We start from the raw sequence: 57,671 nt of genomic DNA on the forward strand, positions 1-57,671 counted from the left end.
AACTGGGCTGGTCATTGGCAACGGGTTTATCGTTATTGGTGTGGTTTATTTATGCACCGCATTGTTTGGCAACTTTAGCAACGGTAAAACGCGAAACAGGATCATGGCGTACGGTCAGTATTATGACCTGCTATCTATTTGGTTTGGCTTATTTCATGTCATTCCTGACTTATCAAACGGCATCGTATTTGTTGGGTTAAGGCACATGCCTGACCTACAGGAGTAGATGAACATGGTTGAAATTTTAATTGTTGCTGCATTGGTACTGTGGAGTGCTGTAGTAGTCTTTAAAAAAGTCTTTCCCAAGACTTCTGGCGCAGTTTTTCTAAAACTCTCCAATTTCTGTACTGAAAAAGGCTGGCATGGCTTGGCCAAATGGCTAAAACCTGCAGCCGCGGCAGGCTGTGGCGGCAGTTGTGGTTGTGATTCTCAAGATCAACCCGCAGAAAAGAAAGTTGAAGTTCAAGCGGTGAAGTGGAAATAGGCTTGTTTATTCACTTTAGCAATATTCTTTTTAAAAACCGTCTGCAATATGACGGTTTTTTTACGCACTGACACAAAAAAACTGCAGGAACTGCAAACAGAAAAAGCATTCAAAACAGCAAAGTGCTACTATTTTGTCTGTTTCAAAATTAGCGCACAAAATGGGGCAAAAATGTTAATACAACGTGGTGGATTAAAAGTCGTTGCAGGACTTGGTATTTCTGGTGTTGCAGCCGTTAATTTTTTACATCATCAGGGTTACCGCGTTGCTGTGACAGATTCTCGCCCCACACCTCCAGGGCATGACCAAATTCCTGCCGAAGTAGAAACCCGTTTTGGTCAGTTTGATCAGGATTTATTGCTGTCTGCGGAAGAAATTGTGATTAGCCCAGGTTTAGATCCAAAACTCCCTGAAATTCAGGCTGCGATGGCGCAGGGCATTCCTGTGGTGAGTGAAATTCAGATTTTACGTCGTGCGACCGACAAACCTATTGTGGCAATTACAGGGTCTAATGCGAAAAGTACCGTTACCACACTGATTGGTTTAATGGCAGAGCAGGCAGGCAAAAAAGTCGCGGTAGGTGGCAATTTGGGACGCCCTGCGCTGGATCTGATCAAAGATGATCCTGAACTGTATATTTTAGAACTCTCCAGTTTTCAGCTAGAAACCACCTCGAATTTAAATGCAGAAGTGGCGGTAGTGCTGAACATGAGTGAAGACCATTTAGACCGTCATGGCGATATGCTCGGTTATCACACCGCCAAACATCGTATTTTTCAGGGTGTGAAAAAAGTGGTGTTTAACCGTGATGATGCTTTGAGTCGTCCGTTGGTGCCAGATCAGACTCCTATGCAAAGTTTTGGCTTAAATGCGCCTGACCTAAACCAATACGGCTTATTAAAAGATGATGATGGCAGCATGTGGTTGGCACGTGGGCGTGAGCGTTTATTAAAAAGCACCGAGATGTATATTCAAGGCACACACAATATTGCTAATGCATTAGCGTGTTTGGCATTGGGTGAAGCCATTGGTTTATCTATGCACAGCATGCTGGAAACGCTGAAAACCTTTAAAGGTTTGGAGCATCGTTGTGAATTCGTCAAAGAATTACATGGGGTGCGTTATTATAATGACTCCAAAGGAACCAACATCGGTGCAACTTTGGCAGCTTTAGATGGCTTGGGTGCAGCAATTCAGGCACAAGGCGGTAAGGTTGCGATTATTTTAGGTGGGCAAGGCAAAGGGCAGGACTTCACTGCGCTACGCCAATCATTGCAACAATATGCCAAACTGGCAGTGTTGATTGGTGAGGATGCTACGAAAATTGAAACAGCAGTTGCGGGAACAACCCAACTCTTAACTGCAGATACCTTGCAACAAGCAGTTGAAATCTGCCAACAACATACACAAGCGCATGATGTGGTGTTATTGTCACCTGCATGTGCAAGTTTTGATATGTTCTCGGGCTATCCAGAACGTGGTCACAAGTTCGTTGCTTATGTCAACGCACTGGTATAACAACAATAAGGTGTGAGATATGGCTGGCTTTGCTCAGACAACAATCAATAAACTCAATCAGGTCTATGAGCGCTGGTTACCCAAACTGCCAGCGGAAGTGAATGTACGCAATGTACTGATTTTTAGCGTACTGGCGCTGTTATGTATTGGTTCAATCATGGTGGCATCGGCTTCTATGCCTTATGCCGAGCGCATGCATGAAAATGCCTTTCACTATGTATTGCGTCATGGCATTTCTATTGTGGTGGCATTAATCGCTGCCGTGATTGCCTATAGAGTGCCGCTGAATACCTGGTTTAACAACACCTTCTTTCTGTGGATTGTGACCATTGCCTTGTTGGCTGCAGTGTTGCTGGTGGGTACTGAAGTCAATGGTTCTAAACGCTGGATTCGGGTCGCAGGTTTTACCCTGCAAGCTTCCGAAGTCGCTAAAGTGATGATGGCCATTTTTACCGCTGACTATGTGGTGCGCCGTGCCGAAGAAGTGCGTAATAACATTAAAGGTCTGATTCGTCTTGCAGTGATTATGGCAGTCACGGTAGGTTTGGTGATTGCAGAGCCTGACTTGGGGGCGACCGTGGTGATTGCCTTGACCATGTTAGGGGTCTTCTTTTTAGCTGGTGCGCCATTAATTCAGTTTGGTATTGCCTTTGGCGCGATTATTGCCGCCTTTGTGTTTTTGGTGGTATTTGAGCCTTATCGTTTTGAGCGTTTAATGTCGTTCTCAAACCCGTGGAATGACCCTTTGGGTGTCGGTTATCAGTTGTCTAACGCCTTAATGGCATTTGGACGCGGTGAATGGGCAGGCGTAGGCTTGGGGCATAGTATCCAGAAAATGTCCTATTTACCTGAAGCACATACGGACTTTATGTTGGCTGTCTTAGGTGAAGAGTTTGGCTTTTTAGGCATTTTTGTGGTGTTGAGCTTGTCTTTTGCTATGCTGATTGCCTGCATTAAAATTGGTCATCGCGCCCTGAAAAACCAGTACTTACGTGCAGGATATTTGGCTTATGGCATCAGCATTATCTTCTTATTACAGATTATGGTGAATGCAGGCATGAATATGGGTATGTTGCCTACCAAAGGTTTGACTCTACCTTTTATTAGTTATGGTGGTTCATCGTTAATTATGTGTGCAGTGATGGTGAGTTTGATTCTGAAAATTGAAGCCAGCACGCATGAGATTAACCCTAGCCGTGAAGAATCCAGCTTCTAGAATTTATCCTTCTATTTCGCTTCTGGCTGAGCATGGTGCAAGACCATGCTTGGCATGACTGTTCCGCAGTGTAAGCACTTGACTGTAGTATTTTTTTGTTTAGACATAGGAAACAAGGGAATAAAAAATAAGGAAAAATATTGTCGTTGCTGTCTGAGTTCATAGCTACTGCGAGTGCGGCAAACGGGGCAGCTAAATTGACTTTTCTCGACCACTTTGGTTTTCGGTCCAACACCAAAAATAAAAAACATGACACAACCTCAAATGATCCATTTCAATTTGAGCATAACTGAATTTTAAATTTTATAAATAATAGCCGTGTAAAGCTGTGCCTGCAGGAATACGTGAAAGATCCCATTGCTGAATGGCTTGCGTAAGCATGCGTGCAGGGGTGTCTAATTCGACAGTGGCTTGATTTAAGGCAGTTAAAGCGGCTTGTAGCAGCTTCGGTGCTTGGGCTAAATCTAAAGCTTGTGCCAAGTTCTGTTTAGACAGTTTTTGCCCTTGTGCATTCATGGCTAAAGGCAGGTGCGTGTAGCTGAGTTTAGGGTAGCCTAACAGTTGCCCCAAATAGATTTGCCGTGCGGTGTTGTCGAGTAAATCTGCGCCGCGAACCACATGGGTAATGCCTTGCAAATAATCATCCACCACCACTGCCAGTTGATAATTGATAATGCCATCACGCCGTTTTAGGACAAAATCGCCCAAGTCCTGCGCAAGGTTGGAACATTGTTTGTCTTGCAGGCGGTCTTGAAAGCAAATTTCTTGGTGTGTGACTTTGACTCGAATCGCTTGATTGGCAAAATTTAAACCTAAATTGCGGCAAGTCCCTGCATAAATATGATTGGAGCCAAGCATTTTGCGGGTGCATTGACAGGCATAGACCAAGTCGCGTTGCTGCAATTGTTGCAACACGGCTGCATAGAGATCGAGGCGATCTTTCTGGAAAATAATTTCGGCATCTGGCTCAAATTGAAAGGCATCAATACAACGCAAGATATGATTTTCACTGCCAGGGTAAATGCGTGGGATGTCAGTATCTTCAATACGTACCAGCCAAGTGCCGTGCTGGGCTTTGGCATCGCAATAACTGGCAACGGCAGTAATGAGAGAGCCAAAATGCAAAGGGCCGGTTGGCGATGGCGCAAACCGACCTGAGTAGCGCGTCAGCGAAATATGATCTCGCTGCTGCGCATGGGGAGCATGCTCCGCTAAAGAATTTTCAACAGTCACAATTAACCGTTATTTTGCTTCTCTTTGATCTCTGCCAAAGTTTTGCAGTCAATACATAACGTTGCCGTTGGGCGTGCTTCTAAACGACGCAGACCAATTTCGATACCACAAGTTTCACAGAAACCATAGTCATCGTTTTTAATCGCTTCAATGGATTGTTCAATTTTACGAATCAATTTACGTTCACGGTCACGGGTACGTAATTCAATCGCAAATTCTTCTTCTTGTGTCGCGCGGTCATTCACATCAGGCAAAGCGGTATTTTCGTCTTGCATGGTGTTGAGTGTACGATCTACTTCTGACATTAACTCTTCTTTCCACGCCATTAAAATTTGACGGAAATGTTCGAGTTGTCCTTCAGACATGTATTCTTCATTCTTTTTCGGCTGATAAGGTGCAATACCAAATAAGCTAGCTGTAGAACCACCCTCTAAAGCCTTTGGCTTTGCCTTACGCACGCGTTTTGTAGCTTTTTCTTCTACAAGATCTGTTTGTTCGTCCAAGACTTGATTTTGGTTGTCATTCGCCATGTAGGGCATTCCTCATCATATGCGTAAGATTCATACGCGAAAAATATGGTGATATGCAAGTGTTTTTATCCACTCCCTCAGAAAGAATTCTCTCTTCGGGGGACGTCATCATATAGACTTTTTTTGATTATGGATAGTCTTTGATGTTTGGATGTGTTATCGCATTTTTTCGTTGAAGGCATAAAGTAAAGCAAAAAAAATAAAATGGAAAGTTAATAACCTGAAATTTCAAAATTTATTTGTTGTGTGACATGCTCAACCCGATGCACTTGGGTGCTAAAACTGCCATCTGCATTCAAATGTAACACACGGTAACCCGGTGCCTCAGGCCCAAGCGCAAAGTGCTGGCTATGTGGTTTAAATTGCACGCAGGTCGATGGAGTTGAGTAAAACTGAATCCCTTGCCATTCATTTAATGAGTCCTGATGCACATGCCCACACAGCACCAATTTGACATTGTTGTGGCGTGCCAATACATCAATTAAGGCTTCGGTATTTTTAAGTTTGTGCTGATCTATCCAGTGCGATTGCATATCAAAAGGATGGTGATGACAGGCAATAATCACCTGCTGCTGCGCATGTTGCTGTAAAAGCTGATCTAACTGCTGTAATTGTGCTGCGTCCATCCAGCCATCAATCCGACCTTTAACCGCAGTATTCAGTAAAATGACACTCCAATTGCCCAACTCAATTGCATGAACTTGATTGGACTGTAAATGGAATGGAAAAACCGCGGCATCATCATGATTGCCCGGAATCTGGAAATGCGGCGTATTCAAAGTCTGCATAAACTGCAAATAACGCTGATAGGTTTCAGCAACAGGGATTTGTGCTAAATCGCCTGTATGGAAAATAGCATCGAGCTGCGGATATTGCTGTTGAATATCGTGCATTACCGCGTGAAAGCTGCGTTCAGGATTCATGTGCACAAACTCTAAATCTTCCTGATTCATGAGGTGCGTATCTGAAATTTGTACAATTGTCCAGCGTTGCTGGTGATTGTTTGAGAATAAAGTCATGCCTGACCCCTTAGACATCCTTCACGGTTTTAATTTGTTGTTGTAACCATTGCAATGCCATGATGACAGGTGCGTTTTTTAGCCGACCATTGGTCAGCAAGTTTGGAATTTCCTGATAATCAAGAATGTGTAATTGAATATTCTCTCCTTCATCTGGCATACCAAACACGCCACCTTCCTGTGGTAACGTGGTGCTCGCACTATATAAGTGGAACAATTCTGCGCATGCACCCGCAGATGGATAAAAACTGAATAAATGTTGTAATTCTTTTAATTCACAGCCCGATTCTTCCAAAGCTTCACGACGAATGCAACTTTCAGGTGATTCATTGCCATCTAGCACGCCTGCAATCACTTCGAGTTGCCAAGGCGAGTCGCAATCATCAATTGCACCAATACGGAATTGTTCAATCAGGGCAAATTTTTGTTGTGGTGCATCATAAATGAGTACCCCAGCCGCTTCAGGGCGTTGAATGAGTTCACGCTGAAGGACTGGGGTATATGTAGTTTGATTAAACAAGCGATGGCTCAGGCTGACTTTTTCAACCTGAATAAAACCACGATACAGGTATTCACGTTGGTGAATCTGTGCATCGTGTTGTCCATAAGTTGCTTGTTGAATAATCTTCATAAATTCTCATCAGGATGAGCAAAGCATAATTTCATCCTAACTGAGATTTTATTGAATACAAACGCTTTTTAAACAAATTAGAGCTTATGGTATAATTTTTGACCATGTTCCTGATAAGCGGTTTTCATGGCTTTGAGACCTGATTCGACCTCTGCATCTACTTGCTCCGTTTTGTTCGCAGCATTTTGATTTTGTGCATAATCTCTCACGTTTTGCGTGATTTTCATCGAACAGAACTTTGGTCCGCACATTGAACAGAAGTGTGCAGATTTATGCGCTTCTTTTGGCATGGTTTCATCATGCATGCTGCGTGCGGTATCTGGGTCAAGGCTCAGGTTAAACTGATCTTCCCAGCGGAATTCAAAACGTGCTTTAGATAAGGCATTGTCACGTGCTTGCGCGCCCGGATGTCCTTTGGCAAGGTCAGCCGCATGTGCTGCAATTTTATAGGTGATGATGCCGTCTTTGACGTCTTTTTTGTTCGGTAAGCCTAAGTGCTCTTTAGGTGTCACATAGCACAACATTGCAGTACCGTACCAACCAATCATCGCTGCACCAATTGCAGAAGTAATATGGTCATAACCTGGTGCAATATCCGTGGTTAATGGGCCGAGTGTATAGAATGGTGCTTCTTTACAGACTTCAAGTTGCAAGTCCATATTTTCTTTGACCATGTGCATTGGTACGTGCCCCGGGCCTTCAATCATCACTTGCACATCATGTTCCCAAGCGCGGTGAGTCAATTCACCCAAAGTTCGCAGTTCGCTGAATTGTGCTTCATCGTTGGCATCTTGAATACAACCCGGACGTAAACCATCACCTAAGCTGAACGATACATCGTAAGCTTTCATGATTTCGCAGATTTCATCAAAGTGTGTGTAAAGGAAGTTTTCTTCATGATGCGCCAAACACCATTGCGCCATGATTGAACCGCCACGCGATACAATACCTGTTAAGCGATTGGCCGTGAGTGGTACATAACGCAATAACACGCCTGCGTGAATGGTGAAGTAATCCACACCTTGTTCAGCCTGTTCAATCAGCGTGTCTTTAAAGATTTCCCAAGTGAGGTCTTCGGCAATGCCGTTTACTTTTTCTAGTGCCTGATAAATAGGTACAGTACCAATTGGCACAGGCGAGTTGCGGATAATCCATTCACGGGTTTCATGGATGTTTTTACCTGTCGATAAATCCATGATGGTATCTGCGCCCCAACGGGTCGCCCAAGTCATTTTCGCGACTTCTTCATCAATACTTGAACCCAGTGCCGAGTTACCAATATTGGCATTAATTTTGACCAAGAAGTTGCGACCAATAATCATTGGCTCACATTCTGGGTGGTTAATGTTGGCAGGAATAATTGCACGGCCTTCAGCCACTTCCTGACGTACAAATTCAGGCGTGATTTCAGTTAAGTTTTTAGCCCCAAAGTTTTGCCCTGGATGCTGACGCATATCGACACCTTCGCGTTGGCGTTGGTTTTCACGAATGGCGATATATTCCATTTCAGGGGTAATGATGCCTTGTTTGGCATAGTGCATTTGGGTGACGTTTTTACCCGCTTTGGCACGACGCGGCTTTTGAATATGGGCAAAACGAATCTCTGCAGTACGAATATCGCGTAAACGCTCTTGACCAAATGCCGAGCTAAGGGTTTCTAGTTTTTCGGTGTCTTGGCGCTCTTCAATCCAGCTGTCGCGGATGTTCGGCAAGCCTTTATTCAGATCAATTTCAACATTTGGATCGGTATATACACCTGAAGTGTCATACACCATGAGCGGCGGATTGTGCTCACCGCCTAAACCTGTTGGAGTGTCAGTCAGTTCAATTTCACGCATTGGCACCTGAATGTCTGGGCGTGAGCCTTGGATATAGACTTTTTTCGATGCAGGTAAAATGCGGGTTAAATCTTTGGCATCTTGCTCGTGTTGAGCAGAAATATCAGCAGGGGATAGATTCGTTAATTGGTTCATTGCAATGATCCTGAAGAATGAAATCAACGAATCAAGCACGACCAAAAACAAGGGCAAACTGATCTGTTTTGAACAAGGGAACAATTTGGGTGCTATGTTTTTAGATGGGCTTGATTCCTACGCAGGTTTTAACCTGATCAGGTTCAACGGTACTTGGGTTTACAGCTTGGTTTGCAGATTTTAGGCTACAAACTCAGCATGGACACAATCTCAGCGAGGCATTACTCGCGCTCCGTCAAGCTGTATAAATAGTAGCACGTTGTTGGTATAAAAGCAGGCTTCGCGCGGCTTTTATTCTTTGATGCCTAATGACAAGTATTTGAGCTTTAAGCGACTTTGGATAATTAGCGAGTAATACAAACGGCATCACTAAAACAATCGCGTTTTGCATGGATGGAGATGTTCTTTAAATTTAAATATTGATGCAACTGTGCATGTACTAAAGCATCATCGCCATATTCACGCTGTTCACGTGCAGTGGGCTGTGCTGCAATTTCAGTGAGTCGTTGTTCACTGCTCATGTGTAAAAAGGCAAGGAATTTACGCGCTTGCTGTGCTAAGGGAGATTTTTGCAACTTTGCCAGTTTTTTAATTTCAAATAATACGGCAGGTTGGATACTGTATTCATCGACATAATCCTGAGAAACAGGACTGTTGACTGTGCCTTTAAACAGCAGCAAGGCATACACTTCGGCTAGATAACGTGCATCCCGTATAAAGTGACTTTTAGGATAACGCTGCACGTAATCTTCCCAAAATAAGGCGCGTTCTGCCAAATCGGCAGCATCAAGGGTGAGTCCACCATCACGCAAGCTGTGCTGCATATTGTCATTGGCCATTCTTTCAATAAAAATCTGCTCGGCATCGGGCATGTAAGGCGCAAAAATAATGGCTAAGTATTGTGGGCTACGACGATAAACCAACTGTGCTTCACCTGCATCGTATAGCTCTAAATAGGCTTGTCCCTTATGTTTCAATAAATATTGATCACGCAAGGCAAAGTTTTCAAAATGACTTTGCTGAATGGTCGGATGCTGCGCCATATCAAAAGCATGTTGATCAAAAGCAGCTTGTTCTGCAGCGCTGCGTTCTACATGCAAAAAGCGTTGATACATTTGGGTCGAAAGATTGAGCAAATTTAATTGCTCATTCAAAGGCAGCAAGGGTAGGCAGACTTTTAAATCCTGATTAATTTGTTCTAGCGCAAACGTGGTGCGGGTATTGTCAATTTGCTGCATATTGTGCTGAATATTTTCACACATTTGGGTCAAATCCACAGGCTCGCTGGCACTGGCCTGTACCTTTGGTGGTTCAGCTACGGGAGGTGTATCTGAATTTTGGCAGGCGAGCAAATACAGACAACTGCCAAGCAGTAGGGCAAGTTTACTGGCGCGAAGAAATTTAACCATTACAGCAATTCAACATGAGTATTCATTCATCATCTAGTGCCTTCATTTAGGCACTATGGATTCCAAAAATTCAAAATGAGTCATTCATACCAAAATTCTAAATTTAAAATATCCGCTGTGAGGCACACGGTTTTAGAAGCTTGGGTCGAAGGACGAGGGGAGAGCTTGCATTGTAAAGTCAAAGCCACGGAGTAAATTGTAGTATTCTGCTAGAGTTTGGTTACATGCCTGTGAGTAAGTGCCACTTTATGCAGCGATTGTTAGCACGTGTATGGCTTTGCTTAAGTATTGCAATGAATTGAAATAATATGAAAAATTATCAAAATTAATGAAAGTCATACGAAAAAAATGCAAATTCGCTTTAGTATGGGCGGTGTAAAAATACATTGCAGTAGGATTGACGAAATTACAGAGTGGGTTGATCGAAAAATAATGAAAAAAATGATGTTAGTGACATGCTTATGTTGGATGAGTTCAAGCGCTTTTGCTTTGGATTTAATGCAAGCCTATCAGCGTGCTCAAAATAGCGATCCGACTTGGCGCGCACAGCAATTACAATATCAGGCCGATCAATTAAATTTAGGGCTTGCGCAAGGCAATTTACTGCCAACTGTGACTCTGTCGGGCAATATCACCCGTAAAAGTCAGGAAATGAGTCGAGTCAATATTGCCAGTTCCTCGCCAGAGCTTTTAAGCAGTTCATCCTCAACTTCACGTCAAGTCGCGTTAACAGCACGTCAGCCTTTATTTCGTTGGGATGCTTGGCAAGCCCTGAAACAAGTCAAAACCTCGTTAAGCCTGAGTGAAGTCACCTTACGTTTACAACGACAGCAACATATTTTGAATGTATCAGAAGCGTATTTTAATGTGCTGAGACAGCAGTCTTTAACAACAGCATATTTACAAGAAGAAAAAGCTTTGTTGGAACAGCTCAATATGATGAATGCCAAACTGCGTGAAGGTTTGGTGGCTAAAAGTGAAGTCAGTGAAGCCAATGCGCAATATCAAAATGCACGAGCGAACAGAATTGGAACACATGTGCAGTTGGTTTTGGCACAAGAGCAGTTGGCACAATTGATTGGGCCATATCAAGAAAGTTTGGCAGTTTTGCGAGATGACTTTCAATTTCAAAAACCTGTGCCTGAAAGTTTAGAGGCATGGTCGCAATTGGCACAAACTCAAAATTTGGCTATTCAACAGGCACGTTTGCAGCGACAATATGCCGAAGATGCACGTCGGGTTGAACAAGCAGCACGTTATCCGCAGGTAGAAGCTGTGGGCAGTTATGGTTATGCCAAACAAAGCCCTGAAAGTATCATGTCGCCCGATGGTCAGTTCGACCAGGTCGGGATTGAAATGAACTGGAATGTGTTTAGCGGTGGGCGGGTCAATAAAAATGTGCAAAAAGCAGTGGTTTTGGTACAAAAATCTGAAGCCGAGCTAGATGCAGCAATCCATAAAGCCAATACCGATGTGAAACAGGCATATTTACAAGTCGAAACTGATCAAGCCAAATTGCAGGCGCGACAGGCTGCAATGAATTCAGCAGATTTAGTGGCACGAGCATCCAAAGCGCAATATCAGGAAGGTTTAAAAACCATGGTGGATGTACTGTTGGCACAGCGTAACGCCTTTTCTGCCAAGCAGGATTATCTCAATGCACAGTATGACTATTTGAAGCATGTGTTACAGTTGAAAGCAGCCGTTGGGCAATTGACTGAACAAGATGTACAGGAAATGAATGCTTGGTTGATTCAGAAAGCCTTATAAAATCATTTTGTCATCTGTATAAGGTATGTTGTATAAAGACAGAAACGATCAGACTTGAGAGTTTGGTGAGAAAATGTCATAAAAACGTCATCATTGCTGTGCTTTAATATTCAATCATTGCGTCAGTCTATCCTTTTGTTGTGGAGTGTATTCCTTGAGTACGAATAATCCTGTGTTAAGTCACCATATTTCTTCTCAGTTCAATGAAGATTTGCAGGATGTAAATACCAAATTTATGGCCATGGGTGGTTTGGTAGAGCAGCAGGTTGCCAACTCGATTCACGCACTCTTGGATACCGATGCAGCCTTGGCGGTAGAAGTTCAGTTCCAAGACAACGTTGTCAATCGCATGGAAACCGAAATTGATGAAGCCTTAACTTTGATTTTGGCGCGTCGTCATCCAGCCGCAATTGATTTGCGTATGGTGATTGCCATGTCTAAAGCCAATACTGACTTAGAGCGTATTGGTGATGAAGCTGCAAAAATTGCCCGTATTGCCCAAAACTTATGTGAAGAAGGTGGTTCGCCACGCGGCTATATGGAAACACGTCATATTGGTAACCAAGTGCGTGTCATGATTCACGATGCACTGGATGCTTTTGCACGTTTAGATGTCGATCAAGCACTGCGTGTTTTACTTGCCGATGCCGATATTGACCGTGAATATCAATCTGCAACACGTACTCTTATGACGTATATGATTGAAGATCCGCGTCATATTTCACGTGTGATTAATGTGATGTGGGTGTTACGTTCATTAGAGCGTATTGGTGACCACGCACGAAATATTTCAGAACAAGTGATTTATATGGTCAAAGGTTTTGACGTACGTCATACCAGCGTCAAAGAAATTGAAGAAAAAGTACAGGAACGCTAAGTTCAGCTTTTTTGAATATTCAGCCTCATCTAATGATGGGGCTTTTTTTATGGCTTGAAACAGCCGAAATTTTGGATAAAAAAAATCTCAGACTTTGGGGGAAATCTGAGATTGAAATCGGGGATATTTATTATAGTGAGAGATAATTGCTTATCTCCTTGAAAATAAGTATAGGAAAATCACACTCAAGAATCATGTGGTTTATTGTAGTGGAATGTAGCGTTTTATATACAAATGTATTTTTAAATTACATTATTTTTAGTGTGATTTTTTTTAAAACTATTGTCTTTAAAATCAATAATTAATATATTTTTGAGTGTTTTGTTGTGACTGTGTATTATACGTTTCAATCGAGAAATAAAAATAGGAAGTCAGCTTAACTTTTTGAATCTATTTTCATTTATTTAAAACATTGTTGCTGCAATCTATAATCAAAAATGGAATAAAAAAAGAGCCTTCGTAAAGACTCTTTTAATGATAATGCGAACAAGGTTTGAATTTTCTAAAATGAAAAACAGTACTTGGATTAGTTTTGAGGTTTTAAGCCTTCTGCGACTTCCAAGCTGGCATCATTGTTGAGAAACTTCTCGCGTTGTTCTTCCAAAAACTTTTTCGCTTCAGGTTCAAACACATTTAAACGCTTTTCATTAATGAGCGTAGTTTGGTGTTTTAGCCATTCCTGCCAAGCCTGTTTAGATACCGTTTCAAGTAATTCTTGACCTTTGGCACCCGGAAAAGGAGCGAAATCCATCGCTTCCATATCGGTTTGATATTTACGACAAAATACTTGTTTAGACATCTCTCACTTCCTGATTATGCATAAAGTTGAGCAAGACGTGTTTGAGCACGTTCAATTGCCGCTGCAACTTGTGCAGGCGCTGTACCGCCAATATGATCACGTGCATTTACAGAGGCTTCAAGGGTCAATGCTTTTTCAAATACATCGGCTTGAATCAAATCTGAGAATTGCTGTAATTGTTCTAGGCTAAGCTCAGACAAATCTTTGCCTTCTTGTACGCCTAATGCTACGGCTTTACCTACAATTTCATGCGCATCGCGGAATGCCACGCCATTTTTTACCAAGTAATCTGCAAGGTCAGTTGCTGTAGAGAAACCACGTAATGCAGCTTCACGCATTTCTGCAATATTTGGCACCAAAGCAGGAATCATATCGGCAAATGCCATGAGCGAGCCGCGTACAGTATCAATTGCATCAAACAATGGTTCTTTGTCTTCTTGGTTGTCTTTGTTGTAGGCAAGCGGTTGACCTTTCATCAGGGTCAATAGACTCATTAAATCGCCATAAACACGACCTGTTTTACCACGCACCAATTCAGGCACGTCTGGGTTTTTCTTCTGCGGCATAATAGATGAGCCAGTGCAGAAACGGTCGGGAATATTCACAAATTTAAACTGTGCCGATGTCCACAAAATCAATTCTTCAGACATGCGCGACAAGTGCATCATAATTAAAGATGCAGCAGCGTTAAACTCAATCCCGAAATCACGGTCTGATACAGCATCTAACGAGTTTTCAGATACAGCTTCAAAGCCCAACAATTCTGCGGTAAAAGCACGGTCAATTGGGTAAGTGGTACCTGCCAAAGCAGCAGAACCCAAAGGCATACGATTAACACGTTTGCGGCAGTCAATTAAACGCTCAGAGTCACGTACCAACATTTCGAACCATGCCATAAGGTGATGACCAAAAGTCACAGGCTGTGCGGTTTGCAAATGGGTAAAACCAGGCATAATGGTATGCGTGTTTTTGGCTGCCAAGCTCAAAATGCCGTGTTGTAATTTTTTTAATAATTCTAAAATGGCATCAATTTCGTCACGGACATACAAACGAATATCGGTTGCCACTTGGTCGTTACGGCTACGACCAGTGTGTAATTTTTTACCTGTAATGCCAATACGCTGAGTAAGGCGCGATTCGATGTTCATGTGGACATCTTCAAGGTCAATACGCCATTCAAATTGACCTGCTTCAATTTCAGCCTGAATGGTATTTAAACCTTGGATAATATCGTCACGCTCTTCAGTCGTAAGTACGCCTACTTTGGCAAGCATCGTTGCATGCGCAATTGAGCCAGCAATATCTTGTTTATAAAAGCGTTGGTCAAATTGAACAGATGCTGTAAATTCAGCAACAAAAGCATCAGTCGCTTCAGAGAAACGACCGCCCCACATACCCGAAGTTTGGGCTTGTGACGGATTTGAGGAATTAGAAGATGTGGTCATATCGGCTCAATAAAGTAAAAAGCGGTGATTTGGACAAGAGTATAACAAATTCAGATTCACTTGCCGAAGAACAAGCCAATCAAACTTATGCTGATACGCAGGCAGAGCAACATGAGCTGTATTTTTTTACGAAAATAGGGCGTTGGCAATATCTAATTGAATTATTTATTGGCAGTAATGCTTTGGCAATGGTCTTGGCATTGGCTGAAGCACAAGGCTGGCATGGCTTAAGTTTTGCTCGGGTGCTGCAATATATTTTGTATATCAACTGGGTGGTATTGTGTTTTGCGGCTTTGGTTGAATTTTTTCAGGCACGTTTTTTACGCATGGGCTTGGCGCTATCGTTTATGGTGAGTTTTATCTTGCTGCAAACCATCGTATTGGTCACGACACTCAGCTTAAATACCTTATTGCATTTTGGGCAAAATTTTCATTTACAGCAGTTTAGTCTGGCTGAACTCATGCATGGGATTGGACTGCATTTGAGTTATGGTGTGATTTTGGGTGCGTTTTGTTTTCGTTATATCTATGTCCGAGAACAAGCTATTCAGCAGCGGCATAGCGAATTGCAAGCGCGGGTGCATGCTATGCAGGCCCGTATTCATCCACACTTTTTGTTTAACAGCTTAAATAATGTGATCAGTCTAATTGCAATTGATCCCGATAAAGCCGAGCAGATGCTGCTCAATTTGTCGCGTTTATTTCGTGCCAGTTTGCAAGAATTAAAACTGGTTAGCCTGAAAGATGAGATTGAACTTTGCCAGCGATATTTAGACATAGAACAAATTCGTTTAGGCGAGCGTCTGACCGTGGAATGGAAAATTGAACAACCGCAACTGCTCAGTCAGGTACAAATTCCGTTATTAACTTTACAACCCTTGCTAGAAAATAGTATTTTTCATGGAGTTGAAAAAGTTTTAGCAAAGAGTACGATAAGTATATTGATCGAAATATTGCAAAACCAAGTCAATATTGTCATTACAAATCCGTATGTCAGCGATAAAATAAATTTAAGACAAGGACACGGTATCGCGCTACAAAACGTGAAACAGCGTTTACAGGCTTATTATGGGCGCAGTGTCGCTTTTCAAAGTTATGCGGGGAATGGTATGTACACGACGGTGTTGCAATATCGCTATAAATAAAAAAACTTGTGATTGTTCTGATTTTTCTTAACTTGATAAAAATAAAGTATTCAACTGAAAAGGAGGGGAAATGGACATCCTAATTTGTGATGATGAGCCTCTGGCAAGAGAGCGATTATCACGTTTGGTCACTCAATTGGGGCATCATGTGGTGGCAACGGCAGCTCATGGGCAACAGGCGATTGAACTGGCAGATGAACATCAGCCGGATGTCATATTATTAGATATTCAAATGCCGGGAATGGATGGTTTAAGTTGCGCTCAACATTTGCGTGAGCTTGACCCTATGCCAGCCATTGTGTTTTGTACCGCTTATGATGAACACGCACTTGATGCGTTTAAATCCAATGCGGAAGGCTATTTGTTAAAACCTATTATGCAACAGGAATTGCAACAGGTTTTAGATCATTTAACAAAACTCACGCAAGCGCAGATGAGTCATTTAAAACAAAAAGAAAATATGGACGAATTAAAAATAAAACGTCACCAAATTGCTGCGAAAACTTATCGTGGTGTAGAGTTGGTGCCTATAGAAAATATCTATTATTTTTTAGCCGATCAGAAATATGTCACGGTGCGTCATAAAAATGGCAGTGTCTTGATTGATGAAACGCTGAAAGATTTAGAAACCGAATTTGGTGATCAGTTTATTCGGATTCACCGAAATGCCTTGGTCTCGATTCAGTTTTTGGAGGGGCTAGAAGTGGTCAATTCAGGACAGTATCAGGTACGTTGCCGCGAGCTAGATGAGCGTTTGGCTGTTAGTCGACGACATTTGCCTTTATTGCGAGAACGCATCCAAAAACTCTAATTGATCAGCCTCATCGCAGATGAATACGCACAGATTGATAAATCGGCAAAGAAATAGACTTGCATTTTTAGGGGATCAGGTTAAGTTTAGATGAACTTATTTATCTTGCTTAGCCACTATGATGAAAACCCTGAAAATTGCAACTCGACAAAGCCCGCTTGCGTTATGGCAGGCTGAACACATTCGTGCCCGTTTAGAGGCGATGCATGCCGATTTAACTGTTGAGTTGGTGACCTTTGTCACACAGGGCGATAAAATTTTAGATACCCCATTGGCAAAAATTGGGGGGAAGGGCTTATTTGTCAAAGAATTAGAAGCCGCTTTAATGGATGGGCGTGCCGATTTAGCCGTACATTCTATGAAAGATGTACCCATGGCATTGCCTGAAGGTCTGAGCTTGGCGGTCATTTGTGAGCGTGAAGACCCACTCGATGCCTTTGTGTCGAATCACTATGCCAGTTTTGCAGATTTACCACAGGGTGCTAAAGTTGGAACCTCAAGCTTGCGCCGTAAATGCCAAATTTTAAAAGCACGTCCAGATTTAGAGATTATTGATTTACGTGGCAATGTGGGTACGCGCTTGTCTAAGCTAGATGATGGTCAGTATGACGCGATTATTTTAGCCAGTGCAGGATTAAAGCGTTTGGGCTTGGCAGAGCGTATTCGTCATACCATTCAGCCTGATGTGAGCTTACCTGCCGTTGGGCAAGGGGCTTTGGGTCTGGAATGTCGTAGCCAAGATCAGGCGGTGTTGGATTTAATTTTGCCGTTAATGCATGCCGAAACCAATGTCTGTGTACGTGCCGAACGTGCTTTTAATGCCTACTTGGAAGGCGGTTGTCAGGTGCCAATTGCAGGCTACGCAACTTTGCAGAATGGTCAGTTGCAGATTGAAGGTCGTGTTGGTAGTGTCGATGGGCAAACCATTCTTAAAGCTGTGCAATTTGGCGCACCTGAACAGGCTGAAATGCTAGGTGAAGAATTGGCAAAAGCTTTATTGGCACAGGGTGCGGGCGAATTACTCAAAGCCCTGTATCAATAATTCATATTGCACCAGAAGCCCATGCTCTTCATTAATACCCGACCTCAAGATCGTGCAGAGGCCTTAACTCAGGCTTTGCAACAACAGCATATTGAGGTCATTGATTTGCCCTTGTTGCAGCTTTCTGCACAGCCGTGGTCGGAGCAACTGGCTAATTTATATGCCCAGTTGCCTCACACGCATATTATTGTGGTGGTTAGTCCGACTGCTGTCGATATTGGGATGCAATATTTAGCCCGAAGCCAAATATCATTGCAGGATTTGCAGCATATACGTTGGGTGGCTGTGGGTGAGAAAACAGCAGAAGTTTTACGTGGATATGGTCTTTACAGCGAAGTCCCGCAGGTTGAAACTTCCGAAGGGATGCTGAGTTTGCCGTGTTTGCAAAATTTGAAAGTCGGCACACACATTGCCTTTTGGCGTGGCGAGGGCGGACGGCAATTTATGATGCAAACACTGCTTGATCAGGGGATGCAGATCCATAATTTTGTATTGTATCGGCGGGAGTGTCCTGCCAGTTCTATTGAAAAAATGCAGGCAGTACGCGCACGTTTAATACAATCTTCAGAATTTATCATGATGATCAGCAGTGAAGCCAGTTGGTTAAACTGGCTAAGCTTAATTCAGCGGGATTTCGATCTACTGAACAAAGGTCATTATTGGGTATTGGGTGATCGTTTAGAGAAAATTTTGCTCGATTATCAAACGCAGCATCATACAAAATATAACGTATTCAAGTTGACCCATTTAAAAACAGAATTAATATTGCAGCAAATGATGCGCATGCAAGGAAAACTATGAAAAAACTGGTTGTGATAGTGGTGTTGATCGCTTTGGTCTGGATCGTCAAATTAAGTTTTGATGTGATGCAAATTTCAGCGCAACAACAGCAACTCAGTCAAAGTTTGCATCTTGCAGAAAAAACCAATGCCAATTTAAATGATCAGTTGGTGGCTTTGCAGCGCCGTAATTATACCCAAGATGCACCAGAACAGCCCGCAGTATCCAGCGCTGTGCAGCAAGAAGATGCGATTCAACCAGTAGATATGGTGGCGCAGCAATTGGATTTGGTGGAATTTTCCTTACAGCAACAGCAATTTCACTATGCGACTGAAAAACTGGCAAATTTAGATCGTGAGTTGAACGAATATGCTTTAGCCCCTGCTTTGAAACAAAGTTTGCACCAAGTCATTCAGCAAGATCAGAAACAAATTCAACAATTCATAACAACACGTGATGCGCAATATCAACAAGTAAGTCAGTTGTTGCAACAGTTAGATCAACAATTAAAACAGCAAGCTCAACAGCCTGAGCTGAACCCTGCCGATGTCGATGATCGTTTTTTTTGGCAAAAATGGCTGAGTATTGAATCTGCCAAGCAACCTGCGACACAGTTGATGCAGCGTCAGATTATTTTAAAAGAAGCGCAATTGCGTCTATTGCTGGCTCGACAAGTCTTTATGCAAGGTCAATATGTGCAATATCAACAAGAAGTGAATGACATTATTCAGTTATTACAACAATTGCCTGATCAGAAAGCACAACAATTGGTTCAGCAATTAGAAAAAATTAAAAACTTAAATATCGTTCCAACGCCGAGTTTAAAAACACGTGCTTTATTGGGGGCGGTATAAATGAAACAGATTTTACTCGCCTATGTGGTGGTCAGTATTGTACTGGTCGCTTTGCTGAGCGTACTGAGTTATGGGTATGGTTCAGGCTATGTTTATGTGTATTGGCGCGAATGGCAATTACAAACCAATATTTGGTTGTTGTTGTTCTTTTTCTTGTCGATCAGTGTTTCGCTACAAATTTTATGGTTGTTGTTAAAGCGCTATTTTAGCCGTGAACAGCGTAAGGTTGAAACAGTATTTAACTTTAAAAATCTGCATCCATATGAGCAATTGGCGGTCATTTGGTTGCTAGATGCTGCAGAAGATCAACACCAGTTTATTCGACAGGTGTTTGCCCAGTCAGGTTTGCTCAAAGGAGTGATGGAAGCACGTATGCACTCCATCCAACAGCAATATCCGCAAGCGTTGGCTGCCTTAAATCAAAGCAGTGCCATGGCGTTTGAGTTGGCAGAAATACAGCGTATTGAAATTTATTTAGCGCAGCAACAACCTGAACAAGCTTTGACGCATTTAGAGTTTTTGAATCAGCACGAATTATCGCCGTGGTTATTTAAAGTCAAAACGGCTTATCAAAAACGTTTAATTGCCTTGTGGGGCGAATTTGCCACGCAATATCCTTGGCATTATTTACGTTCGACCAAATACGGGCATTTAGATGCAGACACCAAGCAAAAGTGGCTGACTGAGTTATTAACCCAATTTGAGCAGGCTGATGCAGAAAATTTACAGGCTTTGCAGCAGCGTTATAGTGATTTAAGTGAGCAGATTTTCAGTCAGTCTTATGCCATTCAGGTGTTGTGGTTGAAGTTATTGTCGCGTCTGCCTGATTTGGCCGCACAACATGAACGTCTTGCGGTACAGATGTTGAGTGAACAGTTTAATCAGGAAGTGTTTTATTTATGGTTCCAACAGCAGTTGTTAAAACAACAACCTGATTATGCCAAAATTGAACAGCAAATAAATCTGTGGGAACAGAAATACCCTGCATTACCTGTATTTAGTTTTGCCAAATGGCATATTTTTACAGCAACAGCGCGTTATTCAGAAGCCGAGCAATTACTGGATTTATATCCTGAACACGTATTAATGAGTTATTTAAGAGTTAAATCTAATTTAAAAGATCAGCCTGAATTATTAAAACAGTTAAATTTAATCTTTGAAAATAATTCTAATTTTGTCGAAATTAAAATTTAAGGGTGAGTTGTGTTAACACTAGCAGATTATCCAATTGTTTTTGAGCAGCGTGTTGCATGGGGAGATATGGATGCTTTTGGGCATGTCAATAATGTGATCTATTACCGTTATATTGAAAGTGCGCGTTTATATTATTTAGACCATTTAAAAATTTTACAGCAAGATGTTTTGACTGTGATTGCCTCAAATCAGTGCAAATATATACGTCCTGTGGTTTATCCTGATATTTTAAAAATTGGCGTTCGGGTAGAAGAATTGCGTAATAGTGCCATGCGTATGCATTATTTAATCCACAGTGAAGCACAGCAAATGGTGGTGGCAGAGGCAGATGCGGTGATTGTATGTGTAGATCGCGTCAATATGCAAAAAACCTTAATCCCTGAAAATGTACGCGCGGGTATTCATAAAATAGAAAAAACCGTACCGCATATTCTTGATTAAATCTTAATAATCAGTTCATAATATGTCCGACTGTTATTTATATGTAGAGTAGTAGATTTTTTATTGACGCTTCGGTTTGATAAAAATAGAATGAATCTGCTTAATTTAATAACTGAATATAAAAAGCATAGTTTTTGGAGTAAGTATGATGCCTGATATTAGCAATTTGTCTGTAGAACAGTTAAAGCGTTTACAAGCTGAAGCGGAAGCATTAATTGCCACGAAAAAAGATCAAGCAATTGAAGATGCCTATAATCAAATTTTAGCGATTGCAGACAATTTGGGTTTAAGCATTGAGCAGATTTTGGAAGTTGGCGAAAGCAAGCGTAAGAAAAGCCCGCGTAAAACAGTAGCGCCACGTTATCGTAGCAAAACAAATCCTACAGATACTTGGACTGGTCGTGGTAAAAAACCACGCTGGTTAGTCGCTGAATTAGAAAAAGGCGCAAAACTTGAAGATTTTCTAATCTAAGCTTCATCAATTTGTCATTGATTTGACTTAGAGTTCAAAAACCAAGCAATACGGCTTGGTTTTTTTATCTGTATCAATTGGCGACGCCGAAAAAGTGTGCATAATGTGTGAGTGTTATAAAAAGTCATTCATAGAAAAATTAGTAAGGTTGGTCGTGGTGGCATGATAAAGAAACCCAAATACATCACGTGGTGGATTTTCGCCCTCATTGCATTTTTGTTTTTTGTGTTATTACAAATTCCAGCAGCGTGGTTAATTTCAAAATTTTATAAAAATAATCAGACCTTACATAATGTGAGTGGCAATATCTGGAAGGGGCAAGCCGATTGGCATAAGGGACAGTTACGTGGTTCTTTAAGTTGGAATACACGTCCTTTAGATTTAGTTTTATTGCGTGTCGCTGCAGATGTTGAAGTGCATAGTGGCAATACTAAACTCGAAGGTATTGTTGGCTATCGTTTTGGTAGCGTCTTGGTGCAATCTTTAGATGGACAGGTTGCGCCAGAAACCTTAAAAAGTATCGTGGACTGGCAGTGGCCAAGTAATGCAATTCAACTCAAAGATATCCATTTGAATTTTAAAAAACAACAAGGCTTCACCAAAGCCAAAGGACAACTGCAGTGGGCGGGTGGTGAATTGCTGTATCGTTTTGCTCAGCGCCAAGACCGTATGAATATCCCCGCGTTAAAAGGCAGCTTGTCCGATGAAAATGGCAAACTGTTATTTGATATTCGCGATCAACGTGAACAAAAAATGCTGAATATTGCGCTTGATCAAAGCTTGATGCTAGATGTGCAACTCACGCAACGCTTATTGATGAATATCGCCTCTTATGAAGGCAAAGCGGGCTTAGATACCTATGTGATCAGCACTCGCCAACCTCTATTAAAAGGAGGTTTCTAATGCGTACACTCTCTGAACGATTAGGGAATTTGCACTGGAAGCAGTTTGATCGTGCTGCGCCAGTATTTTTAGCTTTTTTGATTTTGTATCTGTGTTGGAAACTGGCGAGTTTATTTTGGTGGGTTGTTGCGCCGCCCCAAGTCATGCAAATTGATCGGGTGGAGTTGGGTTCACAGCAACCACAAATCCCGAATATTACCTCCTTTGCATTGTTTCAAGAACTTGGGCGCAGCAACACTGCCGATGATCAACTAAATATGACTTTGCAAGGTGTGGTGGTTGGGCAGCCGAGTCAGTTTTCTTCTGCGGTCATTAAAGTGAATGAGGTGGCAGAGCGTTACCGTGTGGGTGATGTGATTGATTTGAGTCAGTACCAATTGGCAGAAGTCTACTGGGATCGGGTGATTTTACGTCATAGCAGTGGCGCGACGCGTGAAGTATTGTTTAAAGGTATTGAAAATGGTTTAAATCAACCTATCGCACCTTTAATTCCAAGTGGTAATCAAGCTCCTGTAACTGCACCTACGCAGTCCGCACAACCGAATAATGCCATTGGACAGGCAGTGCAGCGTATACAGGAAGATCGCGAACAATATTTAAAAGAGATGGGTGTTGAGGCAAATACGGGCAATGGTTATGAAGTGACCACACGTACGCCAGCCGCTTTAAGAAATAAACTGGGTTTACAGCCAGGTGACCGTATTTTGTCTTTAAATGGACAAAACGTCGGGCAAGGGCAAAACGATGCGCAGTTATTAGAACAAGCGCGTCGTGAAGGTCAGGTGAAATTAGAAATAAAACGTGGTGATCAGGTGATGACCATACAACAAAATTTTTAAATGAATCGGCATGTTGAATAATGCAGAGGCATATTTAGGGTTAGGAAACACAGTAGATTATGGCTTTATTGAATCATGAGCGTCCATTTTGGGCATTACTGGCTGCTGCACCGCTTGTTGCAATGGTGAGTACTGCAAGTCATGCGCAAACCTGGAAAATTAATTTACGTGATGCGGACTTAACTGCATTTATTAATGAAGTGGCCGATATTACAGGCAAGAACTTTGCAGTCGATCCGCGTGTGCGTGGCAATGTCACGGTGATTTCCAACAAAGCCCTGAATAAAAATGAAGTCTATGACCTATTTCTAGGGGTGTTGAATGTGAATGGTGTGGTGGCTATTCCATCAGGAAATACCATTCGCCTTGTACCTGACAGTAATGTTAAAAGCTCAGGCATTCCTTATGACAGTCGTCAAAATGCGCGTGGTGATCAAATTGTAACGCGAGTGATATGGCTGGAAAATACCAATGCCAATGACCTGATTCCTGCTTTACGTCCGCTTATGCCACAATTTGCACACTTATCAGCGGTAGGGGGCACCAATGCCTTAATCGTGTCAGATCGTGCCAGTAATATTTACCAGTTAGAAAGCATTATCCGTAACCTAGATGGTACGGGGCAGAATGATATTGAGGCGATTAGCCTGCAATCCAGTCAGGCCGAAGAAGTGATTGGCTTGCTTGAGTCGATGAGTTCGACAGGGGCTGCGAAAGATGTTAAAGGTTCGCGTGTGCGTATTGTGGCGGACAACCGTACCAATCGTATTATCATCAAAGGCGATACCGCAACACGTAAACGCATTCGTCAAATGATTGAAATGATGGATGTGCCTGCGGCAGATCGTTTGGGTGGTTTGAAGGTTTTTCGCTTGAAATATGCCAGTGCACAGAATTTAGCAGAAATATTGCAAGGTCTGGTTTCAGGACAGGCGGTGAGCAGCAGCTCTAATGCAAATAGCAACAGTAACAACAACAGTGCTAGTAATTTAAGCAGCACAAATAACAACACAGGTAATTCATCGACTATTTCCACCCCAAGTATTAATTTGGGTGGCAGCTCGAATAGCAACAATCAAAACAACATCACCAGTTTTAATGGTAATGGTGTCAGTATTATTGCCGATGGCTCGCAAAATGCTTTGGTGGTCAAAGCCGATCCGCAGTTGATGCGTGAAATTGAATCGGCCATTCAGCAACTAGATACCCGTCGTCAACAAGTGTTGATTGAAGCTGCGATTATAGAAGTGGAAGGTACCGATGCCGACCAATTGGGTGTGCAGTGGGCATTGGGCGATTTAAGCAGCGGTATCGGTCTAATTAATTTTGACAATATTGGTGCAAGTTTAAAAAATGTTGCTGCAGGCTATTTAACTGGTGGTGCAGCAGGCGCAGGCAGTGCGATTGGTGCAGGTACGTCATTGGTGTTGGGTGATTATCGTGAAGGTCGTGATGGTTCACGCAAGCTATATGGTGCGATGATTCAGGCCTTGAAGGAAAAAACCAAATCCAATTTATTGTCTACGCCATCTATTGTGACCATGGACAATGAAGAAGCCTATATTGTGGTTGGTGAAAACGTTCCTTTTGTAACAGGTTCATTATCTACCAATGGTGGTGTGGCAAATCCGTATACCACTATTGAACGTAAAGATGTCGGGGTTACTTTAAAAGTCGTGCCACATATTGGTGAAGGCGGAACACTACGCTTGGAAGTTGAACAAGAAGTGTCAGATGTCAAAGCCAATAAAGGTCAGGCGCAGGATTTAGTCACCAGCAAACGCGCAATTAAAACTTCTATTTTGGCCGAGCACGGACAAACCATTGTCTTAGGTGGCTTAATTTCTGATAACTCGGTTTATAGTCGTCAGGCTGTGCCAGGTTTGGGTGCTATTCCAGGGTTGGGACGTTTATTCCGTTCCGATGGTCAATCTAATCAAAAACGTAATTTATTGATTTTTATTCACCCAACCATTGTGGGAGATAGTCAGGATATTCGCCGTATTTCGCAGCAGCGTTATAGCCAATTGTATAGCCTTCAGTTGGCAATGGATGCCGATGGTAGCTTTGCTAAACTGCCTGAGAATGTTAGCGATGTTTATCAGCAGCGTTTGCCTGTATCTCGAGTTGCGCCGCAAACAGGAACTTATCAAACCTTACCATCAGCAGTGTCTGCAAACCGCACAGCAACGGTGGTGAGCACCCCTGTTGCGATTGAGCCTGCGGTACAGCGCCAAAACGTAGTTTTGCCGCAGCAGGAAGTCAGCAAAACTAAAAATACAGTCACTACGACCACAATTCGCGCTACACCTTAAACGTATCCTGCGCAGATTGTGGTTGAGGGCATGTTATGATGTCGCCAAATCACACGAGAGAAGTTATTTATGACTTGGAAAATACAAGCAATTAGCGGTGAATTTACTGGCCAAGAAATTAGTATCGACCGTGATATGTTGGTGGGGCGTCATCAAAGTGCAGATTTGATGCTGCAATCGGCAGAAATTTCACGTAAACATGCGGCTTTTTTACTTAAAGAACAAGCGCTGTATGTGCAAGATTTAAATTCTTCCAACGGCACTTTTGTAAATGATTTACGCATTGCCGATGAAACCTTACTTAAAGAAGGTGATATCGTCCAATTTGCCAGCTTAAAGTTTTCAGTATTTGCGCCTGCGGTTGAATTGGAACATGCGGCAGATGTCGCCGAAACTGCTGAAAAAGTCACAGCACAAACAGAAAAAACACCTGCACAGCAAATGAACGAGCAGGGAATGCCTGAATTGAATCAACGTGACAGTTCTGTGCAATTAAACCGTGATGGTATGCCGCAAGGCGTGGCAGTACCAAAACCAGCACCTATTCCAGAAGGCGTGGATATTCATGCAGTTCCAGCAGAGCCAACACCTGTGTCTGTCGAGCAGCCTGTTTCTCGTGTGGAACAAGAGAAAGAACAGCAAAAAAATGCTTCTGTTGGCTTGATTTCACTGATTGTCTTGGTGGTTTTGGCAGTTTTGGCTTGGCTATTGTTTAAATAAGCAGCCTTTGCTTTACAATCAAGGCATGCGATCGCATGCCTTTGTTCATTTAGGGGGAAGAATGTCTATTGCTCAGCTTGATACACGTCAAGTCATTTTATTTGATTTAGATGGCACTTTGGTCGATTCTGCGACAGATTTATACCGCGCCATGAACATGAGTTTAAATGCACTGCAACTGCCTTTGGTAACACTGGAACAAGTGCGAACTTGGGTGGGGAAGGGAACTGCGGTATTTTGCAATAGTGTCTTATCGCACTTAATGGGCGAAGTTCATCCTGAACAGCAACAACAGCTACTGAACACCTTCTTAGAAGTTTATAATGCCGATCCGTGTATCGACACACAACCATTCCCGGGCATTATTGAATTTTTGGACTGGGCAAAAGCACAACAAAAAACCTTAGTTTGTGTGACCAATAAACCTGAACTACCTGCTCGTGCCATTGTTGAAGCATTAGAGATGCAACACTATTTTGCTGATGTGATTGGTGGAGATCGCTTTGAGGAGCGTAAACCACACCCGCGTCAATTGCTGCATTGTGTTGAACATTATCAAGTGGAGAAGTCTCAAGTCTTGATGATTGGTGATTCTTCTAATGATGTTGAAGCCGCGCGTCGAGCGGGGATTGATTGTATTGTGGTCAGCTACGGCTATAATCATGGTGAGCCGATTGCCAATTGTCAGCCGCAACAAATTGTGGATAATTTAACTGAATTGTTAAATATTTAAGATTCAAAAATCAAATAATTTTACGCTAATTGCTATAAAGGATATCAATATGAGTCAGGCTGTAATGCCCATATTTCGATGGCGACGCTAGTCAATCTACAACCGTCCTTCACTTCGTCTTATCGAAAACATTGCTACATCGAAATATAGAGAGCTTCACATGACCACTCTGACTCAATTTGAACAACTTAAAGCAGCAGGCTACAACCTCATTCCTGTATATCGCCAGCGTTTGGCCGATACCGAAACTCCATTGTCGGTATTTGCACGTTTGAAGCAGCATCAACAAGCCTATTTGTTTGAGTCTGTAGAAGGTGGTGAAAACTGGGCACGTTATTCAATTATTGGTTTGGGTGAATCTACAGTTTTCTCCTGTAATGCGGGTGAACTCACCATCCAACATGCTGACGGTTCAATCGAAAAACAAACTTGTGCACAGCCGTTTCAGTATATCCGCGATTTTCAAGCGCAATTTAAAGTGCCTACGCAAGCTGACTTGCCTGAATTGCCAAGCTTTACAGGTGGTTTGGTGGGTTATTTTGGTTACGATGCAGTGCGTTATATCGAACCGCGTTTAAAAAACGTGCCTGCAGCAGATCCAGTCGGTTTGCCTGATATTTGGATGATGTTGTCTAAAACAGTCATCGTGTTTGATAACTTAAAAGATACCTTGTTCTTAATTGTGCATGCCGATGCAGCGCAGGCAGATGCTTATGACAAGGCACAACAACAACTCGATGCACTAGAAGAAATTTTAGCAACCCCGATTAGTCTAAAAGCAGAAAAACATACGCCACCACATTTTGAATCGCTTACAGGCAAAGAAAAATTCTTGGCGACCATTGATACCGTCAAAGAATACATTCGTGCAGGCGATGTTATGCAAGTGGTGCCTGGACATCGCATGGTGTCAGATTTTGATGGTGAGCCGTTACAGGTTTATCGTGCTTTGCGCCATCTCAACCCATCGCCGTACTTATTCTTGGTACAAGGCAAAACTTTGGGCGATGATCAGCCGTTTCATATTGTCGGCTCATCACCTGAAATTTTATCGCGTTTGGAAAATGGTATTGCCACTGTGCGTCCTTTAGCAGGTACACGCCCGCGCGGTAAAACCAAAGAAGAAGATTTGGCACTTGAGCAAGATTTGTTGTCGGATGAAAAAGAAATTGCCGAACACTTAATGCTGATTGACTTGGGGCGTAATGATGTCGGGCGTATCGCCAAAATTGGTAAAGTACAAGTGACTGATCAAATGGTGATCGAGCGTTATTCGCATGTCATGCATATTGTGTCCAATGTGCAAGGTGAAGTGCGTGACGATGTCGATGCTTTGGATGTTTTTCAGGCAACTTTCCCTGCAGGGACACTTTCGGGTGCACCAAAAATTCGTGCCATGGAAATTATTGATGAAGTTGAGCCTGTAAAACGTGGTGTTTTTGGTGGTGCTGTTGGTTATTTAGGCTGGCATGGCGAAATGGACATGTCGATTGCGATTCGTACCTGTGTTATTCGTCAAAATAAGGTCTATGTGCAGGCAGGCGCAGGTCTAGTTGCGGACTCAAATCCTGAATCTGAATGGAATGAAACCCAAATAAAAGCTCGCGCAGTGATCAAAGCGGTTGAATTATCATCAAATGGATTGATTTTATGAGTTTTTAGCGTTTTTTTTGAAAAAAACACTTGCACGGATTTCAAGTTTTGCTAAACTGCACACCGTTCCGATACGAAACGTACGAAACACTAAGAAACGCCGGCATAGCTCAGTTGGTAGAGCAACTGACTTGTAATCAGTAGGTCCACAGTTCGAATCCGTGTGCCGGCACCATCTTAGGGAGTTTGAGTTGTTAAGTAAAGAACGAACACTGAGTAAGTGTGAAAATGGTGGGATTCCCGAGCGGTCAAAGGGAGCAGACTGTAACTCTGCCGCGTAAGCTTCGAAGGTTCGAATCCTTCTCCCACCACCATTAACTTCGATAGAAGTGGTAATTACCAACATAGATGCGGGAGTAGCTCAGTTGGTAGAGCGGCAGCCTTCCAAGCTGCATGTCGCGAGTTCGATCCTCGTCTCCCGCTCCATCGAAGGATTTGTCGCTCTTATAGCTCAGTGGTAGAGCACTCCCTTGGTAAGGGAGAGGTCTCGAGTTCAAATCTCGATAAGAGCTCCAGATACAGTTTAGCGATTATTCGCACAAGATTTTCAAAAAGCAGGCTTATTAGTCTGCTTTTCAAGTATTAGGTGTCTAGTTTTTTAGGCGATATGTCGGGGCAGAGTTTTACTCAGCATTGTGTTCGACGTAAACGAGGAAGATGAACATGGCTAAGGCTAAGTTTGAACGTAATAAGCCACACGTTAACGTGGGCACAATCGGTCACGTTGACCATGGTAAAACAACTTTAACAGCTGCGATTGCTACAGTATGTGCACGTAAGTTTGGTGGTGAAGCGAAAGATTACGCTGCTATCGACTCTGCACCAGAAGAAAAAGCACGTGGTATTACAATTAATACTTCTCACGTAGAATACGACTCTCCAACTCGTCACTACGCGCACGTAGACTGCCCAGGTCACGCCGACTATGTTAAAAACATGATCACTGGTGCTGCTCAGATGGATGGTGCGATCCTTGTTTGTTCAGCGACTGATGGTCCAATGCCACAAACTCGTGAACACATCCTTCTTTCTCGTCAGGTAGGTGTACCTTACATCATCGTATTCTTAAACAAATGCGATATCGTAGACGACGAAGAGTTAATCGAATTGGTTGAAATGGAAGTTCGTGAACTTCTTTCTACTTACGACTTCCCAGGCGACGACACTCCAGTAATCCGTGGTTCAGCACTTGCTGCACTTAACGGTGAATCAGGTCAATATGGCGAAGATGCTGTAGTTGCTCTTGTTGAAGCGCTTGATACTTACATCCCAGAGCCAGTACGTGCAATCGATCAAGCATTCTTAATGCCAATCGAAGACGTATTCTCTATTTCTGGTCGTGGTACAGTAGTAACTGGCCGTGTAGAAACTGGTATCGTGAAAGTAGGCGAAGAAGTTGAAATCGTTGGTATCAAAGACACAGTTAAAACAACTGTAACTGGCGTAGAAATGTTCCGTAAACTTCTTGACGAAGGTCGTGCGGGCGAGAACTGTGGTGTTCTTTTACGTGGTACTAAGCGTGAAGACGTACAACGTGGTCAAGTACTTGCTAAGCCAGGTACAATCAAGCCACACACTAAATTCGATGCGGAAGTATACGTACTTTCTAAAGAAGAGGGTGGTCGTCACACTCCATTCCTTAACGGTTACCGTCCACAATTCTATTTCCGTACAACTGATGTAACTGGTGCAATCCAGTTGAAAGAAGGCGTTGAAATGGTAATGCCAGGTGACAACGTTGAAATGTCAGTAGAATTAATCCACCCAATCGCAATGGACCCAGGTCTACGTTTTGCGATCCGTGAAGGTGGTCGTACTGTAGGTGCGGGTGTTGTTGCTAAAGTAACAGCATAATTATAGAATGTGTTAAACAGGTCGAGAGCTTTGGCTCTCGTTCTGTTTTGTAGGTCAGTAGTTCAATTGGTAGAGCGTCGGTCTCCAAAACCGAATGTTGGGGGTTCGAGTCCCTCCTGGCCTGCCACTTTTTTTAAAAAAGCTTGATGTCGGCTAATCTAGTCATATAATAAGTCGCGAATTCTACGACGAGTACAAAAATGTCGAATGATAAATCGCGTGACGCATTAAGCGACGCGCCAATCCCTCAAAGAAATAATTCTGCTGAAGTTGTTCAATCGAGTTCTCCATTAGACTACGTGTTGTGGGGTATCGCTTTGATTTTATTCATCGCTTCGATGATGGTGAATCAGCATCTTCCTGCGTATTGGGCATCAGCCAATGATATTTGGGTGCGTGTTGGGGTAATTTTGGCTTGTATCGTTGTGGCTTTAGGTTTATTATACGCCACCCATCAAGGCAAAGGCTTTGTTCGTTTGCTTAAAGATTCACGTATTGAGTTACGTCGAGTCACTTGGCCTACTAAACAGGAAACTGTAACAACGTCATGGCATGTATTGATTGTTGTTGTAGTCACTTCAATTGTATTGTGGTGTTTTGACTATTTGTTAGGCTGGGCAATCAAGTTAATTATCGGGTAAAAGAGCTATGAAACGTTGGTACATTATTCATGCCTACTCAGGTTATGAAAAACAAGTGATGCGTTCGCTTAATGATCGAATCCAGCGTAGCGCTGTTGCCGATAGCTTTGGTGAAGTCCTTGTTCCTACCGAAGAAGTGGTAGAAATGAAGGATGGTAAGAAACGTAAGTCAGAGCGTAAGTTCTTTCCAGGCTATGTATTGGTTGAAATGGAAATGAACGATGAAACTTGGCACATTGTTAAAGAGTGTCCAAAAGTTTTAGGTTTTATTGGTGGTACAGCAGAAAAGCCTGCCCCAATTACGCAAAAAGAAGCTGACGCGATTCTTGCACGTGTACGCAATACTGGTGAAGCACCTCGTCCGAAGACGATGTTTGAACCAGGCGAAGAATTACTTGTGATTGATGGTCCATTCACCGACTTTAAAGGCGTGGTGGAAGAAGTTCAATACGAGAAGTCACGTTTAACGTTGACAATTAATGTATTTAATCGACCTACTCAGGTTGAGCTGGAATTTCGTCAAGTCGAAAAATCCGTTTAAGTTTGAGTGGTTGGAAAACGCCCGATTTATGATGAATCGGGCATTGTTGTTGTAACGGTATCGTTACTTAAAATATTGGGGAGCCTAGCGGCGTTTGTACCCAGAGGTAATTTGAAATGGCTAAGAAGATTGACGGCTATATCAAGCTGCAAGTTCCAGCTGGTAAAGCGAATCCATCTCCACCAATTGGTCCTGCATTAGGTCAACGTGGTGTTAACATCATGGCATTCTGTAAAGAATTCAATGCTGCTACACAAAAAGTTGAACCAGGTTTGCCAATTCCTGTAGTGATCACTGTGTACAACGACAAGTCGTTCACATTCATCATGAAAACTCCTCCTGCTGCAATTCTTCTTAAGAAAGCTGCAGGCATTCAAAAGGGTTCAGCTGTACCTAACAAAAACAAAGTTGGTAAGTTGACTCGTGCTCAATTAGAAGAAATCGCGACTACTAAAGAACCAGATTTAACTGGTGCTGATTTAGAAGCACGTGTGCGTACCATTGCTGGTTCTGCACGTTCTATGGGCTTGGATGTGGAGCTATAAGACATGGCAAAGTTAACTAAACGTCAAAAAGCCATTGCTGCTGCTGTAGAAGCAAACAAAGTTTACACTTTGGAAGAAGCAGTTGAAGTTCTAAACAACCTTCCTGCTGCTAAATTCAAAGAATCTTTGGATGTTGCGGTAAACCTAGGTGTTGACCCACGTAAATCTGATCAGGTTGTTCGTGGTGCGACTACACTTCCTGCAGGTACTGGTAAAACTGTACGTGTAGCTGTTTTCGCTCAAGGTGCTGCTGCAGAAGCTGCTAAAGCTGAAGGCGCAGACGTAGTTGGTTTCGACGACTTAGCTGAAAGCATTCAAGCGGGTAACCTTGACTTTGACGTTGTGATTGCAGCTCCGGATGCAATGCGCGTAGTAGGTAAGTTGGGTACGATTCTTGGTCCACGTGGCTTAATGCCAAACCCTAAAGTGGGTACTGTAACTCCTGACGTTGCGACTGCAGTTAAAAATGCAAAAGCAGGTCAAGCGCGTTACCGTGTAGACAAAGCGGGTATTATCCACGCTGCGATTGGTCAAGTTGGCTTTACTGCTGAAGCAGTTCGTTCAAACGTTGAAACCTTAGTTGCTGACTTGAAAAAGTTAAAGCCTGCAACTTCTAAAGGCGTATACATCAAAAAGATCACTTTGAGCTCTACTATGGGTCCTGGTCTTGTTATTGATGTACAGAACGTTTCTAACTAAGTCTGACTTAGAAAGAATTTTAAAGTCCTGAAAAGTCTCCTTCTCCCTCTGGGAGAAGGTCGGGATGAGGGTTAAACCTCTCCCTAACCCTCTCCTAGCAGGAGAGGGGGATATTCAGGCGGACTTTGAATTGGTAAATGAGAATTTATCAGCGTCAAAGACCTCAGGCGAGAGTAGTTTTATGCTGCTTTCTTAATCTTCCAGCCTGGGTAGACGCGGTGGTGTGATTTATTCCTCCTCCGCGTGTAAGTTCAGCAATGAATTTACGAATTGGGAGTGTGCTTCACGTAAGCACATAAATCACCGTTAGGAGGTTTTACAATGGCTCTTCTTATCGAAGACAAAAAACAGATCGTAGCAGAAGTTAACGAAGTTGCTTCTAAAGCGTTCTCTGCTGTTGTTGCTGACTATCAAGGTATGAGCGTTGAGCAATTAACGGCTCTACGTGTTGAAGCGCGTAAATTAGGTGTTACTACACGTGTTGTACGTAATACTTTGGCTAAACGTGCTTTTCAAGATACGCAATTCACGATCTTGAACGACAACCTTGTTGGCCCAACAATTTTAGCTTTCTCAACTTCTGAAGACGACATGGGTGCAGCTGCACGCTTGTTCGAAGAATTCGCTAAAACGAATAAAGCATTTGAACTTAAAGCTGCTGCATTTGACGGCAAACTTTATCAAGGTGCTGAAGTTAGCGTAATTGCGAATCTTCCGAACCAAGAAAAAGCGCTTACTATGCTTGCAAACGTTCTTCAAGCTCCTATTTCGAAATTGGGTCGCCTTATTACTGCGCTCAAAGAGAAAAACGAGTCAGAAGCTGCATAAGCTTAAATTTATTTCCACACCATTCAATTTCCATTTGGAGTTATTCTCATGGCTTTAACTAACGAAGAAATCTTAAACGCAGTTGCTGAAAAAACTGTTCTTGAACTTGTTGAACTTATCTCTGCTTTTGAAGAGAAATTCAATGTATCAGCTGCTGCTGTTGCTGTTGCTGCTGCTCCAGGCGCTGGCGCTGCTGCTGCAGAAGAGCAATCTGAATTCAACGTTGAGTTGACTTCTTTCGGTGCGAACAAAGTTGCTGTAATTAAAGCAGTTCGTGAAGCTACTGGCCTTGGTCTTAAAGAAGCTAAAGACATCGTTGAAGGCGCTCCTTCAGTGATCAAAGAAGCTGTTTCTAAAGAAGAAGGTGAAGAGCTTAAGAAGAAACTTGAAGAAGCTGGTGCTACAGTTACACTTAAGTAATCTTAAGGGGAGTCGATTTTTTTATAATCGACTCCAAAAAATGGCTGATGGCTCTTGGGTCATCAGCCTTTTTGCGTTACAATTATCGGCTCGATTTTTGTTTGAATGATGGGAAAACCATCGAAAACAATATAAATCAATAAAATCAAACGCTTACCAATATTTTTCCACATTTAAAAATATTGTTAAGCGTTTTAATACCACTAAAAATTGCAGCATTTGTAAAGAGTGGTGGCCATATCGGCCTGCGTAATTCCTTCTAAACCCGTTCTGCAGGCGGGTTTAGTTTACTTTCCGAGGACTCCAGATGGCATACTCATATACCGAAAAGAAACGGATCCGTAAGAATTTTGGTAAATTGCCCCAAGTAATGGATGCACCGTACTTGCTTTCGATTCAAGTCGACTCGTACCGTACTTTCCTTCAAGATGGCAAAACTCCAAAAAGCCGCGAAGATATCGGTCTCCAAGCCGCATTTCGTTCAGTTTTTCCTATAGAAAGTTATTCTGGCAATGCTGCTTTAGAATTTGTTGAGTATAGTCTTGGTAAGCCTGAGTTTGATGTACGTGAGTGTATTCTTCGCGGCTCAACTTATGCGGCACCAATGCGCGTAAAAATTCGTTTGATCATTAAAGATCGTGAAACGAAATCAATCAAAGATGTGCGTGAGCAAGAAGTCTACATGGGCGAAATGCCATTGATGACGGATAACGGTACCTTTGTGATTAACGGTACTGAGCGTGTAATTGTTTCTCAATTACACCGTTCACCAGGCGTGTTCTTTGACCATGATAAAGGTAAGACCCACTCGAGCGGTAAAGTGTTGTATTCAGCACGCATTATTCCTTACCGTGGCTCATGGTTAGACTTTGAATTCGATGCCAAAGACCTCGTTTATGTGCGTATTGACCGTCGTCGTAAATTGCTTGCGACTGTAGTGTTGCGTGCATTGGGCTATAGCAATGAACAAATCCTAGACTTGTTCTTTGAGAAAGTACCTGTCTATTTAGACATGGGTAGCTACCAAATTGACCTTGTCCCAGAACGCTTACGTGGCGAAATGGCACAATTTGACATCACTGATACTGACGGCAAAGTGATTGTTGAGCAAGGTAAACGCATTAATGCGCGTCACGTACGTCAAATGGAAGCAGCTGGTCTTGAGAAGCTTTCAGTTCCTGATGAGTACTTGTACGAACGTATTACTGCAGAAGACATCCAGCTAAAAGATGGCGATGTGATTGCTGCAAACACCTTGTTAAGCCATGAAATCATGGTGAAACTTGCAGAAGGTGGTGTTAAACAATTTAACATCCTATTCACCAATGACATCGACCGTGGTTCGTTCATTGCGGACACCTTACGTGCAGATACAACTGTTGGTCGTGAAGATGCTTTGGTAGAAATCTACAAAGTGATGCGTCCAGGTGAGCCACCGACGAAAGAAGCCGCTGAAAATCTGTTCAATAACTTGTTCTTCTCTTCTGAGCGTTATGATTTATCGCCAGTAGGTCGTATGAAGTTCAACCGTCGTTTGGGTCGTCCTTACGAAGTGGGTACAGATCAGAAATCACGTGAAGTTGAAGGTATTTTGTCTAACGAAGACATTACCGATGTACTGAAAACCTTAATTGAAATCCGTAACGGTAAAGGTGAAGTCGACGATATCGACCACTTAGGTAACCGTCGCGTACGTTCAGTGGGCGAGATGACTGAAAACCAATTCCGTGTTGGTTTGGTACGTGTTGAGCGTGCTGTAAAAGAGCGTTTGTCACAAGCTGAAACAGACAACCTGTCTCCGCAAGATTTAATCAATGCGAAGCCAGTGGCTGCTGCAATCAAAGAATTCTTTGGTTCAAGCCAATTGTCTCAGTTCATGGACCAAAACAACCCGTTGTCTGAAATTACCCACAAGCGTCGCGTATCTGCGCTTGGTCCAGGTGGTTTGACACGTGAACGTGCAGGCTTTGAGGTACGTGACGTACACCAAACTCACTATGGTCGTGTGTGTCCAATTGAAACGCCTGAAGGTCCAAACATTGGTTTGATCAACTCGCTTTCTGTTTATGCAAAATGTAATAATTTTGGCTTCTTGGAAACGCCATACCGTAAAGTGGTTGATGGTCGTGTAACCGATGAAGTTGAGTATTTATCTGCAATTGAAGAAGTAGGCACGATCATTGCGCAAGCGGACTCAAGCGTAGACCAAGATGGCAATTTAACAGAAGAATTCGTATCTGTACGTCACCAAGGTGACTTCGTGCGTATGCCGCCAGAGCGCGTGACGCACATGGACGTTTCTGCACAGCAGGTTGTATCTGTAGCAGCATCACTGATTCCATTCCTTGAGCACGATGACGCCAACCGTGCCTTGATGGGATCGAACATGCAACGTCAGGCTGTTCCGACGCTTATCGCTGATAAACCACTTGTGGGTACAGGGATGGAAGCGAACGTAGCACATGACTCAGGTGTATGTGTGATTGCAAACCGTGGTGGTCGTATTGAATATGTCGATGCTTCACGTGTAGTCATTCGTGTGAACGAAGAAGAAATGATCGCGGGTGAAGCAGGTGTAGATATCTACAACCTGATCAAATACACACGTTCAAACCAAAACACTTGTATTAACCAAAAAGTTTTGGTGAAGATGGGTGATAAGGTAGGTCGTGGTGATGTATTAGCTGACGGTCCATCTACAGATGGCGGTGAGCTTGCACTCGGTCAGAACATGCGTGTCGCGTTCATGACTTGGAATGGCTATAACTACGAAGACTCGATCTTGCTTTCTGAGCGTGTACTTCAAGAAGACCGTTTAACTTCGATTCACATTCAAGAATTGTCATGTGTTGCACGTGATACCAAATTGGGTGCGGAAGAAATCACAGCTGATATTCCAAACGTGGGCGAAGCTGCACTGTCTAAACTAGACGAGTCTGGTATCGTTTACATTGGTGCTGAAGTGACTGCAGGCGACATTCTTGTTGGTAAAGTAACGCCTAAGGGTGAAACTCAGTTAACCCCTGAAGAAAAATTGCTTCGTGCAATCTTCGGTGAAAAAGCAGCAGATGTGAAAGATTCATCATTGCGCGTTCCATCAGGTACTAAAGGTACTGTGATTGACGTTCAAGTCTTTACCCGTGATGGTCTAGAAAAAGACGAACGTGCACAAGCGATTGAAAAAGCACAACTTGATGCATACCGCAAAGACTTGAAAGAAGAATACAAAATCTTTGAAGAAGCAGCGCGTGAACGTATTATCCGCTTATTAAAAGGTCAAGAATCTAACGGTGGCGGTACAACTAAACGTGGCGACAAACTTTCTGAAGATGTGTTGTCTGGTTTAGAGTTAGTTGATCTACTTGAAATTCAACCAAGTGATGAAGCAATTGCTGAGCGTTTAACTCAAATTCAAACTTTCTTGAAAGAGAAGAGCTTTGAAATTGATGAGAAATTCGCTGAGAAGAAACGTAAGCTTTCTACAGGCGATGAACTCACTACGGGCGTGTTGAAAGTTGTTAAAGTTTATCTTGCTGTTAAGCGTCGCATCCAACCGGGTGACAAGATGGCGGGTCGTCACGGTAACAAAGGTGTTGTATCAAACATCTTGCCTGTAGAAGACATGCCGCACGATGCTAACGGTGTACCAGTAGATATCGTATTGAACCCACTAGGCGTACCATCGCGTATGAACGTGGGTCAGATTCTTGAAACACACTTGGGTATGGCAGCCAAAGGTTTGGGTGAGCAAATTGATAAAATGCTCAAACAACAACGTGAAATTGCTGAACTACGTGAGTTCCTAGACAAGATTTATAACAAAGTTGGTGGCGAGCAAGAAGATCTTGACAGCTTAACTGATGATGAAATCTTGGTATTGGCTGGCAACTTACGTGCAGGTGTTCCGTTGGCTACTCCTGTATTTGATGGTGCAGAAGAAGGTCAAATTAAAGAATTACTTGAACTGGCTGAATTACCACGTTCTGGTCAAACCGTGTTGTACGATGGTCGTACAGGCGAGAAATTTGACCGTCCAGTGACTGTAGGTTATATGTACATGCTCAAACTCAACCACTTGGTGGATGACAAGATGCACGCACGTTCTACAGGTTCTTACTCACTTGTAACGCAACAGCCGTTGGGTGGTAAGGCACAATTCGGTGGTCAGCGTTTCGGTGAGATGGAAGTCTGGGCACTTGAAGCATACGGTGCTGCATACACGCTTCAAGAAATGCTCACTGTGAAGTCGGATGACGTTGAAGGTCGTACCCGTATCTATAAGAACATTGTAGATGGTAACCATTATATGGACCCAGGTATGCCTGAATCGTTTAACGTATTGACCAAAGAGATCCGTTCTTTAGGTATCAACATTGAACTGAAAAATGGTGACTAAGCATCTCCATTAAATCTCCCTAAATCCCTCTTTATAAAAGAGGGACTTTTCCCCCTTTGAAAAAGGGGGATTAAGGGGGATTAAAACTCAGTTAAAAAACAATATTTGTGACCCAGTTGGGATGTGAAAACAGCCTCCCAGCACACGGAGAAAAAAATTGAAAGACTTGCTCGATATCATGCGCAAAAAGACGGATTCAGACGGTCATGCTCCAGTAGAGTTTGACCGCATCCGTATTGGTCTTGCGTCACCAGAAATGATTAAGTCATGGTCTCACGGTGAAGTTAAAAAGCCAGAAACCATTAACTATCGTACGTTTAAGCCTGAACGTGATGGTTTATTCTGTGCCAAAATTTTTGGTCCAGTAAAAGATTACGAATGCTTGTGTGGTAAATACAAGCGTATGAAATACAAAGGCGTCATTTGTGAAAAATGTGGCGTTGAAGTAACGACTGCAAAAGTTCGTCGTGAGCGTATGGGTCACATCGAACTTGCTTCTCCAGTTGCACACATTTGGTTCTTGAAATCATTACCAAGCCGTATTGGTTTATTACTTGATATGACTTTACGTGATATCGAGCGCGTATTATATTTCGAATCCTATGTGGTTACTGACCCAGGTATGACGCCATTTGAGAAATATCAACTTCTCAATGACGAAGAATACTTCAATGCGCTAGAAGAGCATGGTGATGAATTCACTGCGAAAATGGGTGCTGAAGCAGTTCAAGACTTGTTAAAAGACATCGATCTTGAAGCTGAAATTGCTCGTTTACGTGAAGAAATTCCACAAACAACTTCAGAAACTAAGCTGAAAAAAGCCTCTAAGCGTTTGAAGTTGATGGAAGCGTTCAAAGAGTCGAACAACAAGCCTGAATGGATGGTGATGAATGTACTGCCTGTACTTCCACCAGATCTTCGCCCGTTGGTTCCACTTGAAGGTGGTCGTTTTGCGACTTCTGACTTGAACGATCTTTATCGTCGTGTGATTAACCGTAACAACCGTTTGAAGCGTCTTCTTGACCTTGCAGCGCCAGATATCATCGTACGTAACGAAAAACGTATGTTACAAGAGTCTGTTGATGCCTTGTTAGATAACGGTCGTCGTGGTCGTGCAATCACAGGTTCAAACAAGCGTCCGCTTAAATCTTTGGCAGATATGATCAAAGGTAAGCAAGGTCGTTTCCGTCAAAACTTACTTGGTAAGCGTGTTGACTATTCAGGTCGTTCGGTGATTACCGTTGGTCCAAACCTACGTTTACACCAGTGTGGTCTTCCGAAGAAAATGGCACTTGAACTGTTCAAGCCATTCATCTTTGCAAAATTACAAGCTTCAGGTCAAGCAACCACCATTAAAGCTGCGAAGAAAATGGTTGAGCGCGAAACCCCAGAAGTTTGGGATGTACTTGCATCTGTCATTCGTCAACACCCAGTGATGTTGAACCGTGCGCCTACACTTCACCGTTTAGGTCTTCAAGCATTTGAACCGATCCTGATTGAAGGTAAAGCCATCCGTTTACACCCACTCGTTTGTGCTGCGTTCAACGCTGACTTCGACGGTGACCAAATGGCGGTACACGTACCATTAACACTTGAAGCGCAATTAGAAGCGCGTGCGTTAATGATGTCGACCAACAACATCTTGTCTCCTGCGAACGGTGAGCCAATCATCGTACCATCTCAGGACGTTGTCTTGGGCTTGTATTACATCACGCGTGATGCAATCAATGCCAAAGGTGAAGGCATGGTGTTTGCAGATACGCACGAAGTAAACCGTGCACTTGCAACGGGTCAAGTTGACTTACACGCTCGCGTAAAAGCACGTGTACACCAAACCGTAATCAATGAAAATGGTGAGCGTGAGCAACAAACTATTGTTGTAGATACGACACCAGGTCGCTGCTTGCTTTGGGAAGTTGTGCCTGAAGGTTTAAGCTTCGAGCAAATTAACCTAGAGATGAACAAAAAGAACATCTCAAAGTTAATCAACTCTTGCTACCGTAAATTAGGTCTAAAAGACACGGTTATTTTTGCAGACCAATTGATGTACTTGGGCTTCCGTCAAGCGACACGTTCAGGTGTTTCTGTGGGTATGGAAGACATGGTTATTCCACCACAAAAACAAGCAATTATTGAAAAAGCAGAAACTGAAGTTCGTGAAATTGAACAACAGTTCGAGCAAGGCTTCGTAACTGCGGGTGAGCGTTATAATAAAGTGGTCGATATTTGGGCACGTACCAACGACCAAGTTGCTAAAGCGATGATGGACAACTTGTCATTCACAACTGTGAAAAACAAACAGGGTGAAGACGAGAAGCAAAAATCATTCAACTCGATCTACATGATGTCGGATTCAGGTGCGCGTGGTAGTGCGGCACAGATTCGTCAGTTGGCGGGTATGCGTGGTTTGATGGCGAAACCAGATGGTTCGATCATTGAAACGCCAATTAAAGCGAACTTCCGTGAAGGTTTGACGGTACTTCAGTACTTCATTTCAACTCACGGTGCGCGTAAAGGTTTGGCCGATACCGCATTGAAAACAGCGAACTCAGGTTACTTGACACGTCGTTTGGTTGACGTTGCACAAGACTTGGTAATTACTGAGCCAGATTGCGGTACTTATGGCGGTTTAGTGATGACACCATTCATTCAAGGTGGTGATGTCATTGAAAACCTTGGTACGCGTGTATTAGGTCGTGTAACTGCAGAAGATGTGAAGAAAGCGGGTTCAGACGAAGTTATTCTGCCACGTAACACACTCATTGATGAAAAACTTGCTAACTTCTTAGAAGAGCAAGGTGTCGATGAAGTAAAAGTACGTTCAGTGGTATCTTGTGAATCGACCTTTGGTGTATGTGCGAAGTGTTATGGTCGTGACCTAGCACGTGGTCACTTGGTGAATCCAGGTGAATCTGTGGGTGTAATGGCTGCTCAATCGATTGGTGAGCCAGGTACACAGTTAACCATGCGTACATTCCACGTGGGTGGTGCGGCAAGCCGAACTTCTGCAGCCAATAGCGTACAAGTGCGTAACAAAGGTTCAGTACGTTTCCATAACGTGAAAACTGTACAACACGCTAAAGGTCACTTGGTATCTGTTTCACGTTCAGGTGAAATTGGTATTGCCGATGAGTTAGGTCGTGAGCGTGAGCGTTATAAACTGCCATACGGTGCGTCAATCTTGCTCAAAGATGGCGAAGCGGTAGAAGCTGGCGGTATTGTGGCGACTTGGGATCCACACACGCATCCACTTGTGACCGAAGTTGCGGGTAAAATCCGTTTCAGCCAAATTGCTGATGGCGTGACTGCAACCTCGAAAACTGATGATGCAACAGGTATGACCACAGTTGAAATCTTGCCAGTGACTTCACGTCCTGCGTCAGGTAAAGACTTACGTCCTGCTGTGGTATTAGACACTGTGGATGGTGGCGAACAGTTCTACTTCTTGCCACAGAACACGATTCTTTCTGTCCGTGATGGCGAAAATATCGGTGTGGGTGACGTTATTGGTCGTGTACCACAAGAATCTTCACGTACTCGTGATATTACTGGTGGTTTACCACGCGTTGCAGACTTATTTGAAGCACGTAAACCAAAAGAGCATGCGATTCTTGCAGAAGTGTCAGGTATCGTGAGCTTTGGTAAAGAAACCAAAGGTAAGAACCGTTTAGTGATTACACCAGATGATGGCTCTGAGATTTACGAAGAGTTGATTCCAAAATGGCGTAACATCAACGTGTTTGAAGGTGAGCATGTGAACCGTGGTGAAACCATTTCTGATGGTCCACAAAACCCACATGACATCTTACGCTTGAAAGGTGAAGTGGCATTAACCAACTACATCGTGAACGAAGTTCAAGACGTTTACCGCTTACAAGGTGTAAAAATTAACGATAAGCACATTGAAGTCATCGTGCGTCAAATGTTGCGTAAAGTTGAAATCACCGATGGTGGCGATACGAGCTTCATCAAAGGCGAACAAGTGGATTACATTCGCGTGGTACAAGAAAACCAAGCTGTAGTTGCACAAAACAAGTTCCCAGCGAAGTTTGAACGTCAATTGATGGGTATCACCAAAGCATCGCTTTCAACAGACTCGTTCATTTCTGCTGCATCGTTCCAGGAAACTACACGTGTGTTAACTGAAGCGGCTGTAACAGGTAAAGAAGATGATTTACGTGGCTTGAAAGAGAACGTTGTTGTGGGTCGTTTGATCCCAGCAGGTACGGGTCTTGCTTACCACTTAGAGCGTCGTCGTCAAGAAGCTGAAGCTGCTGAATTGGCATTAGTGAATGATTTCTCTGATGTAGATCAAGCATTAAGCCAAGCATTTAGCGATGAATTTAACGATCTCTAATTCGTTTTAAAGCATCATTTAAAGACGCCTTTCGAGGCGTCTTTTTTTTGCCAACGTTTTAGTTGCATATTTTGCTTTAATAAAGCCGCAATATTGCATATAGTGAATTAAGAACAATTTAAAAATATCAAGAAAACTAAGGGGATAGCTTATGCAATTTAGAGGACTGACACTGTGTTTATCGGCAATGCTACTGAGTGTGTCTGTTTCGGCTGCACCAATGCCAAACAGCATTGTGGTGAAAGACAAAGCCATTGTGCCTATTCTAAAAACTGAAGTGATTCGTACAGTGACAGGTGAAAAGCCTATACGCCATGTAGAAGCCACGATTTTTGAAGTGAGCAATCAGGGTAAAGATATTGTGGCAAAGGAAGTTGTTTTTGATGATGATCAAGCACAGTTTTCAGAGAAACAATTGGGTATTCCTGTGATTCAAAAAGGTGGGGTGATTGTACCAACCTCAAAAATTGAGTTGAATAAAACCCTAAAGCAGGATGGTAAAGTCATTTCTGAAGTGAAAACGATTGATGCAGAAGGCATGGAATATAAGCAGGGGCAGGCGCCAATTCATCGCACATTAAAACTGGATCGGGTCAAAACGCCTGAAAGCAAAGAAACAGTTTCTCATGCTGTGTTTACTGAAGATGGTAAAACCACACGTGATGTGGTGGTACTTGAAGAAGAGGGTACAGAATCCTTTATGATGCCTTAAGCATTTTACAGAAATACTCATATCTTACTGTGCTTGGTAACAGATTTTTCAAAGTTGTTACCGCAATATGCACTAAGCTGAGAGCGAATAGACCGAGGGGGAGTGATCACCATGAAAAAAGTATTGAGTGTATTGGCAATTGCCACAGTATCGACCATGCTTATGGCGGGTTGTGAAAGCATGAGTTCTAATGACCAACGTATTGGTGCTGCAGCATTAGGCGGTGCCGTTGGTGGCGCAGCGGGTAACAGCGTAGGTGGTAGTGTTGGTGCAGCAGCCGGCGCAGGTGCAGGTGCGGCAGTTGGAAGTAAAACCCAAGATGGTTCTAACCGTAACGCAACCTATAGTGGAATTGGCGGTGCGATTGGTTCAATTTTAGGTAAAGAAGTGATAGGTGGTAATGCAGGCGCTGCAATCGGTGGTGCTGTTGGTGGTGGTGCTGGTGCAGCCATCGAGCAAAAGCGTTAATCTGAATACGAACAGCCATGCCATCCTACTGAAGTACTTATATTTCAGTACATCCAACGCAGAATCTTATGATTCTGCGTTTTTTATACGCAAGCTGAAAAATTAATGCGTTTGGATAAATTGATTGACTGCTTGAGTATAAGCATTATTTTGTCCCAATGACTTGTTGATTTCAGCATGTGAAAGTCGGACAGGCAATAACTGGGTTTGAGTTCCGAATTTCTGTGCTTGTTGAATAAATTGTCGAGCTTGAGTACAGGGTTGGTCTGCACGGATGGTTGAACACACCGCGAGGAATGCAGGTAAAGCTTGATGTAGCTGAGCTATCGGAGAAAGGGCTTTCCATTTGGAAGGTTGATCACCAAAGGCTTGATCATAAAAACGTGCATGACGTGTTTGCATTATCTTTTCTATATCATAAGCCGCGCTATCTAAAGCAACAGTAGCACGCCAAGGCTGTGGCTGGGGTGCTAGCCAATGGGGGCGAACGGTTAATAGACTGACCAGGTGTGCGCCCGCGGAATGCCCCATAAGTACCAAGTGTTTTGAGTCAGCATGCCAATGCGGTGCCTGATTTTGGATATAAATAAGCGCTTGGGCGATATCCTGAGTTTGCTGCTGTACGGTCACATCCGGAACTAATCTATAGTTGATAGACACAAAAATCCAGTTTTGCTTGGTCCAGTAACTCAGCTTATTTTTGACCACAGCAGCATGATTTTTATCACCCATTTTCCAAGCACCGCCATGGACCATCATCATGAGCGGGGCTGGTGTTTGATCTGTGAGTACTTTGGCAGGGAAATAGACATCCATCACTTGTTGAGGATGAGATCCATAAGCCACATTTTTCAAAGTCTGGACTTTGGTAAATGTATTCGGCACCAAAGCATGGAGGGATGTCGATGAATAGAAACAAAGTAGGGAAAAGATTGGCACAAGATTTTTTTTCATTTTAATGATCCTTTAATTTTAAATACTATCAATGTTTATAATTTTTATGATCCACTGATGTATCAACAGTAATACGTTAATTAATTCATACCTGCTCAAAAAGAGTAGAGAAGTTTGTCGGTGACATTGATCTTTTTGTCTTTTGATTAAAATAATATTACCAACAACGCAGAATCATTAGATTCTGCGTTTTTATGTCAGCTAAAAATTACGTTGCTACGGCTTTGGGCTTTTTACGTCGGATATATAACGTTTTATGCACTTCTGCAATTCGTACACCTGATTCATCGATAATATTGAGCGTATATTGACGTGTCAGAGGAGCATAGTCTTCTGCGATCTGTTTGATTTCCTCGACTTCAGCGGCACTCAGGCGAATATCGGCATACACCGTACTGCGTCCTGGGGCGAGGAAATGAATCGTTGCCGCTTTATCCCAAACAATATATGTTGAACCCAAGTGATGCATCAGAATTAACATATAAAATGGATCTACCATGGAATAGAGGCTGCCGCCAAAATGTACGCCGACAATATTTTGATTTTTGCGAGTGAGTGGCATTTTGACACGGACATGGTGGTTGGCTAAATCGATTTGATCAATTTCAATACCTGCACCCCGATAGGGTGGGTACCGATTTAAAAAGTATTTAGAAACGATAGGAAGTTGCTGCAATTTTTTGATGAGGTTCATGGGAAATTTTATAGAGCCTTAAGTAGATTTTTCTTATATTAGTATGAAATTTGAGCAAGCCAATGGCATATTTTGTTATTCTCAAGAGCAATCATGTCAACAATAAACAACAGGATGTCTATGCAAGCACAAACGCAATGGATTGAAACCTCAGATTATCAACAGCTTTATGTCAAAACTTGGGGGGAAAAAACGGCACCTGCATTGATTTTGCTGCATGGCTATCCAGATAACCAAGAAGTCTGGGAACGAGTGATTGCCGTGTTGGTACAAGATTTTTATGTGGTGAGTTACGATGTACGTGGTGCGGGACAATCCTCCATTCCCAAATCCATTCGTGCCTATAGCTTGGCTCAATTGGCTGCAGATTTAATGGCTGTTGCTAATGCCGTTTTGGGGCAGCGTGCATTTCACTTGGCAGCTCATGACTGGGGTTCAATTCAGTCTTGGGAAGCAGTGACGGATCCAGAATTAAAGGGACGAATTTTATCGTACAGCAGTATTTCAGGCCCATGTTTGGATCATGCAGCGTTCTGGATGCGTAAGCAGTTTTCTGAAAATAAAATTAAATTTTTCAAACAAATGCGTAAATCTTGGTATATTGCTGCCTTTCAACTTCCTGCACTTGCGCCTACAGTTTGGCAGTTCTTTCAACCTGAACAATGGCGTCAGGTAGTGATGCGCTTAGAACGCGATCAAGATATTGCGATCAATCCTAATATCCGCAAAGATGGGCGCTATGGCGTCAATTTATATCGTGCCAATTTTATCCCACGTTTATTAAAGCCGCGTCAACGTTATGCAATTTGTCCTGTGCAAGCTATTGTCTTGAAATATGATCAATTTGTGGGTGCTGAATTGATTGATGAAATGTCGCTTTGGGTAGATGATTTTCAACGTGTGGAATTGGCAGCTAATCACTGGGCGATTCTTAGTCAGCCGCAAGCGGTTGCTACTGCCATCCGTGATTTTGCTTTAGGTCATGCAAATTCACATGCTGCAGTAATTTAAATCAGAAACGCTTGTCGGAGTTGAATGTTTGGTCAACTCCAATCTGCATAATCTCTGATAAAATAGCTTCTTTTTTGAATTTTCATCTCTTATGTTCGCAATTCTTGCTGCCATTGCAATCATGTTCGGATTGTCGTTGGCTCGTGTGCCTGTGGTTTTTGCCTTGGTTATTGGTGCAGTTTCAGGTGGTTTACTGGCTGGTTTAGGCTTACAAGGCACTTTAGATGCGTTTAATAATGGCTTAGGTGGTGGTGCAAAAATTGCCCTTGCTTACGGTATTTTAGGTGCATTTGCTTTGGCTTTGGCACGTTCAGGTTTGCCTGACTTATTGGCCTACAAACTGATTCGCACTTTAACAGGTAGCAGTAATACTAAGGTACAGAACCGCGTTAAATATCTGATTTATTTTACTGTGGCTTTGGCAGCGGTCTTCTCACAAAACTTAATCCCTGTACATATTGCATTTATTCCTGTATTGATTCCACCTTTATTAAGTGTTTTCAATCATTTAAACCTAGACCGTCGTGCAGTGGTTTGTTTGCTGACTTTTGGTTTGGTTGCCACTTATATGTTTGTTCCTGTGGGTTTCGGTGCAATCTTTCTGAATGATATTTTGGCGCACAATATCAATACCTTTGGTGCTCCGTATGGTTTTGCCATTCAAAATGAAGATATTCCTGCTGCCATGTTTATTCCTGTGTTTGGGATGTTTATTGGGCTATTGATCGCGTTATTTGTAAGTTATCGCAAGCCACGACACTATCTAGATGTGCAGGTAGCACGTACTCAAAGCATTTCGAGTGAGCTCAATGCAAATACCGCCGCGCCAACCCTACAAGCGCCTCAGATTGCAAAATTTACCTTGTGGATGGCAGTGTTTGCGATTATTGCAACCTTGGCGGTGCAATTGTATTCAGATTCGATGATTCTGGCAGGTTTGGTGGGTGTTGCCATTTTAAGCTGTGCGGGAATTTTCAAATGGAAAGAAGCAGATGATGTGATCATTACAGGTATGCGTATGATGGCACTCATCGGCTTTATTATGATTGCTGCACAAGGTTTCGCTTCAGTGATTGAAGCGACTAATCAAGTGCCTGCTTTGGTAGAAGCGTCGGTGGAATGGATTGGCAATAGCAAAGCTTTGGCTGCATTTTTAATGTTATTGATTGGTTTGTTAATCACCTTGGGGATTGGCTCATCTTTCTCTACCGTGCCTATTTTAGCAATTATTTATGTGCCTTTATGTTTGCAGTTCGGTTTTAGCCCTGCAGCAACCATTGCGATTATTGGTACAGCAGCAGCCTTAGGAGATGCGGGTTCTCCAGCATCGGATTCAACCTTGGGGCCAACTTCGGGTTTAAATATGGATGGGCAGCACGACCACATGAAGGACAGTGTGGTACCGACTTTTATTCACTTTAATATTCCATTGATCATTTTTGGTTGGATTGCTGCGATGGTGCTGTAAATCATCACCAAAATGTGTAAGCACACGTGTTCAGAATAGGTTGGGCACGTTGCAGCATCGTGCTAAAACGACAAGAAGAATCTTCCTCAAGTTCATCCTTACATCTGCCGATTGAATCTCAATACACGATTTAAAATCTTCAAACAGAATGATTCATTTTCGTTGTAATTAACTTCTAATATTAGAATGAAGATGATTTTAATTCTCTTTATTTAATTTAAATAATTTTTATTGGTTTTTTGTTTTTTGAAAATATAAAACCCGAGTGAATTAATCTATTTAAAATAAATTTGTTTTAATTTTTAAATAAATATAAGATGTATTTTAAATAAACCTTTTAATATATTTTTTAAATAAAATTGAGTAATATAGTCGGGAAATAATAATATAAACTCTATTAATTAACTCGGGTTTTAAAACCAAGTAATTTAGTCTATTTAAAATAAATTTATATAATAATGAATAGCTTATAAAATAATTAAAATATTATGTTTAATATGTGTTGCATATTAATAGTGGTCATGTTTAATATTAATTAAGCGTTAAGATTTTTATTCTAAAGGTGGTTTTGAAATGTTAAAGCAAGTTGCTCTAATTGCATTAATGGGAATGTCTGCTTCTGCTATGGCAGGTCAATGGCAAGTTAAAGTTGGTGGTTCTGTAATTTCTCCAACAGCTGATACATCACTAAATACTTTAATTGGCCCTGTGAATGTTGAAGCTGATCATGAATATGCATTTACACCATCTGTAGAGTATTTCTTTAACGACAATATCTCTGCGGAACTATTGTTGGCTACACCAATTAGTCATGATGTACTAGTGAATGGTGATAATGGTGCGAAGATTAAGCATTTACCGCCAACATTAACTGCTAAATACCACTTTAAAAATTCAACCCGTTTTACACCATACATTGGTGTCGGTGGTACGGCATTTATCGCATGGGATGAAGAAGGTGTTGTTAAAGATGTAAAAGAAGACTTTGGTTTTGCAGGTCAAATCGGTTTTAACTTCCAGCCAGCTGATGCGAAAAATTGGGGTGTATTCTTTGATGCACGTTATGCACAATTGAGTCCTGAAGTTACTTTAACAGCAGATACTGCTGCTGCATTAGGAGCTGAAAAGTTTGATCTGGACATCGACCCAATGGTGTACACCATCGGTTATAGCTACAAATTTTAATTATAAAAAGTAGCTCTTTATAATAATAAAAATCAGCGCAACCCCATCTTTATGATGGGGTTTTTTATCGCAAAAAATAACAAATGTATCGAATGAAAAAATTGAGTGCATGTGCCATGTTCATTTACAGTCTGAAAGATAAAGTAAAGAACGATAAAGAAGGAATTAATTCATGTTGATAAAATACGGTTGGCCTATATGTGTTGGTTTAATGCTGAGTGTCGCGGGGCATGCGGCGAGTTTTTCTTGTGAGAAAGCCAGAACACCAACAGAACATGCCATTTGTGAACATCGTGCGGTCAATGATGCCGATGTGAAAATGGCAACCACCTATCGTATTGTTAGCCGTTTGGTCGCTATGGGGACGCGTTCACAAATTCGTGATGAACAATTTCGTTGGTTAGAATTGCGTGATCGTTGTGGCGCTTCCGTCGATTGTTTAACCCAAGTGTATAATTTGCGTCAGCAGAAATTAGAGGATCATTTAAATCAGGTCTATCAACGTGCACCTTTTTAAATTTTTCTGGGTTTAGGCTTGAAAAATTAGGCAATCACTCCAATTCATAAACACATCCAACAATAACCATGTTTATGAATTTAAGGAGTGATGAATGAGCGAGCACAGCCAAAAACACAGTTTCCAAGCCGAAGTGGCGCAGTTATTACATTTGGTGACCCATTCTCTTTATTCCAACCCTGAAATTTTCTTGCGTGAACTGATTTCTAACGCATCGGATGCCTGCGACAAATTACGTTTTGAAGGCATCAACCATCCTGAATATTATGAAAATGATCCAGATTTACGTGTGCGTATCCGCTTAGATCAAGACAAGAAAACCCTGACCATTTCAGACAATGGCATTGGTTTAAGTCAGCAGGATGCGATTGAGCATTTGGGTACCATTGCCAAATCGGGCACCAAAGACTTTATGTCAAAATTGACGGGCGATCAAAAAGCCGATGCGCAATTGATTGGTCAATTTGGTGTGGGTTTCTATTCAGGTTTTATCGTGGCAGATAAAATTACTGTGGAATCACGCCGTGCAGGATTGGCTGCAGATGAAGCCGTGCGTTGGAGCAGTGCGGGTACTGGCGAGTTTGATGTCGAGCAAATTCACAAAGCAGAACGGGGTACCGATATTATTCTGCACTTGCGTGAAGATGCGCTGGATTATTTAGAAAGCTACAAAGTTAAGCAGATCATCAATAAATACTCTGATCACATCAGTTTGCCAATTCAAATGCAGAAAGAAGTATGGCAGCAAGAAGAAGCAGCTGAAGGTGAAACACCGAAAGCAGGTCAGTATGTGAAAACTGATGAGTGGGAAGCAATTAACTCGGCCAGTGCGTTGTGGACGCGCAATAAAAACGAAATTAGTGCAGAACAGTACATTGAGTTTTATAAAAACCTTAGCCACGATTTTGACGCACCATTGGCATGGGCGCATAACCGCGTTGAAGGCAGTACTGAATACACCCAGTTGTTGTATGTGCCAAGTAAAGCACCGCACAACATTTTTACTCGTGAAGCCAAAGCGGGAATTAAATTGTATGTGAAACGCGTTTTTATTATGGATGAGGCAGACAACCTGATTCCTAATTATCTGCGCTTTGTGCAAGGTGTGGTGGATAGCGCCGATTTGCCGTTGAACGTGAGCCGTGAGTTATTGCAAGAAAGCCGTGATGTGAAAACCATCCGCGAAGGCAATACCCGTCGTGTGTTGACCATGTTGGATAATCTGGCCAAGTCTGAAGATGAAAAAGACCAAGAAAAATTTAAGCAATTCTATCAAGAATTTGGTTCAGTCTTAAAAGAAGGCTTAGGCGAAGACTTTGGTAACCGTGAGCGTATCCTGAAATTATTACGCTATGCCACTTCAAGCAATGATGACATCAGTACCTCATTGGCGGACTATAAAGCGCGAATGAAAGAAGGTCAGAAAGCCATTTACTACGTTACTGCAGACAACTTGAACGCAGCAAAGCATTCTCCACAGTTGGAGTTGTTTAAGAAAAAAGGCATTGAAGTGTTGTTGATGGCAGAACGCGTAGACGAGTGGGCGATGAACTTTGTGCAGGAGTTTGATGGCACGCCAATGCAAAACGTGTCTAAAGGTGCAGTTGATTTAGGCGACCTACAAGATGCCGAAGAGAAGAAAGCTTTAGACGCGGCTGCAGAACAATTTAAACCTGTGGTTGAGCAATTGTCTGCATCTTTAAGCGGTAAAACCAAAGAAGTGCGTGTGACTACACGTTTGGTTGATTCCCCTGCTTGTTTGGTAACAGGTGAAGGTGAACTGTCACCACAATTGATTCGTATGTTGAAGGATGCAGGGCAAGCTGTACCTGATATGAAGCCAATTTTGGAAATCAACCCAGAGCATCCTTTGGTGAAAAAATTACAGGACTCCAATCAATTTGATGATTTGGCGCATGTGATTTTTGATCAAGCTGTGATTGCTGAAGGTGGCTTGCCTGAAGACCCAGCGGAATATGTGAAACGTATTAATAGCTTACTGTTAAAGTAAGTCTGCTTTCGCATGAACATGATCGATGATGCGTTGTACAAATAATGCATCGTCATCTTGCAAGATCATCTTGCAAAAAAACCAAGTCCTGTTCGCAAGACTTGGTTTTTTAATTTGGCTTGATTGTAGATGTTACCTGTTTAGAAAATGGCTTCTAAACGCACTAAAGCACCGAGATAATGATTACGATCTGCGCGATCATCATTTAAATAATTGACATCGCCCTGAATAAAGAACCATTCACGTAAAAATGGTTGACGCCAAGAGACAAATGGCCCCCAACGATTTAAACGTAAGTCATCATCGTGATAATAACCGCCTGTATAAATGCCATAGTTAAAGCGGTTGCCTGCAAAGAATTGATGTTGTCTAAAGGTGTAGTTGTCCCAAACCAAATCATCATCTTGTTCATCGGCATAGGTCAGGCTAAATTGATTGGACAAGAAAGCCTGATTGGGGCGTGCGTGCGTGAGCTCCAAGTTGGTTCTGAGATAATTTTCACTGTCGATGCCATAACGATAAATTTGTTCGGCATGAAAAGAGAAATCATTTTCCAAAGTCCAGTCTTTAGAGGCTTTTAAACGCAGATAAATATCATCGCCAGAACGTACCCCTAAATCGACATCTGTTTCAAAAGGTAGACGCTCGGCAAAGTTCGACCAACGTAATGCCAGAGAACTGTTGTCTTCACGGCTACGTTTGCTGTCTACAGTTTTGTCTGCATCATGCGCTGGGTTTTCGTTGGTAATGGCGACGTTATTTTGCAATTCGTTATCGAGCGAGTCATCACCAAAGACCACACTGAGTTTATTTTCAAGCGTAGGCAGTTTGATTTTCCCGCGAATACGAGGTTTGACTTCATATTCATTATGCTTATCCCAACTGCTATCGACCAAAACCCGCAAAGTGGCTGAGGCAGGCTGTTCAGGACTTGGTTCACCAAACCAGTTATCCAGTTTATGTGCTGTTTTATCTGCCCAGTTGCGAATATTTTTTTGACGTTGATCGAACCAAGTTAAATGTTCCGTTTCTGCGGTGGCAGGTACAATGGATTCATTGGATTGTTCGGGTAACACCGTCGGTGTGGCATCAATCCAACGTGGAATCGTGTAATAAAAACCGTTTTTATCTGCTGCACTTGGCGGAGCGACAGGCAATTCATAAGGTGGCAGTGGCGTATGGGCTTGATCCACTGCTTGAGTTGATTCTTGTGCAAAAGTGATGCCTGCGACCCCACTTAAGAGACAGCTTAATATAAAAGGCGATGTGTGCTTTATTCTTGACATTATTTACTGATCTTTAAGCCATTTTTGTTAGTGTTGAAAATCTATGAGATAAAAGCAAGACTTGGCTACAAAATCATAATATAAACGGCAGTTTTTAGGCAGAAACCTCTTTTTCTTGATACATTTGAAGTGCTTGGCATAACTGCAAAGCATCAATCGGTTGCTGTAATTGGGAGATGACTTTTTGAATCATTTGCCAACTAATACCTTGTTGTCGATCTAATAAAATGTGCGGTATAGCTTGTTCAGTACGGGACAGTTGTAAGCGCTTTTGACCATGAATCACACGAATTTTTTGTCGTTCTTTCAGTAAAATCAAAGGGGTATGACTCTGTGCTTCACTTTCTTCAAACTGAATAAACTTAGTAGTTTGAATGTGCTGTATTGGAATGAAAGGAAAATAATGCTCTTGCTGCCACACGATTTGAGCATCATGACTATAGCATTGAAAAAGCTGATCGAAATCAAATAAATGTTCTTGTAATTTTTCCCAAGAAATTTCACGTATTGCTGCAATTTCATGTTCAAACTGTTGGCAAAAGTTTTGAGTCAAACGAATCGCTTGCATTTGATCTAATGCGCCAAGCAGTACCACATATTTAATAAAGCGTCCTTGCGTATTGGTTTGTTCTGCCAAATATACCGCACGCGCCAACACCTGTTGCTGATCTTCTTCGGGATCAGACAAATGCACCAATACATCGGCATATTGCGTGACTTCTGGCGCTTCAGGCAAAAAGACCCGATACAACTGTGCTGACTCATTTTGGCTAAGATTGAGCGCAGACATGGGGCAACTATATTGGCTTAACAATAGATTATAAGCTGGGTTGACGCTTGGTTTTTGCGTGCCAGCCGTCATCTGGGCAGTATCTATTGTCGTTGCATCAGGCTGAGTTATATCCAATGTTGCATTGGAAATGATCGTTTGGTCTGCTGTCGGTTCAATTGTAAGTTCATCTTTAGCCACGTCCACAACTTGAGTATCAGACGAGGCAACTTCTTCTGTAGCGATGTGGTCTGTAATGAATTCAAATTGAATTGGCGGATCTGCAGCTTTATTTTCTTCTGGGTCTACAGTGGCAAAAATTGGTTGAGTTTGTGCTGCTTCTATCGTTACAGTTTGAGCAGCTTCTAGCACAGCAGCTTGCTTGAGTTCTGCATCGGTTTGAAGGCAGTGATATTGTTGCTGCTGTTCCAACATCCAGCGATAGACCTGCTCTAAATCTTGAAACTCACTTAGTAAAGCAGTGCGGTCAGCGGCAGGAATTAACCAAATTTGCCAACCTGCTCTCGGTTGATACAAAATCGCCCAACCTGCTTCAGGCTGTTGATAAAGTACTGTTTCAAGTGCTTCAAGTTGTGTAAATACGCCACGAAAAGATTGTGCATATAAACTTTGTTCTGCAAAAGTTACCGCAGTTTGAATTGGATTTTGTGAGGCTTTAAATGTGAGCAACTGTTTTTGAAAAATCGGTTTATCGCACAGCATAAAAATTTCTTTAATGCGTGCTTTGGCTTTGGCTGTTTCATACAGACTGAGTCTTTTATGCGTTAAAGCATCAATCAAGTCGTGTAATTCTTTAATCAACAGTGATTTTTCTAGTGTATTCATTGATGCATACTTAAATATGTTGTTGTGCTTTTTCCAAATAATCTGCCAAGACAATATTCAGAGCCAATTCAATCAATTTATATTCTGCCGATTGTGGTTGAGGATAGTGTTTGGCTAATTCTATTAAATGGTTGACCTCAATCGCTTGAGGTGGAATTTTTCTTTGTATAAGTGCTTGAAGTTGTTGCATAGGCATCTGCTATAGCAATGAAAAAAAATCACTTTAATTATATGGATTTAATTAAAAAATACATGCTAAAAATTGTCAGCTTTTGTGCTTTTTTAGACATTATTGACAAAAAATGCGCTTTTTATATGAAAAATAATCAAAAAAATTTAAATCGCAGTGCCAAAAAAGTATTAGCAATTGGGTAGAACACAGTTTTTAGATGTTGCATGGACGATTTAAAGCAAATTTAGCATTAGAAAAACAAACAGCAGCCTGCTTTAGACTGCTGTTTGGGGAGAGAAATGGGAGAGATTAATACAGCTAAAATTAGTGGATAAAACGCGTAACTTAAGCTGCCTTTTGCGAAGTTGGTTCATTTACAACAGCTTCAGATGCAGCCGATTCTGTATTCACTTTTTGAGTTGGAAAATCAGGTACATGCACAATTTGAGCAGATACATTTGCAGCAATTGCTAAAAGTGAAACCATCAAAACAGATTTAAACATATTCATGGGAATATCCATCCAAAGTGTTAATGTCTAGGCAGAAGAATAGACATCGTAGGGAGATCAAACGAAATAAAAAATTCACATGAATCATAACAAAGTTTAAAATTTACAAAATGATCATTTCGGCAATTATTTTAAAAATAGCAATATAAAACAATATATTAGAGTTTTAGCTCTAGTTTTTTTTGTAGGCTTAAATGGTTGAGATGTCTGCAAAATTTGTATTTAGATAAGTCTGAAATGCGGGTGAATGGTGACAGTTTTTGACAGTGTGAAATCATGTAATGTTTTGGCTGTGATTGGTTAAACAGTCTAAAAATGCGGTTTTTTTAATCTATGATGGAATTCCAATAACGATAAAGGACAGTGAGAAAATCATGGCAATTGCAAAAGTAGTTGAAGTTAATTCAAGCAGTACAAAAAGTTTTGAAGACGCGATTCAGACTGGAATCGCTAAAGTGACAGAAACAATTAAAAATGTCCAAGGGGCGTGGATTAACGAACAAAAAGTGGTGGTTAAAGACAATCAAATCACGGAGTATCGGGTCAATTTAAAAATCAGTTTCTTGGTTGAATAACACCTCGCTTCGTTAACGAAGCATAGTAAGATGACAACTAACCGAAGCATGGTTGCGGGCCAAAGCTGGAACTTTGACCCATTTTAAAAGCACAAAAAATCCCGTAATGGGATTTTTTTGTGCGTCTAATCAGCCGGAAGAACACTATTCAGCCTTGTCTGTATTTCAATCTTAAGCTTTGGGTTCAGACACATCGCATTGTTCTGCATCGCAGCTTGCTGCATCTTCAAGCTCTAGCTCGCTTGCTGTTTCAAAGGCTTTTTGCAGAACTTGCACAAAGACTTCACGTGGCTGCGCACCTGCTAAAGCAATACGCTGATCAAATACGAAGAACGGTACGCCAGTGACGTTTAATTGTTCACGTGCAACTTCTTGGTCAAATTTTACAAAGTCGGCATATTCGTCAGAATCTAGAACATCATCCACTTCTACAGGATTCAGCCCAATACGTGATGCAACATCTTCCAGTGTTTCACGCTCGCCAATTGCCAAACCTTGAGTCATATAGCTATAGAAAAAAGCCTCTTTGGCTTCGCTGCCCAAGCCTTTGCTTTGCGCTAAATGCACCAAGCGATGGGCATTAAAGGTATTGCCAGAGTTGGCATTTTCCCATTGAAAGTCAATGCCTTCAGCTTTTGCCATTTCGGCAATATTACGCTGCATGTCTTCTACTTCGGCAACGCTGCGCCCATATTTTTGTGCCAAACGCTCTGAATTGGACACTTCCTGACGCGGTGGCGCATCTGGATCAAGTTCAAAGCTGTGCCAATGCACTTCTAATTCTACACCTGCTTCTTCAGCAGCAGCCTCTAAACGTTTTTTGCCGATATAGCAAAACGGGCAAACAATATCTGACCAAATATCAACGCGCATGAACAATCTCAAATTCTGTTTTTTACTAAGATGGGGATGTTACATAAAATTTAAAGCATAAAGCGATGCTAAACTTATTTTTGAGCATCTGATCAAATAGCGTCATGGATACAGAATCATATAAAGGCATAAATGAATTGATTTATTTCACTATATTCTAATGGCTGCATTAGAAAATAAGCATAAAATGCTATACAAATGTGACAGGCTTCACGCTAAGATATTGCAAATACTAAAAAATAAGAGGGCACGCATGCGACGTATAGTGCTAATTATAGGATGTGCAACGCTGCTGATTTTTGGCGGGATGTTTTATCAATATCAACAGCAGCAAAAACAAGTCACTCAATTGCATGCTTATCAAAATGTGATTTATGAAAAAGCCGAACAAATTTTTGTACAGGCACAGGATTGGTCTAAGCCGATTCAAATTGACTTAAAAGATAATCGTTTAGATGGCGACTATCAAATTATGGCGAGTTTTGTCTTGAGTCACATGGTGCAAAGTGCCGAAGCGCGCAATAGCTATTTAC

Annotated in this window: 54 protein-coding genes, 5 tRNA genes and 1 riboswitch (2 of these 60 cut by a window edge); of the genes, 43 read left to right on the forward strand and 16 right to left on the reverse strand. The window is 42.2% G+C overall.

Annotated features, from left to right (window positions below; all coding sequences use genetic code 11):
• From FTV43_RS03660 to ftsW, 4 genes are all read left to right on the forward strand, one after another.
• A protein-coding gene (locus tag FTV43_RS03660; RefSeq protein WP_179994899.1) for a ferrous iron transporter B crosses the window boundary here: on the forward strand, positions 1-200 show its 3' end. The gene continues 1,657 nt to the left of window position 1, outside the view; only the last 200 of its 1,857 coding nucleotides appear in the window; its start codon lies beyond the left edge, outside the window; the stop codon is at positions 198-200.
• 32 nt (positions 201-232) lie between these two features.
• The gene (locus FTV43_RS03665; protein ID WP_004975717.1) at positions 233-484 is read left to right on the forward strand and encodes a DUF6587 family protein; all 252 of its coding nucleotides are present in this window, start codon (positions 233-235) and stop codon (positions 482-484) included.
• A 171-nt stretch (positions 485-655) separates the two neighbouring features.
• Positions 656-2,002: a UDP-N-acetylmuramoyl-L-alanine--D-glutamate ligase gene (gene murD, locus FTV43_RS03670; RefSeq protein ID WP_026438396.1), complete on the forward strand. Its 1,347-nt coding sequence runs from the start codon at positions 656-658 to the stop codon at positions 2,000-2,002.
• A gap of 19 nt (positions 2,003-2,021) precedes the next feature.
• Positions 2,022-3,218: a putative lipid II flippase FtsW gene (ftsW, locus tag FTV43_RS03675; RefSeq protein ID WP_004975720.1), complete on the forward strand. Its 1,197-nt coding sequence runs from the start codon at positions 2,022-2,024 to the stop codon at positions 3,216-3,218.
• A gap of 11 nt (positions 3,219-3,229) precedes the next feature.
• On the opposite strand, the gene FTV43_RS03680 is transcribed toward ftsW, so the two are convergent.
• From FTV43_RS03680 to FTV43_RS03710, 7 genes are all read right to left on the reverse strand, one after another.
• Positions 3,230-3,469 (reverse strand): zinc-ribbon domain-containing protein, encoded by a 240-nt coding sequence (locus tag FTV43_RS03680; RefSeq protein WP_104852920.1) that lies wholly within the window; start codon positions 3,467-3,469, stop codon positions 3,230-3,232.
• A gap of 52 nt (positions 3,470-3,521) precedes the next feature.
• Positions 3,522-4,451 (reverse strand): tRNA glutamyl-Q(34) synthetase GluQRS, encoded by a 930-nt coding sequence (gene gluQRS, locus FTV43_RS03685; protein ID WP_179994900.1) that lies wholly within the window; start codon positions 4,449-4,451, stop codon positions 3,522-3,524.
• 2 nt (positions 4,452-4,453) lie between these two features.
• Positions 4,454-4,981: an RNA polymerase-binding protein DksA gene (gene dksA / locus FTV43_RS03690; RefSeq protein WP_004975725.1), complete on the reverse strand. Its 528-nt coding sequence runs from the start codon at positions 4,979-4,981 to the stop codon at positions 4,454-4,456.
• Positions 4,982-5,193: 212 nt separating this feature from the next.
• Positions 5,194-6,000 carry a 3',5'-cyclic-AMP phosphodiesterase gene (gene cpdA / locus FTV43_RS03695; RefSeq protein ID WP_004975727.1) on the reverse strand — a complete coding sequence of 269 codons (807 nt, stop codon included), beginning with the start codon at positions 5,998-6,000 and terminating at the stop codon, positions 5,194-5,196.
• Between the two features lie 10 nt (positions 6,001-6,010).
• Positions 6,011-6,631, reverse strand: a complete 621-nt coding sequence (locus tag FTV43_RS03700; protein ID WP_004975729.1) for an NUDIX domain-containing protein — start codon at positions 6,629-6,631, stop codon at positions 6,011-6,013.
• Positions 6,632-6,708: 77 nt separating this feature from the next.
• The gene (gene thiC, locus FTV43_RS03705) at positions 6,709-8,604 is read right to left on the reverse strand and encodes a phosphomethylpyrimidine synthase ThiC (protein WP_096901934.1); all 1,896 of its coding nucleotides are present in this window, start codon (positions 8,602-8,604) and stop codon (positions 6,709-6,711) included.
• A 97-nt stretch (positions 8,605-8,701) separates the two neighbouring features.
• Positions 8,702-8,849: riboswitch (TPP riboswitch) on the reverse strand.
• Positions 8,850-8,948: 99 nt separating this feature from the next.
• Entirely contained in the window at positions 8,949-10,013 is a 1,065-nt protein-coding gene (locus FTV43_RS03710) for a hypothetical protein (protein ID WP_004975731.1), read from the reverse strand.
• 432 nt (positions 10,014-10,445) lie between these two features.
• Here FTV43_RS03710 and FTV43_RS03715 point away from each other — a divergent pair, with 432 nt between their 5' ends.
• Positions 10,446-11,783, forward strand: coding sequence for a TolC family outer membrane protein (locus tag FTV43_RS03715; protein WP_179994901.1), 1,338 nt, complete (start codon positions 10,446-10,448; stop codon positions 11,781-11,783).
• Between the two features lie 154 nt (positions 11,784-11,937).
• The gene (gene phoU, locus FTV43_RS03720; protein ID WP_004975736.1) at positions 11,938-12,660 is read left to right on the forward strand and encodes a phosphate signaling complex protein PhoU; all 723 of its coding nucleotides are present in this window, start codon (positions 11,938-11,940) and stop codon (positions 12,658-12,660) included.
• A 526-nt stretch (positions 12,661-13,186) separates the two neighbouring features.
• On the opposite strand, the gene FTV43_RS03725 is transcribed toward phoU, so the two are convergent.
• Entirely contained in the window at positions 13,187-13,459 is a 273-nt protein-coding gene (locus FTV43_RS03725; protein WP_004975738.1) for an oxidative damage protection protein, read from the reverse strand.
• A gap of 14 nt (positions 13,460-13,473) precedes the next feature.
• Positions 13,474-14,904, reverse strand: coding sequence for an argininosuccinate lyase (gene argH, locus FTV43_RS03730; RefSeq protein ID WP_171458207.1), 1,431 nt, complete (start codon positions 14,902-14,904; stop codon positions 13,474-13,476).
• Between argH and FTV43_RS03735 the strand changes: the two genes are divergently transcribed.
• The 30 genes from FTV43_RS03735 to FTV43_RS03880 all read left to right on the forward strand — a co-directional run bounded on the left by FTV43_RS03735 (position 14,895) and on the right by FTV43_RS03880 (position 44,267).
• Positions 14,895-16,049, forward strand: a complete 1,155-nt coding sequence (locus FTV43_RS03735; protein WP_179994902.1) for a sensor histidine kinase — start codon at positions 14,895-14,897, stop codon at positions 16,047-16,049. The genes argH and FTV43_RS03735 overlap by 10 nt on opposite strands.
• A gap of 70 nt (positions 16,050-16,119) precedes the next feature.
• Positions 16,120-16,860: a LytTR family DNA-binding domain-containing protein gene (locus tag FTV43_RS03740; RefSeq protein ID WP_104852924.1), complete on the forward strand. Its 741-nt coding sequence runs from the start codon at positions 16,120-16,122 to the stop codon at positions 16,858-16,860.
• 121 nt (positions 16,861-16,981) lie between these two features.
• On the forward strand, positions 16,982-17,902 hold the full coding sequence (hemC, locus tag FTV43_RS03745; RefSeq protein WP_096901970.1) for a hydroxymethylbilane synthase: 921 nt from the start codon (positions 16,982-16,984) through the stop codon (positions 17,900-17,902).
• A gap of 21 nt (positions 17,903-17,923) precedes the next feature.
• The gene (locus FTV43_RS03750; protein ID WP_004975746.1) at positions 17,924-18,703 is read left to right on the forward strand and encodes a uroporphyrinogen-III synthase; all 780 of its coding nucleotides are present in this window, start codon (positions 17,924-17,926) and stop codon (positions 18,701-18,703) included.
• Entirely contained in the window at positions 18,700-19,536 is an 837-nt protein-coding gene (locus FTV43_RS03755) for a hypothetical protein (protein ID WP_104852926.1), read from the forward strand. The genes FTV43_RS03750 and FTV43_RS03755 overlap by 4 nt, the downstream gene beginning before the upstream one ends.
• Positions 19,537-20,730: a heme biosynthesis protein HemY gene (locus FTV43_RS03760; protein WP_179994903.1), complete on the forward strand. Its 1,194-nt coding sequence runs from the start codon at positions 19,537-19,539 to the stop codon at positions 20,728-20,730.
• A 9-nt stretch (positions 20,731-20,739) separates the two neighbouring features.
• Complete coding sequence (locus tag FTV43_RS03765) at positions 20,740-21,171, forward strand: thioesterase family protein (protein ID WP_004975749.1); 432 nt, start codon at positions 20,740-20,742, stop codon at positions 21,169-21,171.
• Between the two features lie 145 nt (positions 21,172-21,316).
• The gene (locus FTV43_RS03770) at positions 21,317-21,643 is read left to right on the forward strand and encodes an H-NS family nucleoid-associated regulatory protein (protein WP_070155499.1); all 327 of its coding nucleotides are present in this window, start codon (positions 21,317-21,319) and stop codon (positions 21,641-21,643) included.
• A gap of 162 nt (positions 21,644-21,805) precedes the next feature.
• On the forward strand, positions 21,806-22,546 hold the full coding sequence (gene gspN / locus FTV43_RS03775; protein WP_096901906.1) for a type II secretion system protein N: 741 nt from the start codon (positions 21,806-21,808) through the stop codon (positions 22,544-22,546).
• Positions 22,546-23,385 (forward strand): type II secretion system protein N, encoded by an 840-nt coding sequence (locus FTV43_RS03780; protein WP_179994904.1) that lies wholly within the window; start codon positions 22,546-22,548, stop codon positions 23,383-23,385. Before gspN ends, FTV43_RS03780 begins: the two co-directional genes overlap by 1 nt.
• 59 nt (positions 23,386-23,444) lie before the next feature.
• Positions 23,445-25,700: a type II secretion system secretin GspD gene (gene gspD, locus FTV43_RS03785; protein ID WP_179994905.1), complete on the forward strand. Its 2,256-nt coding sequence runs from the start codon at positions 23,445-23,447 to the stop codon at positions 25,698-25,700.
• A gap of 69 nt (positions 25,701-25,769) precedes the next feature.
• The gene (locus FTV43_RS03790) at positions 25,770-26,420 is read left to right on the forward strand and encodes an FHA domain-containing protein (protein WP_179994906.1); all 651 of its coding nucleotides are present in this window, start codon (positions 25,770-25,772) and stop codon (positions 26,418-26,420) included.
• A gap of 61 nt (positions 26,421-26,481) precedes the next feature.
• Complete coding sequence (locus FTV43_RS03795) at positions 26,482-27,153, forward strand: phosphoglycolate phosphatase (protein ID WP_179994907.1); 672 nt, start codon at positions 26,482-26,484, stop codon at positions 27,151-27,153.
• Positions 27,154-27,313: 160 nt separating this feature from the next.
• Positions 27,314-28,807: an anthranilate synthase component I gene (trpE, locus tag FTV43_RS03800; protein WP_104852931.1), complete on the forward strand. Its 1,494-nt coding sequence runs from the start codon at positions 27,314-27,316 to the stop codon at positions 28,805-28,807.
• A 98-nt stretch (positions 28,808-28,905) separates the two neighbouring features.
• Positions 28,906-28,981: transfer RNA gene (locus FTV43_RS03805), tRNA-Thr, on the forward strand.
• A gap of 55 nt (positions 28,982-29,036) precedes the next feature.
• Positions 29,037-29,120: transfer RNA gene (locus FTV43_RS03810), tRNA-Tyr, on the forward strand.
• Positions 29,121-29,156: 36 nt separating this feature from the next.
• Positions 29,157-29,232, forward strand: a tRNA-Gly gene (locus FTV43_RS03815).
• A gap of 14 nt (positions 29,233-29,246) precedes the next feature.
• A tRNA-Thr gene (locus FTV43_RS03820) sits at positions 29,247-29,321 on the forward strand.
• A gap of 148 nt (positions 29,322-29,469) precedes the next feature.
• Positions 29,470-30,660, forward strand: a complete 1,191-nt coding sequence (gene tuf, locus FTV43_RS03825; protein WP_004975768.1) for an elongation factor Tu — start codon at positions 29,470-29,472, stop codon at positions 30,658-30,660.
• Positions 30,661-30,711: 51 nt separating this feature from the next.
• Positions 30,712-30,787 (forward strand) — tRNA-Trp (locus tag FTV43_RS03830).
• Positions 30,788-30,860: 73 nt separating this feature from the next.
• On the forward strand, positions 30,861-31,301 hold the full coding sequence (gene secE / locus FTV43_RS03835) for a preprotein translocase subunit SecE (RefSeq protein ID WP_179994908.1): 441 nt from the start codon (positions 30,861-30,863) through the stop codon (positions 31,299-31,301).
• 7 nt (positions 31,302-31,308) lie between these two features.
• A complete protein-coding gene (gene nusG / locus FTV43_RS03840; RefSeq protein WP_004975770.1) occupies positions 31,309-31,842 on the forward strand; it encodes a transcription termination/antitermination protein NusG in 534 nt (177 codons plus the stop codon).
• 116 nt (positions 31,843-31,958) lie between these two features.
• Positions 31,959-32,387 (forward strand): 50S ribosomal protein L11, encoded by a 429-nt coding sequence (gene rplK, locus FTV43_RS03845; protein WP_004975771.1) that lies wholly within the window; start codon positions 31,959-31,961, stop codon positions 32,385-32,387.
• A 3-nt stretch (positions 32,388-32,390) separates the two neighbouring features.
• Positions 32,391-33,086 (forward strand): 50S ribosomal protein L1, encoded by a 696-nt coding sequence (gene rplA / locus FTV43_RS03850; RefSeq protein WP_004975774.1) that lies wholly within the window; start codon positions 32,391-32,393, stop codon positions 33,084-33,086.
• A gap of 321 nt (positions 33,087-33,407) precedes the next feature.
• Positions 33,408-33,914: a 50S ribosomal protein L10 gene (gene rplJ / locus FTV43_RS03855; RefSeq protein WP_096902333.1), complete on the forward strand. Its 507-nt coding sequence runs from the start codon at positions 33,408-33,410 to the stop codon at positions 33,912-33,914.
• A 48-nt stretch (positions 33,915-33,962) separates the two neighbouring features.
• Positions 33,963-34,334: a 50S ribosomal protein L7/L12 gene (gene rplL / locus FTV43_RS03860; protein WP_004975779.1), complete on the forward strand. Its 372-nt coding sequence runs from the start codon at positions 33,963-33,965 to the stop codon at positions 34,332-34,334.
• Positions 34,335-34,641: 307 nt separating this feature from the next.
• Positions 34,642-38,730 carry a DNA-directed RNA polymerase subunit beta gene (gene rpoB, locus FTV43_RS03865; protein ID WP_131260966.1) on the forward strand — a complete coding sequence of 1,363 codons (4,089 nt, stop codon included), beginning with the start codon at positions 34,642-34,644 and terminating at the stop codon, positions 38,728-38,730.
• Between the two features lie 157 nt (positions 38,731-38,887).
• On the forward strand, positions 38,888-43,087 hold the full coding sequence (gene rpoC / locus FTV43_RS03870) for a DNA-directed RNA polymerase subunit beta' (protein ID WP_179994909.1): 4,200 nt from the start codon (positions 38,888-38,890) through the stop codon (positions 43,085-43,087).
• 151 nt (positions 43,088-43,238) lie between these two features.
• Entirely contained in the window at positions 43,239-43,799 is a 561-nt protein-coding gene (locus tag FTV43_RS03875) for a hypothetical protein (protein WP_154321134.1), read from the forward strand.
• Between the two features lie 111 nt (positions 43,800-43,910).
• Entirely contained in the window at positions 43,911-44,267 is a 357-nt protein-coding gene (locus FTV43_RS03880) for a hypothetical protein (RefSeq protein ID WP_004975789.1), read from the forward strand.
• Positions 44,268-44,369: 102 nt separating this feature from the next.
• Here FTV43_RS03880 and FTV43_RS03885 read toward each other — a convergent pair whose 3' ends face one another.
• On the reverse strand, positions 44,370-45,221 hold the full coding sequence (locus FTV43_RS03885) for an alpha/beta hydrolase (protein ID WP_178865966.1): 852 nt from the start codon (positions 45,219-45,221) through the stop codon (positions 44,370-44,372).
• Positions 45,222-45,429: 208 nt separating this feature from the next.
• Positions 45,430-45,915 carry a DUF4442 domain-containing protein gene (locus FTV43_RS03890; RefSeq protein WP_131260963.1) on the reverse strand — a complete coding sequence of 162 codons (486 nt, stop codon included), beginning with the start codon at positions 45,913-45,915 and terminating at the stop codon, positions 45,430-45,432.
• Between the two features lie 120 nt (positions 45,916-46,035).
• Between FTV43_RS03890 and FTV43_RS03895 the strand changes: the two genes are divergently transcribed.
• The 5 genes from FTV43_RS03895 to htpG all read left to right on the forward strand — a co-directional run bounded on the left by FTV43_RS03895 (position 46,036) and on the right by htpG (position 52,107).
• Positions 46,036-46,926: an alpha/beta fold hydrolase gene (locus FTV43_RS03895; protein ID WP_179994983.1), complete on the forward strand. Its 891-nt coding sequence runs from the start codon at positions 46,036-46,038 to the stop codon at positions 46,924-46,926.
• 91 nt (positions 46,927-47,017) lie between these two features.
• The gene (locus FTV43_RS03900) at positions 47,018-48,394 is read left to right on the forward strand and encodes a Na+/H+ antiporter family protein (RefSeq protein ID WP_179994910.1); all 1,377 of its coding nucleotides are present in this window, start codon (positions 47,018-47,020) and stop codon (positions 48,392-48,394) included.
• 573 nt (positions 48,395-48,967) lie between these two features.
• Positions 48,968-49,579, forward strand: a complete 612-nt coding sequence (locus tag FTV43_RS03905) for an OmpW family protein (protein WP_179994911.1) — start codon at positions 48,968-48,970, stop codon at positions 49,577-49,579.
• A gap of 172 nt (positions 49,580-49,751) precedes the next feature.
• Complete coding sequence (locus tag FTV43_RS03910; RefSeq protein ID WP_178865975.1) at positions 49,752-50,096, forward strand: lysozyme inhibitor LprI family protein; 345 nt, start codon at positions 49,752-49,754, stop codon at positions 50,094-50,096.
• Positions 50,097-50,190: 94 nt separating this feature from the next.
• Positions 50,191-52,107, forward strand: a complete 1,917-nt coding sequence (gene htpG, locus FTV43_RS03915) for a molecular chaperone HtpG (RefSeq protein ID WP_004975801.1) — start codon at positions 50,191-50,193, stop codon at positions 52,105-52,107.
• Between the two features lie 140 nt (positions 52,108-52,247).
• Here htpG and FTV43_RS03920 read toward each other — a convergent pair whose 3' ends face one another.
• The 4 genes from FTV43_RS03920 to FTV43_RS03935 form a co-directional block, all read right to left on the reverse strand.
• Entirely contained in the window at positions 52,248-53,393 is a 1,146-nt protein-coding gene (locus tag FTV43_RS03920; protein ID WP_179994912.1) for a hypothetical protein, read from the reverse strand.
• A gap of 94 nt (positions 53,394-53,487) precedes the next feature.
• Complete coding sequence (locus FTV43_RS03925; RefSeq protein ID WP_179994913.1) at positions 53,488-55,008, reverse strand: hypothetical protein; 1,521 nt, start codon at positions 55,006-55,008, stop codon at positions 53,488-53,490.
• Positions 55,009-55,018: 10 nt separating this feature from the next.
• Positions 55,019-55,198, reverse strand: a complete 180-nt coding sequence (locus FTV43_RS03930; protein WP_104852940.1) for a hypothetical protein — start codon at positions 55,196-55,198, stop codon at positions 55,019-55,021.
• Positions 55,199-55,525: 327 nt separating this feature from the next.
• Positions 55,526-55,690, reverse strand: a complete 165-nt coding sequence (locus FTV43_RS03935) for a hypothetical protein (RefSeq protein ID WP_019836107.1) — start codon at positions 55,688-55,690, stop codon at positions 55,526-55,528.
• 374 nt (positions 55,691-56,064) lie between these two features.
• On the opposite strand from FTV43_RS03935, the gene FTV43_RS03940 reads away from it, so the two are divergent.
• Complete coding sequence (locus FTV43_RS03940; protein WP_004975809.1) at positions 56,065-56,265, forward strand: dodecin family protein; 201 nt, start codon at positions 56,065-56,067, stop codon at positions 56,263-56,265.
• A gap of 171 nt (positions 56,266-56,436) precedes the next feature.
• Here the strand turns inward: FTV43_RS03940 and FTV43_RS03945 are convergent, their stop codons facing one another.
• Positions 56,437-57,138: a DsbA family oxidoreductase gene (locus tag FTV43_RS03945; RefSeq protein ID WP_179994914.1), complete on the reverse strand. Its 702-nt coding sequence runs from the start codon at positions 57,136-57,138 to the stop codon at positions 56,437-56,439.
• Positions 57,139-57,391: 253 nt separating this feature from the next.
• On the opposite strand from FTV43_RS03945, the gene FTV43_RS03950 reads away from it, so the two are divergent.
• Positions 57,392-57,671, forward strand: the beginning of a protein-coding gene (locus tag FTV43_RS03950) for a hypothetical protein (protein ID WP_104852942.1). Its footprint extends 470 nt past the window's final position; 280 of the gene's 750 nt are visible here — the first part of the coding sequence; it begins with the start codon at positions 57,392-57,394; its stop codon lies off the right edge, out of view.

Origin of the sequence: Acinetobacter sp. YH16053 (assembly GCF_013417035.1) — a bacterium.
Taxonomy (GTDB): domain Bacteria; phylum Pseudomonadota; class Gammaproteobacteria; order Pseudomonadales; family Moraxellaceae; genus Acinetobacter; species Acinetobacter towneri.

Bases quoted from the DNA above. Each gene is read 5' to 3' on its own strand.
- FTV43_RS03895 (WP_179994983.1), top strand. From the start codon at position 46,036: ATGCAAGCACAAACGCAATGGATTGAAACCTCAGATTATCAACAGCTT.
- hemC (WP_096901970.1), top strand. From the start codon at position 16,982: ATGAAAACCCTGAAAATTGCAACTCGACAAAGCCCGCTTGCGTTATGG.
- FTV43_RS03725 (WP_004975738.1), bottom strand. From the start codon at position 13,459: ATGTCTAAACAAGTATTTTGTCGTAAATATCAAACCGATATGGAAGCG.
- htpG (WP_004975801.1), top strand. From the start codon at position 50,191: ATGAGCGAGCACAGCCAAAAACACAGTTTCCAAGCCGAAGTGGCGCAG.
- murD (WP_026438396.1), top strand. From the start codon at position 656: ATGTTAATACAACGTGGTGGATTAAAAGTCGTTGCAGGACTTGGTATT.
- ftsW (WP_004975720.1), top strand. From the start codon at position 2,022: ATGGCTGGCTTTGCTCAGACAACAATCAATAAACTCAATCAGGTCTAT.
- FTV43_RS03880 (WP_004975789.1), top strand. From the start codon at position 43,911: ATGAAAAAAGTATTGAGTGTATTGGCAATTGCCACAGTATCGACCATG.
- rpoB (WP_131260966.1), top strand. From the start codon at position 34,642: ATGGCATACTCATATACCGAAAAGAAACGGATCCGTAAGAATTTTGGT.
- FTV43_RS03890 (WP_131260963.1), bottom strand. From the start codon at position 45,915: ATGAACCTCATCAAAAAATTGCAGCAACTTCCTATCGTTTCTAAATAC.
- FTV43_RS03940 (WP_004975809.1), top strand. From the start codon at position 56,065: ATGGCAATTGCAAAAGTAGTTGAAGTTAATTCAAGCAGTACAAAAAGT.
- FTV43_RS03665 (WP_004975717.1), top strand. From the start codon at position 233: ATGGTTGAAATTTTAATTGTTGCTGCATTGGTACTGTGGAGTGCTGTA.
- FTV43_RS03795 (WP_179994907.1), top strand. From the start codon at position 26,482: ATGTCTATTGCTCAGCTTGATACACGTCAAGTCATTTTATTTGATTTA.
- nusG (WP_004975770.1), top strand. From the start codon at position 31,309: ATGAAACGTTGGTACATTATTCATGCCTACTCAGGTTATGAAAAACAA.
- FTV43_RS03945 (WP_179994914.1), bottom strand. From the start codon at position 57,138: ATGCGCGTTGATATTTGGTCAGATATTGTTTGCCCGTTTTGCTATATC.
- FTV43_RS03910 (WP_178865975.1), top strand. From the start codon at position 49,752: ATGTTGATAAAATACGGTTGGCCTATATGTGTTGGTTTAATGCTGAGT.
- gspN (WP_096901906.1), top strand. From the start codon at position 21,806: ATGATAAAGAAACCCAAATACATCACGTGGTGGATTTTCGCCCTCATT.
- FTV43_RS03680 (WP_104852920.1), bottom strand. From the start codon at position 3,469: ATGTTTTTTATTTTTGGTGTTGGACCGAAAACCAAAGTGGTCGAGAAA.
- FTV43_RS03875 (WP_154321134.1), top strand. From the start codon at position 43,239: ATGCAATTTAGAGGACTGACACTGTGTTTATCGGCAATGCTACTGAGT.
- FTV43_RS03930 (WP_104852940.1), bottom strand. From the start codon at position 55,198: ATGCAACAACTTCAAGCACTTATACAAAGAAAAATTCCACCTCAAGCG.
- FTV43_RS03715 (WP_179994901.1), top strand. From the start codon at position 10,446: ATGAAAAAAATGATGTTAGTGACATGCTTATGTTGGATGAGTTCAAGC.
- FTV43_RS03925 (WP_179994913.1), bottom strand. From the start codon at position 55,008: ATGAATACACTAGAAAAATCACTGTTGATTAAAGAATTACACGACTTG.
- FTV43_RS03935 (WP_019836107.1), bottom strand. From the start codon at position 55,690: ATGAATATGTTTAAATCTGTTTTGATGGTTTCACTTTTAGCAATTGCT.
- FTV43_RS03770 (WP_070155499.1), top strand. From the start codon at position 21,317: ATGATGCCTGATATTAGCAATTTGTCTGTAGAACAGTTAAAGCGTTTA.
- FTV43_RS03885 (WP_178865966.1), bottom strand. From the start codon at position 45,221: ATGAAAAAAAATCTTGTGCCAATCTTTTCCCTACTTTGTTTCTATTCA.
- FTV43_RS03700 (WP_004975729.1), bottom strand. From the start codon at position 6,631: ATGAAGATTATTCAACAAGCAACTTATGGACAACACGATGCACAGATT.
- rplA (WP_004975774.1), top strand. From the start codon at position 32,391: ATGGCAAAGTTAACTAAACGTCAAAAAGCCATTGCTGCTGCTGTAGAA.
- FTV43_RS03760 (WP_179994903.1), top strand. From the start codon at position 19,537: ATGAAACAGATTTTACTCGCCTATGTGGTGGTCAGTATTGTACTGGTC.
- gspD (WP_179994905.1), top strand. From the start codon at position 23,445: ATGGCTTTATTGAATCATGAGCGTCCATTTTGGGCATTACTGGCTGCT.
- FTV43_RS03735 (WP_179994902.1), top strand. From the start codon at position 14,895: ATGTGGTCATATCGGCTCAATAAAGTAAAAAGCGGTGATTTGGACAAG.
- FTV43_RS03710 (WP_004975731.1), bottom strand. From the start codon at position 10,013: ATGGTTAAATTTCTTCGCGCCAGTAAACTTGCCCTACTGCTTGGCAGT.
- rplJ (WP_096902333.1), top strand. From the start codon at position 33,408: ATGGCTCTTCTTATCGAAGACAAAAAACAGATCGTAGCAGAAGTTAAC.
- rplK (WP_004975771.1), top strand. From the start codon at position 31,959: ATGGCTAAGAAGATTGACGGCTATATCAAGCTGCAAGTTCCAGCTGGT.
- tuf (WP_004975768.1), top strand. From the start codon at position 29,470: ATGGCTAAGGCTAAGTTTGAACGTAATAAGCCACACGTTAACGTGGGC.
- trpE (WP_104852931.1), top strand. From the start codon at position 27,314: ATGACCACTCTGACTCAATTTGAACAACTTAAAGCAGCAGGCTACAAC.
- secE (WP_179994908.1), top strand. From the start codon at position 30,861: ATGTCGAATGATAAATCGCGTGACGCATTAAGCGACGCGCCAATCCCT.
- rplL (WP_004975779.1), top strand. From the start codon at position 33,963: ATGGCTTTAACTAACGAAGAAATCTTAAACGCAGTTGCTGAAAAAACT.
- FTV43_RS03750 (WP_004975746.1), top strand. From the start codon at position 17,924: ATGCTCTTCATTAATACCCGACCTCAAGATCGTGCAGAGGCCTTAACT.
- argH (WP_171458207.1), bottom strand. From the start codon at position 14,904: ATGACCACATCTTCTAATTCCTCAAATCCGTCACAAGCCCAAACTTCG.
- FTV43_RS03740 (WP_104852924.1), top strand. From the start codon at position 16,120: ATGGACATCCTAATTTGTGATGATGAGCCTCTGGCAAGAGAGCGATTA.
- thiC (WP_096901934.1), bottom strand. From the start codon at position 8,604: ATGAACCAATTAACGAATCTATCCCCTGCTGATATTTCTGCTCAACAC.
- FTV43_RS03920 (WP_179994912.1), bottom strand. From the start codon at position 53,393: ATGTCAAGAATAAAGCACACATCGCCTTTTATATTAAGCTGTCTCTTA.
- cpdA (WP_004975727.1), bottom strand. From the start codon at position 6,000: ATGACTTTATTCTCAAACAATCACCAGCAACGCTGGACAATTGTACAA.
- FTV43_RS03900 (WP_179994910.1), top strand. From the start codon at position 47,018: ATGTTCGCAATTCTTGCTGCCATTGCAATCATGTTCGGATTGTCGTTG.
- FTV43_RS03755 (WP_104852926.1), top strand. From the start codon at position 18,700: ATGAAAAAACTGGTTGTGATAGTGGTGTTGATCGCTTTGGTCTGGATC.
- FTV43_RS03790 (WP_179994906.1), top strand. From the start codon at position 25,770: ATGACTTGGAAAATACAAGCAATTAGCGGTGAATTTACTGGCCAAGAA.
- FTV43_RS03780 (WP_179994904.1), top strand. From the start codon at position 22,546: ATGCGTACACTCTCTGAACGATTAGGGAATTTGCACTGGAAGCAGTTT.
- dksA (WP_004975725.1), bottom strand. From the start codon at position 4,981: ATGGCGAATGACAACCAAAATCAAGTCTTGGACGAACAAACAGATCTT.
- FTV43_RS03905 (WP_179994911.1), top strand. From the start codon at position 48,968: ATGTTAAAGCAAGTTGCTCTAATTGCATTAATGGGAATGTCTGCTTCT.